Annotated in this window: 46 protein-coding genes; 19 read left to right on the top strand and 27 right to left on the bottom strand. The window is 65.4% G+C overall.

Going from position 1 to position 56,498, the window contains the following annotated elements:
- Positions 1-230: 230 nt before the first annotated feature.
- Positions 231-821, bottom strand: a complete 591-nt coding sequence (locus NFW30_RS17745) for a hypothetical protein (RefSeq protein WP_295372425.1) — start codon at positions 819-821, stop codon at positions 231-233.
- On the bottom strand, positions 811-960 hold the full coding sequence (locus NFW30_RS17740; RefSeq protein ID WP_295372422.1) for a hypothetical protein: 150 nt from the start codon (positions 958-960) through the stop codon (positions 811-813). Before NFW30_RS17740 ends, NFW30_RS17745 begins: the two co-directional genes overlap by 11 nt.
- 353 nt (positions 961-1,313) lie before the next feature.
- Between NFW30_RS17740 and NFW30_RS17735 the strand changes: the two genes are divergently transcribed.
- The 3 genes from NFW30_RS17735 (at position 1,314) to NFW30_RS17725 (ending at position 3,947) form a co-directional block, all read left to right on the top strand.
- The gene (locus NFW30_RS17735; protein WP_295372420.1) at positions 1,314-2,288 is read left to right on the top strand and encodes a hypothetical protein; all 975 of its coding nucleotides are present in this window, start codon (positions 1,314-1,316) and stop codon (positions 2,286-2,288) included.
- 115 nt (positions 2,289-2,403) lie between these two features.
- Positions 2,404-2,862, top strand: a complete 459-nt coding sequence (locus tag NFW30_RS17730) for a hypothetical protein (RefSeq protein ID WP_295372417.1) — start codon at positions 2,404-2,406, stop codon at positions 2,860-2,862.
- Between the two features lie 416 nt (positions 2,863-3,278).
- A complete protein-coding gene (locus NFW30_RS17725) occupies positions 3,279-3,947 on the top strand; it encodes a hypothetical protein (RefSeq protein ID WP_295372414.1) in 669 nt (222 codons plus the stop codon).
- Here the strand turns inward: NFW30_RS17725 and NFW30_RS17720 are convergent.
- Positions 3,944-4,462: a helix-turn-helix domain-containing protein gene (locus NFW30_RS17720; protein ID WP_295372411.1), complete on the bottom strand. Its 519-nt coding sequence runs from the start codon at positions 4,460-4,462 to the stop codon at positions 3,944-3,946. The two genes, NFW30_RS17725 and NFW30_RS17720, sit on opposite strands and share 4 nt — an antisense overlap.
- Before the next feature lie 96 nt (positions 4,463-4,558).
- On the opposite strand from NFW30_RS17720, the gene NFW30_RS17715 reads away from it, so the two are divergent.
- Complete coding sequence (locus NFW30_RS17715) at positions 4,559-5,428, top strand: hypothetical protein (RefSeq protein ID WP_295372408.1); 870 nt, start codon at positions 4,559-4,561, stop codon at positions 5,426-5,428.
- A gap of 394 nt (positions 5,429-5,822) precedes the next feature.
- On the opposite strand, the gene NFW30_RS17710 is transcribed toward NFW30_RS17715, so the two are convergent.
- The 3 genes from NFW30_RS17710 to NFW30_RS17700 form a co-directional block, all read right to left on the bottom strand.
- On the bottom strand, positions 5,823-6,479 hold the full coding sequence (locus NFW30_RS17710) for a hypothetical protein (RefSeq protein ID WP_295372406.1): 657 nt from the start codon (positions 6,477-6,479) through the stop codon (positions 5,823-5,825).
- Positions 6,472-7,266 carry a sigma-70 family RNA polymerase sigma factor gene (locus NFW30_RS17705; protein ID WP_295372403.1) on the bottom strand — a complete coding sequence of 265 codons (795 nt, stop codon included), beginning with the start codon at positions 7,264-7,266 and terminating at the stop codon, positions 6,472-6,474. The genes NFW30_RS17710 and NFW30_RS17705 overlap by 8 nt, the downstream gene beginning before the upstream one ends.
- Positions 7,267-7,859: 593 nt before the next feature.
- Complete coding sequence (locus tag NFW30_RS17700; RefSeq protein WP_295372400.1) at positions 7,860-10,466, bottom strand: bifunctional aconitate hydratase 2/2-methylisocitrate dehydratase; 2,607 nt, start codon at positions 10,464-10,466, stop codon at positions 7,860-7,862.
- A gap of 154 nt (positions 10,467-10,620) precedes the next feature.
- Here NFW30_RS17700 and NFW30_RS17695 point away from each other — a divergent pair, with 154 nt between their 5' ends.
- The 6 genes from NFW30_RS17695 (at position 10,621) to lnt (ending at position 16,253) form a co-directional block, all read left to right on the top strand.
- Entirely contained in the window at positions 10,621-10,977 is a 357-nt protein-coding gene (locus NFW30_RS17695) for a hypothetical protein (RefSeq protein WP_295356941.1), read from the top strand.
- Positions 10,978-10,992: 15 nt separating this feature from the next.
- Positions 10,993-12,339: a tRNA (N6-isopentenyl adenosine(37)-C2)-methylthiotransferase MiaB gene (miaB, locus tag NFW30_RS17690; protein ID WP_295356943.1), complete on the top strand. Its 1,347-nt coding sequence runs from the start codon at positions 10,993-10,995 to the stop codon at positions 12,337-12,339.
- Positions 12,330-13,361 (top strand): PhoH family protein, encoded by a 1,032-nt coding sequence (locus NFW30_RS17685; protein WP_295356945.1) that lies wholly within the window; start codon positions 12,330-12,332, stop codon positions 13,359-13,361. Before miaB ends, NFW30_RS17685 begins: the two co-directional genes overlap by 10 nt.
- Positions 13,342-13,812, top strand: a complete 471-nt coding sequence (ybeY, locus tag NFW30_RS17680) for an rRNA maturation RNase YbeY (RefSeq protein WP_295356947.1) — start codon at positions 13,342-13,344, stop codon at positions 13,810-13,812. The genes NFW30_RS17685 and ybeY overlap by 20 nt, the downstream gene beginning before the upstream one ends.
- Positions 13,813-13,885: 73 nt before the next feature.
- A complete protein-coding gene (locus NFW30_RS17675) occupies positions 13,886-14,731 on the top strand; it encodes a transporter associated domain-containing protein (RefSeq protein ID WP_295356950.1) in 846 nt (281 codons plus the stop codon).
- Positions 14,732-14,777: 46 nt separating this feature from the next.
- On the top strand, positions 14,778-16,253 hold the full coding sequence (gene lnt / locus NFW30_RS17670) for an apolipoprotein N-acyltransferase (protein WP_295356953.1): 1,476 nt from the start codon (positions 14,778-14,780) through the stop codon (positions 16,251-16,253).
- Between the two features lie 192 nt (positions 16,254-16,445).
- On the opposite strand, the gene NFW30_RS17665 is transcribed toward lnt, so the two are convergent.
- The 9 genes from NFW30_RS17665 to NFW30_RS17625 all read right to left on the bottom strand — a co-directional run bounded on the left by NFW30_RS17665 (position 16,446) and on the right by NFW30_RS17625 (position 27,100).
- On the bottom strand, positions 16,446-18,209 hold the full coding sequence (locus NFW30_RS17665; protein WP_295356956.1) for a hypothetical protein: 1,764 nt from the start codon (positions 18,207-18,209) through the stop codon (positions 16,446-16,448).
- A 745-nt stretch (positions 18,210-18,954) separates the two neighbouring features.
- Positions 18,955-19,401 carry a TerB family tellurite resistance protein gene (locus NFW30_RS17660; protein WP_295356959.1) on the bottom strand — a complete coding sequence of 149 codons (447 nt, stop codon included), beginning with the start codon at positions 19,399-19,401 and terminating at the stop codon, positions 18,955-18,957.
- A gap of 10 nt (positions 19,402-19,411) precedes the next feature.
- Positions 19,412-21,259 (bottom strand): AAA family ATPase, encoded by a 1,848-nt coding sequence (locus NFW30_RS17655; RefSeq protein WP_295356962.1) that lies wholly within the window; start codon positions 21,257-21,259, stop codon positions 19,412-19,414.
- Positions 21,260-21,284: 25 nt separating this feature from the next.
- Entirely contained in the window at positions 21,285-21,995 is a 711-nt protein-coding gene (locus NFW30_RS17650) for a PspA/IM30 family protein (protein WP_295356964.1), read from the bottom strand.
- 92 nt (positions 21,996-22,087) lie between these two features.
- Positions 22,088-22,975 (bottom strand): hypothetical protein, encoded by an 888-nt coding sequence (locus tag NFW30_RS17645; protein WP_295356967.1) that lies wholly within the window; start codon positions 22,973-22,975, stop codon positions 22,088-22,090.
- A 2-nt stretch (positions 22,976-22,977) separates the two neighbouring features.
- The gene (locus NFW30_RS17640) at positions 22,978-23,844 is read right to left on the bottom strand and encodes an ATP-binding cassette domain-containing protein (RefSeq protein ID WP_295356969.1); all 867 of its coding nucleotides are present in this window, start codon (positions 23,842-23,844) and stop codon (positions 22,978-22,980) included.
- Positions 23,841-24,638 (bottom strand): ABC transporter permease, encoded by a 798-nt coding sequence (locus NFW30_RS17635; protein ID WP_295356974.1) that lies wholly within the window; start codon positions 24,636-24,638, stop codon positions 23,841-23,843. Before NFW30_RS17635 ends, NFW30_RS17640 begins: the two co-directional genes overlap by 4 nt.
- A 25-nt stretch (positions 24,639-24,663) precedes the next feature.
- Positions 24,664-26,367, bottom strand: coding sequence for a phosphate ABC transporter substrate-binding/OmpA family protein (locus NFW30_RS17630; protein WP_295356976.1), 1,704 nt, complete (start codon positions 26,365-26,367; stop codon positions 24,664-24,666).
- 22 nt (positions 26,368-26,389) lie between these two features.
- Positions 26,390-27,100 (bottom strand): methyl-accepting chemotaxis protein, encoded by a 711-nt coding sequence (locus NFW30_RS17625; protein ID WP_295356979.1) that lies wholly within the window; start codon positions 27,098-27,100, stop codon positions 26,390-26,392.
- A gap of 90 nt (positions 27,101-27,190) precedes the next feature.
- Between NFW30_RS17625 and NFW30_RS17620 the strand changes: the two genes are divergently transcribed.
- Complete coding sequence (locus NFW30_RS17620) at positions 27,191-27,931, top strand: M50 family metallopeptidase (protein WP_295356982.1); 741 nt, start codon at positions 27,191-27,193, stop codon at positions 27,929-27,931.
- Between the two features lie 112 nt (positions 27,932-28,043).
- Here NFW30_RS17620 and NFW30_RS17615 read toward each other — a convergent pair whose 3' ends face one another.
- Together NFW30_RS17615 and nhaR are read right to left on the bottom strand one after the other, a co-directional pair.
- Positions 28,044-28,940: a Tim44-like domain-containing protein gene (locus tag NFW30_RS17615; RefSeq protein WP_295356985.1), complete on the bottom strand. Its 897-nt coding sequence runs from the start codon at positions 28,938-28,940 to the stop codon at positions 28,044-28,046.
- A 112-nt stretch (positions 28,941-29,052) separates the two neighbouring features.
- Positions 29,053-30,045 carry a transcriptional activator NhaR gene (nhaR, locus tag NFW30_RS17610; RefSeq protein WP_295356988.1) on the bottom strand — a complete coding sequence of 331 codons (993 nt, stop codon included), beginning with the start codon at positions 30,043-30,045 and terminating at the stop codon, positions 29,053-29,055.
- A 112-nt stretch (positions 30,046-30,157) separates the two neighbouring features.
- Between nhaR and NFW30_RS17605 the strand changes: the two genes are divergently transcribed.
- Together NFW30_RS17605 and htpX are read left to right on the top strand one after the other, a co-directional pair.
- Positions 30,158-30,568, top strand: coding sequence for an HPF/RaiA family ribosome-associated protein (locus tag NFW30_RS17605; RefSeq protein ID WP_295356990.1), 411 nt, complete (start codon positions 30,158-30,160; stop codon positions 30,566-30,568).
- Positions 30,569-30,743: 175 nt separating this feature from the next.
- Positions 30,744-31,622 (top strand): protease HtpX, encoded by an 879-nt coding sequence (gene htpX, locus NFW30_RS17600; protein WP_295356993.1) that lies wholly within the window; start codon positions 30,744-30,746, stop codon positions 31,620-31,622.
- 160 nt (positions 31,623-31,782) lie between these two features.
- Here htpX and NFW30_RS17595 read toward each other — a convergent pair whose 3' ends face one another.
- The 4 genes from NFW30_RS17595 to NFW30_RS17580 are packed head-to-tail and all read right to left on the bottom strand — an operon-like array spanning position 31,783 to position 38,053.
- Positions 31,783-34,827, bottom strand: coding sequence for an EAL domain-containing protein (locus tag NFW30_RS17595; RefSeq protein ID WP_295356996.1), 3,045 nt, complete (start codon positions 34,825-34,827; stop codon positions 31,783-31,785).
- A 13-nt stretch (positions 34,828-34,840) separates the two neighbouring features.
- Positions 34,841-35,269 (bottom strand): cytochrome C, encoded by a 429-nt coding sequence (locus NFW30_RS17590; protein ID WP_295356999.1) that lies wholly within the window; start codon positions 35,267-35,269, stop codon positions 34,841-34,843.
- Positions 35,266-36,162, bottom strand: a complete 897-nt coding sequence (gene ubiA / locus NFW30_RS17585) for a 4-hydroxybenzoate octaprenyltransferase (protein WP_295357085.1) — start codon at positions 36,160-36,162, stop codon at positions 35,266-35,268. Before ubiA ends, NFW30_RS17590 begins: the two co-directional genes overlap by 4 nt.
- 10 nt (positions 36,163-36,172) lie before the next feature.
- The gene (locus NFW30_RS17580) at positions 36,173-38,053 is read right to left on the bottom strand and encodes an MFS transporter (protein ID WP_295357002.1); all 1,881 of its coding nucleotides are present in this window, start codon (positions 38,051-38,053) and stop codon (positions 36,173-36,175) included.
- Between the two features lie 818 nt (positions 38,054-38,871).
- Here NFW30_RS17580 and NFW30_RS17575 point away from each other — a divergent pair.
- From NFW30_RS17575 to NFW30_RS17560, 4 genes are all read left to right on the top strand, one after another.
- Positions 38,872-39,378, top strand: a complete 507-nt coding sequence (locus NFW30_RS17575; RefSeq protein ID WP_295357005.1) for a cache domain-containing protein — start codon at positions 38,872-38,874, stop codon at positions 39,376-39,378.
- A gap of 6 nt (positions 39,379-39,384) precedes the next feature.
- Positions 39,385-40,512, top strand: a complete 1,128-nt coding sequence (locus tag NFW30_RS17570; protein WP_295357007.1) for a methyl-accepting chemotaxis protein — start codon at positions 39,385-39,387, stop codon at positions 40,510-40,512.
- Positions 40,513-40,849: 337 nt separating this feature from the next.
- Positions 40,850-43,675, top strand: coding sequence for a CheR family methyltransferase (locus NFW30_RS17565; RefSeq protein ID WP_295357010.1), 2,826 nt, complete (start codon positions 40,850-40,852; stop codon positions 43,673-43,675).
- 60 nt (positions 43,676-43,735) lie between these two features.
- Positions 43,736-46,879 carry a PAS domain S-box protein gene (locus NFW30_RS17560; protein ID WP_295357013.1) on the top strand — a complete coding sequence of 1,048 codons (3,144 nt, stop codon included), beginning with the start codon at positions 43,736-43,738 and terminating at the stop codon, positions 46,877-46,879.
- Between the two features lie 436 nt (positions 46,880-47,315).
- Here NFW30_RS17560 and recG read toward each other — a convergent pair whose 3' ends face one another.
- Together recG and NFW30_RS17550 are read right to left on the bottom strand one after the other, a co-directional pair.
- A complete protein-coding gene (recG, locus tag NFW30_RS17555) occupies positions 47,316-49,361 on the bottom strand; it encodes an ATP-dependent DNA helicase RecG (RefSeq protein WP_295357016.1) in 2,046 nt (681 codons plus the stop codon).
- Positions 49,361-49,744 (bottom strand): RidA family protein, encoded by a 384-nt coding sequence (locus tag NFW30_RS17550; protein WP_295357018.1) that lies wholly within the window; start codon positions 49,742-49,744, stop codon positions 49,361-49,363. Before NFW30_RS17550 ends, recG begins: the two co-directional genes overlap by 1 nt.
- A gap of 246 nt (positions 49,745-49,990) precedes the next feature.
- On the opposite strand from NFW30_RS17550, the gene NFW30_RS17545 reads away from it, so the two are divergent.
- Both NFW30_RS17545 and NFW30_RS17540 read left to right on the top strand, forming a co-directional pair.
- On the top strand, positions 49,991-51,403 hold the full coding sequence (locus tag NFW30_RS17545) for an outer membrane protein transport protein (protein WP_295357020.1): 1,413 nt from the start codon (positions 49,991-49,993) through the stop codon (positions 51,401-51,403).
- A gap of 134 nt (positions 51,404-51,537) precedes the next feature.
- Positions 51,538-51,879, top strand: coding sequence for a tetratricopeptide repeat protein (locus NFW30_RS17540; protein ID WP_295357023.1), 342 nt, complete (start codon positions 51,538-51,540; stop codon positions 51,877-51,879).
- A 4-nt stretch (positions 51,880-51,883) separates the two neighbouring features.
- Here NFW30_RS17540 and NFW30_RS17535 read toward each other — a convergent pair whose 3' ends face one another.
- The 4 genes from NFW30_RS17535 to NFW30_RS17520 form a co-directional block, all read right to left on the bottom strand.
- Positions 51,884-52,534 (bottom strand): SPOR domain-containing protein, encoded by a 651-nt coding sequence (locus tag NFW30_RS17535; RefSeq protein ID WP_295357025.1) that lies wholly within the window; start codon positions 52,532-52,534, stop codon positions 51,884-51,886.
- A 24-nt stretch (positions 52,535-52,558) separates the two neighbouring features.
- Positions 52,559-53,176 carry a DUF2802 domain-containing protein gene (locus NFW30_RS17530; RefSeq protein ID WP_295357028.1) on the bottom strand — a complete coding sequence of 206 codons (618 nt, stop codon included), beginning with the start codon at positions 53,174-53,176 and terminating at the stop codon, positions 52,559-52,561.
- A 141-nt stretch (positions 53,177-53,317) separates the two neighbouring features.
- Positions 53,318-54,520 (bottom strand): acetyl-CoA C-acyltransferase, encoded by a 1,203-nt coding sequence (locus tag NFW30_RS17525; RefSeq protein WP_295357031.1) that lies wholly within the window; start codon positions 54,518-54,520, stop codon positions 53,318-53,320.
- 20 nt (positions 54,521-54,540) lie between these two features.
- Positions 54,541-56,498 (bottom strand): enoyl-CoA hydratase-related protein (locus NFW30_RS17520; RefSeq protein WP_295372396.1); only part of this gene is annotated, 1,958 nt, incomplete at its 5' end.

The raw sequence follows: 56,498 nt of genomic DNA, 5'->3' as shown, positions 1-56,498 counted from the left end.
ACCCCGTGACCAGATCTGCTCAGGAAATGTAAAGATCTGAGTCATAAGTGACTATTGCCGTGCCAGTCATCGGGATGCGCGGGAAGGCGACACGATGCCACGTTCGCCCGCCGATTCACCGCTGCCTCTGGGACGACCCGCCCGTCTTGGGGAAGGAAGCGGGATCCGAGAAGGGGGCGCCAAGCAGCATGGATACGGTGGTGGCAGCCGTGCGGACGCCGAATGCAGCCCTAGTCAGGAAGCGCAATCAAGCGATCCGGGATCCGTCTTCGCCACTCCTCGCGGAGCAGTGTCCTCTGCTTGTGCAGTACATCGAGCCAACGCTCCTTGCCGCCCGCCAGCGTCGTCAGGACATGTTCTCCGCGGCAGAACTCGGCAAGGGGCGATTGGTAGAAGGATAGAATGCGTTCGGGAGGCTGCGGCGTCTCGTAATGGTATGAGCCAAGCGGGACACCGTTCTTGTCGTGGCGACGGATGCTGACCAGACGCGTCTCCCCACGCCAACAATCGATGTCCTCGGTCGTGATCTCAGTGGCTGCCAGGTCGTCGGCATCCGGCAGCCGATCGACTCGCAGGTGAATGCGCGGTAGCCCATCGTAGCCACGGGTACCGGTCAGCGCGACGTATACTCGCTTGTCTCTGTGCGCGTCCAGTTCGATCCAGCGACCGGTTGCCTGCGCGTCCAGTGTTCGGCTATCAGGAACAGCCATCCGGTCTACCGCGTCGACGTGGGGTATCAAAAGCATCCCCGCGAGAAGCCCCGCAACTACCCTGCCTGGCGACGATCTGCCGAGGGCGCGTGGGTGGTGGTCAATTTTCATCAGCAATCACTCTCCAATTCGGGACATCCGGGTTGACGATAGCCGCCAGCGCGATGCGGATGGCCTTCGCGACCGCGCCTGGTCCCATCGTCTCCCGCCCGCCCAATAGTTGTTTAGACATGATCATGACGGTTACCATCGGTTGTGCCACGCCGTGACCAAGCGCTCGCAAGTGGTAGACGGCTTGCCTCGACGAATGTCAGGTTCAGGCGTGAAGGTGGCACGGCGCACCACTCTCTCCAAGACGAGAAGCCCTGGAGCAGGGATCCCAGGGCGTGCCGCCATGGTGCGGGAAGGGGTACAATGCCGTTCGGGCCGAGGGTTGCTTGCGCACGCTGCCATAGACACCGACGTCTCTCGCGAAGTTGCCGCAGATCGAGATCATCACCCTGCACCCTGACAAGAACAAGCTGCGCCCGTCCAAGAACTGCGTTGCCGCGAAATCGGTACCTTGGCCGATGACGCAGACCTTATCCCAATTCTTGGAGGCAGATGATGACGATGTTGAGCACAGGCATGGAACTGACAGGAACCCTACGCAAGGCGAGCACGGGGGTCGTGCTTTTCGCACTGATCGGCGCTAATTTTTCCGCCCTCGCGACACCGCAACACCCATGCCTTCAGGAACAGATTGTCTGTCGAAGAGCCTGTCTGCAAATGGACTTGCGGCAACGTACCTCCTGTTCGGAAGCATGCGACACAGCGGCGCACGCCTGTTGGCAGCCCTACCGCGATCAGCGGCTGTCGAAAGGAAACACGGGGCAGCGCGTTCCTGGGACGGCCAGTCCGGGACATCCGGATACCAACGTTTCCTACTGCACGAAGCGAATGCAGGATGAGCGCTCCGTCGCGAAAGGTGCCGCCAGCGATGGCCCGACCGAGGCAGAGCTTTGTCAGGCGGTGGAAACGGCCGGAAATCGCGCCTATGAGCTTGCCTTCAAGAAACAGGGAGAGGTCTGGCGCACCGTCTTACCTGGCCCGTTGGGGGAAGCTTTGGGTGTCATTCCCGATGGGTCGCGAGTATTGGTCGGCAACACCACCTTCCGTATCTCGTCCTTCAAGAAACGCGGCTGTCAGCCGGCAAAGCCGAAAGGGAGCTTCCATTGCTCGTATGAAATGTCGTTGGTTCACCAATCCCATGGGGGTGTTCTCCTACCACAGTTCAAGATGCCGATGGCCGGCACGGCGAGTGCACGCCTGGTCAGATCGGGGAACACCTGGGAAGCCGAGATCGATCCGCCCCATCGCGGGCAATCGAGCCGGGGCATCAATGAAGAAATGGAACAACGTCTCGCTGATGACTTCAAGCGGCACGAGGACGCGTCGGCCGATCGCGCCGAAAGAAGAGCTCGGGAGGCGGAACGTCGCGAAGAAGAGCGACGGCAGCAAGATGAGCGAGACAGAATGGAGGTGCGGCGTAGTCGCTGTCCTGGCCAAAGCGAGTTTCAGTATTGTCAAGGCTATTGAGTGTCGGAGAAGCACTGGCTGAGAGCTTCGAGCGATTGAGCCTACACAGACTTGTCATCAATAATGCCCTGAAGATTGCCCATCCGGCGTTCGGGTTACAAGGAGGATGTTTCCTATGAAGTTCAGACAAGCGGGTCTAACTGGAGTGGCTGGCTGTTTGTGGATTATCTTCGGCCTGTATTTTTGCGCTGCTGGGCTTGGACTGTATTACGATAAGCCTTTCTTTCAGCGGATGACTCCGGCGCAGCAATGGTATGAAATTCTCTTCTATGGGGGTCTAGAATTGGGCTTCACTGGTATGCTTATCGCATATGGTGGCACCATTTGTGTGTGGGGTTTCAATGCCGTTCGGCTCAAGTTAAAAGAGTATGTAGTTCCTTGTTGGAATGTGGGTGTGATGGGGGCTATTGTAATGCTTTTTGGCGAGTTACTTTACGATCCACCTCGAATCGCCGTGTTCTACTTTTACAAGACGGCATTCTTGATATCTGTTGCGTCAGTTGTTCTCGCGCTCATCGACCGGAATCGCTACGCTCGTGCCAGGAACGAGTGTTTTTCTTCAAAGGAAGCGTGAAGTTTCTTGACCAATTTCACCAACTCCCGACCCCATCCAACAGCAAGGACTTCGCCACCTCACAAGGGTGGCTGGGACAAGGGAGCGAAGGGTCGTCGAGTCCCAATTTATCGCCCTAGAGACGGCTCGCTGCTCGGCCATCCCCGCACAAGACGAACTGAGCAAAGAAATGCTTCGAAGGCGTAGGAAATGAGTATCGAGTAGCGCACGGGAACTCTTTGGTCTACTCAAGAAAGGTGCAGATCCTGCTGAAAAAGCCTCGGCCAAGGCTAAGAAAGCTGCAGCGTCTACAACTCCGTTGGTGATTGGCCAGACAACTAAGTAGTGACAAACCGACCAGCCCAACATGCGCGACCTACTGGTCTGCTAATGCTGGGAAAATCTTACAATACGACGACGATGAAGGATGGCACGAGATGCAATTCTCAAGAATGACCGTTGCGCGAACTCTATCGCAGACCGGAAAACGTATCTTTTGGTTGCTCGCGCTTTCTGCAAGCTGCTTTATGGTCTTGATTTTGCCTTTTGGGTGGATTAATGGTCCAACCATCGACAGGCCAAGCAACAACTTAATGGAAGCTCTTTTCTGGAACCGGGGCGGTTACTCGTCGAATTTTCCAACATACTGGAATGAAGGCCCTTCATTCTCATCAAAAATCGCAGTCACCGAAGGTGAATTCGAATGTAAACTGGCACATGCTAGAGGCGACGCAGGTGATGTGTGGACCATTGATTACCGCAGACTGACCTTAAGAAAGAAGGACCAACCGGATGAGACCGTTTTTCTTCGGATCTTTAAGCCTGAGCGTGGGCAAGCGGGATTTCTCTTGAGCCGCGATCGCGAGTTCACCGCGAAGTATTTCCCAAATCAGCGCTTGGAGTCAAACTTTGCTGCCGGAAGCCCTGATTTCTACTGCATGCAGACTGTTGCGAAACAAGATGTTTTCGCCAATAGAACCTTCTTCTGGTGTCAAGCCTTCTATACACCTTATAGCAATACGCTGACAATTCTGCATCCGATCCAGAAAGAAGATGATAAGTCTCCCGTATTTGATGTTGAGACAGGAGTTTGCAGGAAGCTCTAATCTGCTGGCGGACGGAGATAAAATTGGATTGCGATCTGCTTCTTGCCGCTTCCAGTATGTCGGGGTTCGTTTCGTGTGGAAACGGTCCATACCTGCCTAGCCCACAGGGGATCCGCCTCCGGCCGCATCACCTTGCCCAGCGTCGGCAGACTCAGCGTCATCTGAAACTGCCGCTCGATCAGACTGCCGATCAGGCGCAAGGTCCACAACCCAAACTCGAACTTCAACTGGTCGGGCGTGCGGTCGCGCACCGTATCGGCGATCCATCGCAACTGCTCCGGGGTGACCTTCGGCGGCCGACCGGCTCCTTCTCGGGCGAGCAACGCATTCTGACCACCGTCGTAGAATGCTGCGATCCATTTGAAAACCGCGCGCACCGAAACATCGAGATGGTGCGCCACATGACTCGCCGGCATACCAGCCCGCATCATCTTGACGCCTTGCATGCGTACCCATTGCTGTTCCATGCGCTTGGAAGTGAAAACCGGCCTCTGCGGCATCAGTGGAGAGTTCATGCGTCATATTATACCTTGGGAAACTCGAAAAACAAGCGCCAAATGCACTAAAATACTTTATTTATTAGTAAGTATAGTTATAACAGGAGAGAAAAAATGGCGTTGATCGAAAGATGGGGTAAGGCAGCGATTTTAGTTTCTGGAACACTGGCGTTGGTTGCAAGATGTAGTTCTGTTGTTGATGACCCAACAGGGCATGACAACCCCTTAGATAAAATTTTTATGGCAGGATTTAATGCGGTAGAGTCTGCCCGCAGTCCAGGGCTTGTTAATGGTCAGAGTGTAGTGACCAAGTCTGTGTTTCAAACAATGCATGCAAAATCAAAAGGCACGAATTTCGTCGTTTATGCACGAAACCTAGTTGGTAACGAATATAGCTTTCTTGATGGAAATAATAGCAAGCCAGGGTGGGAACAGTTCTATGATATCGCAAAACTTCTGAAAGACAATCCTCGAGGCACGCGCGCTAATACATACACGGATGACGAGCTTAAGGGGTTTTATTTGTATTTTTTTAAGCAAGTATCGGGCGGCCCAAAATATAATGAGAAGCGAGTTTCTTCTTTCTACAGTGTTGATCAACTTGCATGCCTTGTTCATGATGCGGCAAGAGATGATTATATTCATTTGATGGCATCGGTTGGATTAGAGTCAACTAATATTTCACTTAAACATGAAGAGCCAGCAGAGGCCAAAATATCGGCTAGCGAGAAGGAACGCATAGCTAGAAGAGAGCAATTTTACCTTTCCTATCTGGGCAAAAAGGATCCAACATGGCATGAAATTATGTGTGCTTATGTAGCTAGAAATGCTCAAAGCCAACAAGATCTTGATAACCATGAGATTGTTGGTAGGAGATTATCTGCAGCTATGTTTTCTGGACATAGCGATTACTATTCAATTGTAGATAAAGATAGAATAGTGAGATTTATGTTAGACGCCAAAGTGGTTTGCCCGCGTCCATAATAATAGATAAACTAGTTCTGTGCATTTCGTTCCCGCGCTGATGTGTTTCGCGTATAATGCCGCCATGAACTTTCCTTCAACGCCCCGAAGGCTAATCCTCGGTAATCGTTCACTCCCCTACACGTTTGCCGGAATGGCGGGAATCGTGGGAAGCTGCAAGCCTTTGCGAGCGGCGGCGATGACGGTGCCGAGGTATTGCCAGGCGGATGCTCCGCGACGGCAACAGGTTTCGATGAGGCTGGCGAGGAAAGCGAAGGCACGGGACCCGTCGCGACATGTGGGTGTGGTCGGGCACCGGCAGGTCCACCCACTCGCAGCCAGTTATCGGCGCTTCTTCACCGCCATTGACAAGTGCACCCGGATGGTCAGACTTGCCGGAGGAAGACAGCAGATCTCACTCTGTTTCCCTTATTGTCAGACCAGGGGAGAACAGCAGCGCTGTGGTCTTCGCGCGCGCCAGAGCGGATTTCTGGGCTGGCGTGGGAGACTTTGGCAGCTCAACAAGGATGATGACCTGCTGCTGTTCTCTTTCCAGCCGGGCCACGATACCTTCCTGCTTGAGTTCGGCAACCAGCGCAATGGCAGCCCGCTGCGGATCTCCCGGAGCTTCAGCCCCCTGTATCTGGGCCCCGCGAGAGACGGGCATCGCTTCAGGTTCGACATGCGACGATTGCTGCACAACAAGGAAAACTCCCACGACGACGAGCGCGGCTGCGGTGACGGAGCGAAGGGGCGCGCCTGTTAGCGTCGTCCAGAGGCCCGTGAGCCAACCCGCAGTGGCTGCTTTCGGGTGAAGCGGCATTCGGGGTTTTTCGATGGAAAGCAGTCCCTCCTTGGCGGCAGCGTCACATATCCGCTTCTCCATCTCGATCACCGAGAGCTGCATCTCGCCAGCCGGTGGCGGGTTTGCCGTGATGGCCTCTCGCAGGAGTTCGGCGAACGCTGCGTCCGGAATGGGAGGCCCGCCGGGCCTTCGCCCCGCCAGCACATCAAACCAGTCGCGCGCCTGCTTCTCGTCCGCGTCGATTTTTCGCGGGGTCAGCTCACCCACGGGACGTTCCCTGTGCCAAAAGGTAGCACTCAGCGAAGATTTTCCGGGCTTTTTTCATCAACTGACTCTTGTACTCACGTGTTGCTCCCTCAGTTCCCCCACGATGCTTGTGGAGTTCTTCATTGCTGATACCGTCGATGACGATCCATACCAGATAAGTGACGTCTGCCGGGTAATCCCTGGAAAACACCTCCATACGCCTGGCGAGGCACTCCCGCACTTGGGCTCGTTCGAGACAAAGGTCGGGCCGATCAACCGAGTGGTGTGCGGCTTCCTGCAGCTTGCTTTCAGCATCGGGCATGATCATGCCATCTTCGTCCTCGAGCGCGGCTTCGTTGCGCCGAAGGCATCGCTCAGAAAAGTCCCTCACAGTGTTTCGACGGATCGACTCGATCCATGTCAGGAGTTTCGATTCGCCGCGAAAGCTGCGCGCATTGCGCCAGACCTTGAGGAAGGTTTCCTGCACGCAGTCTTCGACGTCGGAATCGGTGACATTCAGCCGATAGAGATCGCGGTGACAAAGTCGGTACGTGCGGCGAGACTCGTCCCGGATGAGAGTTCGCATGACCGTATCGAGAGCGCTGCCGCCTTCCTGAGCTGCCTGCACGAAAGAGTGAGCATCCATAGCGATTCGGGATTGAGGATTGGATGGCTGAACGAAGGTGAAGCGGTGGCGTTGGCCCTGCGGCTCCGACAGACTGGCGACCATCAATCGGGTAGTCAGCATTTTCTGCCGAATGATGCATGAGGAAACCGGCCACTCGGGAAGGATTGGGGTTCCAGTCATCGTTCTGCGAGTATCTCCGCCCAAGTCGTCCTTCGTCAACCGGGAATGTCGGCCCGGATTTCCCCAACACCCCCGCAGAACCAGCTTCCCGCTCATGCCAGCAGCCCGCAAGACGCCTGTCTCCTCGCGGTTTGCGGGCTGCTGGCATCGGCGCCCGTGTCGAGCGATCGCGGAAGCGCTCGCCTACCACGCCATCCGTTTATCGAACTCGAACTCCGGGCTTGCGCCGCACAGTCGCACGCATGCCATCGTCGTGAACCACCTGGCATGATCGCTTGCGCCCAAGCGGTTACGAAAGAGCTGTTAACGGCTTCCCGACTTCCATAGGTTTCTGGCGCGTGGGCGTTGTCTTTGCCGATGACCGATCGTGGAATTGCCCCGATCATTCCGCCCGCAACCTGGCAGTGTTGTGCCATTTCGTCTTGAACCTCATCGGCCTTGCTCCTCAAGCGCACATGCGGTCTCACGGCTCGGCGTGTGATCGCTGCTACTTCCAACTCCTTCCGCGCTCAGCTCGCCAGCCCCTCAAGCACTGTGCCAAGCAAAACGGCGCCGCGAGGCGCCGTTTCCCTGATTGAAAAGCCGCGTGCGGCCTACACCGCCACCGTATCCGCCACCTCGCTGAACTCCCTGATCTGGTCGAAGTTCATGTAGCGATAGACGTCGGCCGCCTTGGCGTTGACCGCCTGTACCTGCTCGAGATACTCGGCAGGGGTCGGGATGCGGCCCATCAGCGCGCAGACGGCGGCGAGTTCGGCCGAGCCGAGATACACGTTGGTGTCGATGCCGAGACGGTTCGGGAAGTTGCGCGTCGAGGTCGACATCGCCGTGCTGCCCTTGCGGATCTGCGCCTGGTTGCCCATGCACAAGGAGCAGCCGGGCATTTCCATGCGCGCGCCGGACTTGCCGAGGATCGCGTAGTAGCCTTCCTCGTTGAGGATCATCGCGTCCATCTTCGTCGGCGGTGCGATCCACAGGCGGGTCGGGATGTCGGTCTTGCCTTCGAGGACCTTGCCGGCGGCACGGAAGTGGCCGATGTTGGTCATGCACGAGCCGATGAAGACCTCGTCGATCTTCTCGCCGGCGACGGTGGACAGCAGCTTGACGTCGTCCGGATCGTTCGGGCAGGCGACCAGCGGCTCCAGCACATCGGCGAGGTCGATCTCGATCACCGCCGCGTACTGCGCGTCGGCATCGGCCCTGAGCAGCTCGGGGCTGGCGATCCAGGCTTCCATCGCCTTGATGCGGCGGCCGAGCGTGCGCGCGTCCTGGTAGCCGTTGGCGATCATCCACTTCATCAGCGTGATGTTCGAGCGCATGTGCTCGATGATCGGCTCCTTGTTCAGCGCCACGGCACAGGCAGCGGCCGAGCGCTCGGCAGCCGCGTCGGAAAGCTCGAAGGCCTGCTCGACCTTGAGATCCGGCAGTCCTTCGATCTCCAGGATGCGGCCGGAGAAGATGTTCTTCTTGCCCTTCTTCTCGACGGTCAGCAGGCCGGCCTGGATGGCGTAGTAGGGAATCGCATTGACCAGGTCGCGCAGCGTGACGCCGCGCTTGCCGGCTTCGGCGAGCGATCCCTTGAAGCGGACGAGCACCGATTCCGGCATGTCGAGCGGCATGACGCCGGTGGCGGCAGCGAAGGCGACGAGGCCGGAACCGGCGGGGAACGAGATGCCGATCGGGAAGCGGGTGTGCGAATCGCCGCCGGTGCCGACGGTGTCGGGCAGCAGCAGGCGGTTCAGCCAGGAGTGGATGACGCCGTCGCCGGGACGCAGCGCAACGCCGCCGCGGGTGCTGATGAAGCCTGGCAGTTCGCGATGCATGCGCACGTCGACCAGCTTCGGATAGGCGGCGGTGTGGCAGAAGGACTGCATCACCATGTCGGCCGAGAAGCCGAGGCAGGCGAGGTCCTTCAGTTCGTCGCGCGTCATCGGGCCGGTAGTGTCCTGCGAGCCGACGGTCGTCATCCGCGGTTCGCAGTACGTCCCGGGCAGGATGCCCTTGCCTTCCGGCAGACCGCAGGCGCGACCGACCATCTTCTGCGCCAGCGAGTAGCCCTTGCCCGGGTCGGCCGGATTCTGCGGCAGGGTGAACAGGGTCGACGGCGGCAGGCCGAGCGCCTCGCGTGCCCGGGTGGTGAGGCCGCGGCCGATGATCAGCGGAATGCGGCCGCCGGCGCGCACCTCGTCGAGGATCACCGGCGTCTTCAGCTGCGACTCGGCGATGACGCTGCCGTTCTTCAGCGCCGTCACCTTCGAGGTGGCGGTATCGATCCGGAGTTCGATCTCGTCACCCATCTCCATCTGGCCGACATCGATCTCTACCGGCAGCGCACCGGCGTCTTCCATCGTGTTGAAGAAGATCGGCGCGATCTTCGAGCCCAGGCAGACGCCGCCGAAGCGCTTGTTCGGCACGAAGGGGATGTCCTCGCCGGTGAACCAGAGCACCGAATTGGTCGCCGACTTGCGCGACGAACCGGTGCCGACGACGTCGCCGACATATGCGATCAGGTTGCCCTTGCTGCCCAGCGCCTGGAGCTGCTGGATCGGACCGCGCTCGCCGGGCTTGTCGGGGTCGATTCCGGGCCGTGGATTCTTCAGCATCGCCAGCGCGTGCAGCGGGATGTCCGGGCGCGACCAGGCGTCGGGCGCCGGCGACAGGTCGTCGGTATTGGTCTCGCCGCTGACCTTGAACACCGTGAGCTTCTGCGAAGCCGGCACCTCGGGACGGGAGGTGAACCACTCGCCGTCGGCCCAACTCTGCAGCACGGCCCGCGCATGGGCGTTGCCGCCGTCGGCGAGTTCCTTGACATCGTGGAAGTAATCGAAGACCAGCAGGGTCTTCTTCAACCCCGCCGCGGCCGCCTCGCCCGTCGGGCCGGCGAGGAGATCGATCAGCGGCTTGACGTTGTAGCCACCGAGCATCGTGCCGAGCAGTTCGGTCGCCTTGAGTGGCGAGATCAGCGCGCACGCCTGTTCGCCCTTGGCCACGCGGGCGAGGAACTCGGCCTTGACCTTGGCCGCATCGTCGACGCCGGCCGGAACCCGGTAGGTGATCAGTTCGAGCAGTGTCTGCTCCTCGCCCGGCAGCGGGTCGTTCAACAGAGCGACGAGTTCCTCGGTCTGTTTCGCGGTCAGCGGCAGAGGCGGAATACCAAGCGCAGCGCGCTCGGCAACGTGGGCACGGTAGGCTTCCAGCACGGCGACGTCCTTTCTCGATAGGTGTTACGGCAACGAAAGCGACATTGTACTGCATGGGCGCCCTGGCGGCGGCGGCAGGAGCCGCGGACAGCCGGGGCGTCGGTCGCGAAAACAGGAGCTGACACCCGAACACAGCCTTGTCTATAATGCGCCGATGGACCTGCCGACCAGCCTTCTCCTGTCGATCCTCAGCGCTGTTGCCGAAGCGGCTCTCGAGCCGGCGGTGGAGCCGCCCCACCCGCAAGAAGCGCAGGGGCTGCCGCGCGCGCTGCCGGACGAGGCGAGGAAGGGAGTGATGCAGCCACCAGCAGGTGACGGCTACCTGACGATCAATGGGCAGCAGTGGCCGCTTGCGCCGACCGCCCAGATCCGCAACCGGCAGAACCTCATCGTCCTGCCGATGCAGATCGAATCGCCGGCCGAGGTCGTCTATGTCACCAATGCCGATGGGGCGATCCATCGTGTCTGGATGCTGACGCCGACGGAAGCGGCAGTGGCCCGCCCACGCTAGAACAATCGGGGAACAATGGCAAGAAAGCTGTTCATCCGCACCTTCGGGTGCCAGATGAACGAGTACGATTCGGACAAGATGGCCGACGTGCTCGGGGCGTCCGAGGAGATCGTCAGGACCGACACACCCGAAGACGCCGACATCATCCTTTTCAATACCTGCTCGGTCAGGGAAAAGGCGCAGGAACGCGTCTTCCACGACCTCGGCCGGGTACGGCAGCTGAAACTCGCCCGGCCCGACCTGGTGATCGGCGTCGGCGGCTGCGTCGCCAGCCAGGAAGGCGCGGCGATCGTCGCCCGCGCTCCGTACGTGGATGTCGTCTTCGGGCCACAGACGCTGCACCGACTGCCACAATTGATCGCCGAACGGCGCCGCACGGAGCGCTCGCAGGTCGACATCTCGTTCCCGGAGATCGAGAAGTTCGACCACCTGCCGCCACCGCACGTCAAGGGGGCAGCGGCCTTCGTGTCGATCATGGAGGGCTGCAGCAAGTTCTGCTCCTTCTGCATCGTTCCCTACACGCGCGGCGAGGAGGTGTCGCGGCCCTTCGACGACGTCCTCACCGAAGTGGCCGATCTGGCGGCGCAGGGGGTCAGGGAGATCACCCTCCTCGGGCAGAACGTCAACGCCTACCGCGGTGCGCTGACGGGCGAGACAGCCGCCGACCTGGCGTTGCTGATCGAGTACATCGCCGAGATGCCCGGCATCGAGCGCATCCGCTACACGACTTCACATCCGCGCGAGATGTCGCCTCGACTGATCGATGTCTATGGGCGTGTCGGCAAACTCGTCTCGCATCTGCACCTGCCGGTACAATCCGGTTCCGACCGCATTCTGGCCGCGATGAAACGGGGCTATACCGCTCTCGAGTACAAGAGCCTGGTGCGCCGGCTGCGCGCCGCACGCCCCGATCTCGCTCTGTCCTCCGACTTCATCGTCGGCTTCCCGGGCGAGACCGATGCGGACTTCGAGAAAACGATGAAGTTGATCGACGATGTCGGTTTCGACGCGTCGTTCTCGTTCATCTACAGCGCACGGCCTGGCACACCTGCCGCCGAACTCGCCGACGACACGCCGCAGGAGGTCAAGCTGCAACGGCTGCTGCGCCTGCAGAAGCGAATCGACGAACTGGCGCAGGAGGTGTCGCGGGCAATGGTCGGCAGCGTGCAGCGGGTGCTCGTCGAGGGAGTGGCGAAGAAGGACCGCAGCGAACTCGCCGGGCGCACCGACAACAATCGCGTCGTCAACTTCGCCGGCAGCGCGGACGAACTGCTCGACCGCTTCGTCGATGTGCGCATCACCGCCGCGATGCCGCATTCGCTGCGCGGCGAGGTCGTCGAAAATGGGGCCGAATGCCTGTGAACAGCAATGCCGCCGCGCGCAACCGCGTCACCGAACTCCTCCTCTCGCCGGTCAACAACCGGCAGCTCGCCAACCTCTGCGGGGCGCTGGACGAAAACCTGCGCCAGATCGAGACCGCCCTCGACGTGTCGATCGCCCGCCGCGGCGAGCGTTTCACGCTGCGCGGCGAAGCCGCCCAGACCGAGCGGGCATCGGCCGCGCTGCAGCGCTTCTACGCCCAGGCGAAGGAAACGCTGTCGGTGGACGAGATCCAGCTCGGGCTGATCGAGCTGCTCAACCGCCCGGTGCGCCACATCGCGTCGGCCGGCGGCGTCTCGCCGGCGCTGGTGACGCGCAAGAGCGAACTGCACGGCCGCACGCCACGGCAGGTCGAATACCTGAAGAACATCCAGGAGCACGACATCACCTTCGGCACCGGACCGGCAGGTACCGGCAAGACCTACCTCGCGGTCGCTTCGGCGGTGGATGCCTTCGAGCGCGAACTCGTGCAGCGGATCGTGCTGACGCGGCCGGCGGTCGAGGCCGGCGAGCGTCTCGGCTTCCTGCCGGGCGACCTGGCGCAGAAGGTCGATCCCTACCTGCGGCCGCTCTACGATGCGCTCTACGACCTGATGGGCTTCGAGCGCGTCGGCAAGCTGTTCGAACGCGGTGCGATCGAGATCGCGCCGCTCGCCTACATGCGCGGGCGGACGCTGAATCACGCCTTCATCATCCTCGACGAAGCGCAGAACACCACTCCGGAGCAGATGAAGATGTTCCTCACCCGCATCGGCATCGGCGCCAAGGCGGTGGTCACCGGCGACGTGACGCAGATCGACCTGCAGCGCGGCCAGAAGAGCGGGCTGATCGAAGCGCGGCTGATCCTGCGCGAGGTGCGCGGCATCGCCTTCACCGAGTTTCTCAAGGAGGATGTCGTCCGCCATCCGCTGGTGGCCCGCATCGTTTCGGCCTACGAAGCGCACACTGCGGCGCTCTCGGGCCTCACCGGCGCAGCGATCGGCCATGGCGAAGAGCGACCCTAGGGGCTGGCGATTGAACGTCCAATACGCCGTCAAGCGGCGCCAGCTGCCGCGACGCGGGCAGGTCCGCCGCTGGCTGCGGGCGGCTGTGGCGGGCAAGGGCAGGCGGGCCGGCGAGGTGACCGTGCGCTTCGTCGGCATGGGCGAGGGCGGCCGGCTCAATGCCGAATATCGCTCCGGCGACCGGGCGACCAACGTCCTTTCCTTCGCCTACGACGACGAAACGCGACTGCACGGCGACCTCGTCCTCTGCGCACCGGTCCTCAGGCGCGAGGCGGCTGAGCAGGGCAAGACGCTGCGCGCCCATTGCGCGCATCTGGTCGTGCATGGCATGCTGCACCTGCTCGGGTACGAGCACGAGCAGGACGCCGAACGGGCGGCGCTGATGGAAGCCGAGGAGCGCCGCATCCTCGCCACCCTCGGCCATGCCGACCCCTACGGCGAACAGGACTGATACGCCAGCGGCGGCGGGCGCCGGCGGCATGGCGCCAGGCGCCGCTGACGCCTCGCTCCTGACGAAGGTGATCATGGAAACAAGCGGTACCGGCGGCAAGGCCGGCCTTCTCGAGCGTCTCTCCTCGCTGCTGATGCGCGAGCCGGAGGACCGAGAACAGCTCATGCAGCTGCTGCATTCGGCGCATCAACGCAAACTGCTCGACGCCGACGCTTTCGGCATCATCGAGGGTGCCCTCGCGGCCTCCGAAATGCGCGTGCGCGAAGTGATGGTGCCGCGGCCGCTGATGGAAGTCGTCGACGTCGGCGATTCGCTGCAGACGGTCATCGAGCGCGTCAACAGCACCGCCCACTCGCGCTTCCCGGTGATCTGCGACACCCCTGACAACGTCATCGGCATCCTGCTCGCCAAGGATCTGCTGCGCGTCGAGCGCGACGCGCCGTTCTCGCTGCGCGACTGGGTGCGGCCGGCAGTGTTCATCCCCGAATTCAAACGCCTCGACGTCCTGCTGCGCGAATTCCGCGTCTCGCGCAACCACATGGCGATCGTCATCGACGAGTACGCGGGCATCGCCGGGCTGATCACGATCGAGGACGTGCTCGAGCAGATCGTCGGCGAGATCGAGGACGAATATGACTTCGACGAGGCCGACCCCGACATCCAGCTCGACCAGAACGGACTTTACCGGGTCAAGGCACACACGCCGCTCGAGGACTTCGATGCCGCCTTCGGCACGCACTTCGCGGACGAGAGCTTCCAGACCATTGGCGGCCTGATCCTGCACCAGTTCGGGCGCCTGCCGCAGTTCAATGAAGCGGTCAGCATCGCCGGACTGAACTTCCAGGTCCTGCGGGCCGACAATCGCCGCATCTACACCCTTGTCGTCGGCCGTGTGACGGAGGCAGGGCAGGCTGGCTAGGACCCTGCGCCAGCGCTGCCTGGCTGCCTTCGTTCTCGGCGCCCTGATGGTGACGGCCTTCGCGCCGCTCGCCTGGTTCGGCGTCGGCTGGTTGAGCCTGGGCGGACTCTTCCTCCTGCTCGGCAGCACGCTCGCTGGCAGCCGGCGCGCAGGTGACGGAGCCCTGATCGCCGCCAGCCACGGTTTTGGTTCGTTCCTCGCCGGCGTTTCCTGGATCTATGTCAGCCTCAGCGTCTTCGGCGGCATGCCGGCAGCGGTCGCCGCCCTGGCGACGGTCCTTTTCTGCCTCCTGATGTCCGTCTTCCCGGCGCTCGCCGGTGCGCTCTACGTGCGTCTGGCAATGGCCGGCCGGCTGCAGCGGGCGCTGCTCTTCGCCGCCCTGTGGACGCTCGCCGAATGGCTGCGCGGCTGGGTCCTGACGGGTTTTCCCTGGCTCGGTGCCGGCTACGCGCAGACGCCACCGAGCCCGCTCGCGGGCTACGCACCGCTGCTCGGCGTACTCGGCGTCTCGCTGGCAAGCGCTCTGGTCGGCGCCCTGCTCGGCGAGACATTGCGCCGGTGGCTGGCAACCGACGACTGCCCGCCGAGCGGCTGGCTGCGCTGGTGTCCAGCCCTGCCGCTTGCCGGCGTCGCCCTGATCCTCGCTGCCGGACAGCTGTTGCGCGAGTTGCGCTGGACGCAGCCGGCCGGCGAGCCGGTTTCCGTCGCGCTCCTGCAGGGCAACGTCGCGCAGGAGATGAAATGGCGACCGGAGCGATTCGCCGAATCGTTGCGAATCTACTACGAGCTGGCGCGCGGCCACCCGGCGCAACTGACCGTCCTGCCCGAAACCGCCCTGCCCGCCTTCCTCGACCAGGTGCCGCAAGGGTATCTCGATGCGCTGCAGGAACTCGCGCAGCGCCGGAACGGCGATCTGCTGCTCGGCGTTGCGGTCGGTGAAGGCCAGCGCAGGTACTTCAACAGCGCGCTGAGCCTTGGCGCATCCGGCAGGCAGCGCTACGACAAGGTGCATCTGGTGCCCTTCGGCGAGTTCGTCCCGCCAGGCTTCGCCTGGTTCATGGCGATGGCCAACATCCCGATGTCGGACTTCACTCCCGGCTCGCGCCGGCAAACGCCGCTCTCCCTCGCAGGCCAGCAGGTGGCGGTGAACATCTGCTACGAGGACCTGTTCGGCGAGGAGATCATCACCGCGCTGCCGGCTGCGACGCTGCTGGTGAACATCTCCAACGTCGCCTGGTTCGGCGATTCGCTGGCACCGGCGCAACACCTGCAGATCGCCCGCATGCGCGCCCTCGAAAGCGGCCGCATGATGCTGCGCGCGACCAATACCGGCATGACCGCCATCGTCGATGTCGATGGCAGCGTACGCGCGGTCCTGCCGCCGTTCACCCGCGGCGCACTGCAGGGTCAAGTCATCGGCTACACGGGTGCGACGCCCTACGTGCGCTGGGGCAACTGGCCGGTCGTCGTCCTGGCGCTGCTGCTGGTGGCCGTGACGGGCTGCCGCGGGAGCCGGGCTTAGCCGTCTGACCGAGGCGTGCTGGCCAACGTGCCGCCACAACGGCACAAGCGCTCCCGGTCGGACCCAGCGACCCGGCGGCTTCGCTGCGCAAGGTGCAGCGATGCCCAAAGACGCTGGCACAACAGGCGAGCCGCCGCCGGCGACGGCTGCGAACATCGGGCATCCTGACAGCGGCTGCCACCGCCAGTTGGCCTATTGGCCGCGGCCGCCGCGCCCGCCCAGATTGGCTTGACCGCTCGGCGAGGCCCGGTTCGCGGCTGTTGGCGGCGGGTTGCGCCAGATTCGGCACAGTACCTGGGTTCTATCCCACCAGCTGAGCCGCTTGTCTGCCAAGGCTTCCAGGAAATCCGAGAGAACCTTGGAATTGGCCACCGCATAGTTGACAAGCAGTGTGCTCGGAATGAAGACGAGCAGCAGGATCAACAACTTGATCCACACAGGGTTATCCGCCTCGTCGAAGATATTCATGCCGAGAAAGCCCGTCGACACCGTGGCGATCAATCCCAGCGTGGTGACCACGGTCAGGCGTACCACGGTGTTCGCCTGCCGCCGCAGGCTGTCACTATCCAGATACTGATTCATGTCCTTGATCGACGCGCTGACATCGTGATAAAGCTGGTCGGTATCGAGATGCCGGGAAAGCAGCCGAAACAGGCCGCGCGCCTGGGCTTGGGCCGAAACGACGTGGAACCAGTAGCGCTCGGTAAAACGCAGGAAAGAGGCCAGCAGTTGCCGGATTTCGCGCTTGAAGGTCTTGATCGACTCGACGTCCCGGACCTCGAGTTGAGAGATGGCGGCAACCAGCCATTCCGAGAACAGCATCAGCATCGCCTTCTGGAAGTGCGCCATCAGGTTCATCAGGAAGTACTGATGGCGAAACTGTCCCAGAACGCCCGTCTCCCGGTCGGCGAAGAAGTCGTCGGCGGCCTTGCCGACGACCACGAAAGCATGACCACAGCAGAGGTAGCGGCAGGACAGATCCGGCTCGAGCGGATCCCAGAACCTGTCGTAGCAATGGTGCTCTTCGAGAGTCGCAAGTTCCCGCGTGGAATACGGCAGCGAGTCGGACGGCCCGGCTTTGGTGATCAATGCCAGGCGCGCGAAGTCCCCACGCGTCAGAACCTTGGGATCGTCGAAGCTCAGGTAGGCGAGCAAGGGCATCCGGTGATACTCGATCTGGCGGAAGCGAATCACGCCCTCGCAGCCGGACAGGTGGAGAGCCAGCGGTTCGAGCAGATACGCCCAATGAGCGGCGACGTTCGGTGAACGGTGTTGGCAAGTAAACTCGAGAAACTTCTGCTGGTCGTCGTAGTCCGAGACCGCCAGAATGTCCCCGCTCGCGGACAGCCACTCGACGCGATACGGACATTGCGCAGCGCGGCCATCCGGCTTCCAGTACGCCGGATAGGCCCGGCCGGTCTTGAACAACAGGTCTTCGGCGACCAACAGCGGAACATCGTCGGCGAAGACCTCGACGACGGGAATGATGATGTCCGTGTCGTAAAAGAAGTAGAGATCGACGTGCGCGATCTGCAACACCCATGCGGCGTGATGCCTGTCGAGGGTGACGCGCATCTGGGCGATGTCGCGGCGACGGAACACCCGCAAGGCGCTGTCCAACCCTCCTCGTGGGCTACTGGCCGATCCCTGGCCATAGAGGCAACGCTGCACGAACGGCAGAAAGGTGATGAATTCCTTGTAATGCCGCTGCTGGAAGCTCTTGGGATCATCGAATTCGTCCCGCAGTTCCTGCCACGGGCAGGCGTCCGCAGCGGCTTCGATCGCCTCCCAATGCTTCGGGATACGCGTCCCTTCCAGCTGACCGGGCATGATTCGCAACGGCCACATCAAGATCTGGCGAAAGTGCCGCACCACCGTTTCGCTGGCCAAGGCAGATGTCGCGCCGGTCGAGGAGTCAGAATCTGTCATTGGTGCATTCTTTTCTTGTTCACCCATGCGACGCAATCCCGCGGAAATCCGCAGCGAGCGGGCTTGATCCAGGAACGACACAGGCGCCGCAAAACGAACCTCCCAAGGCGACGCGACGTGTCGGCAAGGACTTCGATGAAGCACCTGTCACGACGCCACTCAGGGTCCGGCTTGTGACATCCCGGCAACCTCGGCGGTCACCGGTTCTTCTCCTCGAAAGAATCAGGGTTGATGATACCACCGTCTGCGGCTGCCCGCTGTGACTTGGATTGCGGGTCCCGGAAACCCGACTGCAGCCTCCTGGAAGATCTCACTGGCGACCAGGTGATTGCCCGGGCGGGTGCGGCGCCGGGCAACGCGTCTTCGTCCCGGGATCATCAGGTCTTGGTTGGCGTCGGAGTCTGTCGGGCCGCCACAACTGGTCTGGTTGCTGATGCCGCTGTTCGCCCTCCAGGCTTTCGTCTGGCGCAAGGCGCAAGTCATCATCAACGTCAGTTGCCACGATCCGGACGGGCAGAGCAATGACCGACTCAGCGCCGCCAACTTCTTGTGGATAGCCAGTGACAGTGTGACGACAACGATCAGTCCCATTTTACCTGCCCGTCTCCTCCTTGATGTTGTTGGAAGGTGCAGTTCCCAGCGACTTCGCGGGCCAGCATCCGTCGTTGCTGCGTGTCGGTCAAGCGGGCCGCGGTCGTGGCGCCGGGATCCGGCACCAGAGCCATACGAGGAGCGAGGCTGCCGACCCGGTGACGGGGTCGGCGCCCGGCCTTCAGCCGAGTTCGCGCGCCACCGTCGCCACCGAAGCGGCGTCGGGCAGGCGCGCGAACTGCGCCAGCATGTGGTCCTTGACCAGTGCCAGCAGTTCGTCGACGCGTGCCGGCGGCATGCCGATCCCGGCGGCGACTGCCGCCACGGCGGACATCTCGTCGGCGCTCAGGGTGCCGTCGGCATAGGCGACCATGAGGCAGAAGGCAACGACGAGGTCGCGCTGTGCCGGCTCGGCGAAGGTCTGGTTGAACTCACCGGCCCGGACCGGCTGCAGGCTGGCGAAATCCGGCCAAGTGGCGCTGTCGCCGGCGCCTTCGTAAAACGAGCGGATCAGCGCCACCTCCTCGGCTGTCTGCGCGCCGTCGACACGGGCTATGTGCAGCAGCAGACGGGTCGCGGCGATCGTCTGGTCGGTGTCGAGGGATACGTTTGCGAGCAGTGGGAACATGCGGACTCCTTCAGGGTAGGATCTGACGTCGCAGGCCGGCGAGGCGCTCCTGCACCTCGGCTGCCGACAGCGAGCGGAAACGCTGCGGCAGCAGCGAGCGACGCGAGGTTTCGGCCACCGCCAGCATCTCCATGTAGCGCACCATCGCCGTTTCCTGTGGTGGCATGAAGTCCTCGCTGGCCTGCGCCAGCAGCGCCGACGTCACCGCGGCGTTGCCGCCGGCGAGGCGCGCTGAGCGTTCGGCAAACTCGGCGGCAAGCAGCGCGAGCGCTTCGAGATCGGCGTTCGAGTAACCGGCGAGGGGCTCGCAGGCCGCCAGCAGGGTGTCCTCGGAGACCTCGAGCGGCACCCGGTAGCGCGCACAGACGGCGCTGAGGACGGCCGCACGCTCGGCGGCGTCTTCGGCATAGAAGAACGGGATCTTGCGATCGAGACGACCCGGCCGCTTGATGTCGGTGTCGAGCTTGTCCGGCCGGTTGGTCATCAGGATGAAGAGCACCTGACCACGATTCTCCGGGTCGGACATGAACTCCTTGAGACGGGCGATGACACGCGAACTGGTGCCGCCGTCGGCGTCATCGCCCTGCCGCCCGAAGCTGCGGTCACCCTCGTCGATGACCAGCGCGATCGGACCCATGGCCTTGACCGTCGCCAGCACCCGCTCGAGATTGGCCTCGGTCGAACCGACCCATTTGGAACGGAAGTTCTTCAGCGCGACGCCGGACAGTCCAGCCTCCTTGAGGAAGGCCTTGATGACGAAGGTCTTGCCGGCACCCATCGGACCCACCGCCAACAGTCCCATCGGCGCCCGCGTGCGCTCGCCGCTCTGGATCAGGCGTGCGATGTCGAGCAGTTCGCCCTTGATGTGCGCGTTGCCGCCGACGGTTTCGAGCCCGTGCCGCGGCTCGATGAACTCGATCAGGCCGGCGCATTCCTTCTCGATCAGCTCGCGCTTGCGCTGGCGGACCACTGCCAGCACCTCGCCCGCCGGGTCGTCGCCCGCCGGCAGCGTGCGCGTCGGATCGACGATCTGGCGGATCTCGGCCGGCGTCATGCCGGCGGTGATCGCCGCCAGCTTCTCGGCGCGCTCGGCCGCCTGCGGGCTGCCCTGCAGCAGTTCGGCGATGAGCGCCCGCCGCTGCCCGAGACTCATCGCCTGCGGCGCCTCGCTGGCAACGATGCTGGCCAGCTGGATCAGCCGCAGGCCGGCGGTCTGCCCGGCCAGTCCATCGGCCACGTCCGGTGCCATCGCCGGCGCGTAGTGACGGATCGCCGCCAGCCGGTCGGCATGGTCGGGCATCGGCAACTCGATGGCGACCACGCGGGGATTGGTCAATAGCCCCGGGCTGAGGTCGGCGAGCGATTCACTGACCAGGATGACGACGTTGTCGCGGTCGGCGAACTCGGCGTCCAGCGACCAGCGGTGCAGCGCGGTGAACGCGCCGCGCTCGTCGAGCGAGAGAAGATGCAGTTCGGCCGCCGGGAAGATCGTCCCGGCGTAGGGAATCAGCAGGGCGCTCGATCGCTGCTCGCGCATCTGCCGCTCGAGCGATTCGAAGATGCCGCTCAGGCCCTTCCCTTCGAGATGCCGATAGAGCTCGGCACGCTCGCCGGCGCTGCCCCCCTGGATGACCCGCACACCGCGGTCGATGCTGAGCTCGAAGATGTTGTGCTTGTTGTCGCGCAGCAGCACCTCGCTGAGGAAGGGCTGCAGCGTGCGATAGCCGTCGCCCGCCCGGTAGCGGTCGAAGACGTTTCGGTAGAGAACGAACACCGCCGCCTCGCCGGCAAGGTACTTCTGGCGCAGCGTTTCCGCCCACGGCGGCAGTGGCGGCCGGGCCGCGCTGCCGTCGCTCACCTGCGCACTCCTCTGGCGAGGACCATCACATGCTCTTGCCGGAAGCTTCGCCCTGTCCAGCCCGTGCCCGCTTCATCTCCTCGAGCTGCTGCCGGGCGGTGATCGCGCCGCTGCTCTGGCGCAACCGGGCGAGCTTGACGTCGAGGTCGGAGTCGCGCAGTTCGCTGCCCATCCTGGCCTCGGCGACGGTGTTCTTGATGTGCTCGCGGACATTGTCGAGCGCACGCACTTCGGCATCGACCGACAGGCCTTCGAGCTGGTTCTGGATCTTCAGCCGGGCCTGCGCGCTCTGCATCTGCGCCAGCATGCGGTCTTTCTCGTCCTTCAGCTTCTGGATCTCGGACTTGACACCGAGCAGCGAGTCCTTCGCTTCCTGGGCGTCGTTGCGCGCCTGTTCCATCTCCTGCTCGAGCGTCTTGACGCTCGCTTCGAGTGCGTTCTTCTTCTGGATGAGGACGATGCCGAGCTCGTCCTGGCCGGTGGCGAGGGCGGCGTTGAGGTCGGCGGCGATCGCCGCCAGCTCACCGCGTTCGCCTTCGAGTCGTGACGAGATCTCCTCGCGCCGGCGCATGATCGCCGCCGTCGCGCTCTTCAGCCTGCCATACTTCTCGATCATCGAGTCGATGGCGTTCTGGTAGGCGATCTCGGGATGCCGCTTTTCGACGTCGGTGATCCACAGCGAGACGAAGCCCGACCAGAGGTTGGACAATCGTCCGAGAAAATTGATGTCAGCCATCGCCTTCTTCCTTTCTGCGGCCGCACGGGCAGCCAGACATGGGTTACCGGATAGTTCCTCGCCTTCTGTGCACTCGCGCCGGCGTGGTGGCGTCAGGCGCCGCGCCGGCCCCCTCCGACGGCCACCAGGCGACGCTGCCGCGCGGCATCGGTTGCCGGCCGCGGCATCGTCACACCGGGCAATGCATCGGCCAGATCGCTCGCCAGGTCGGCCTCGATGTCTTCCTGCAGGCGCAGCCGGCCGATCGCCTCCTCGAGCCGCACGCCGACCTCTTCGGTCACCGGCAGGGTCATGATCGTCTGGTAGATTTCGTCGACCTGATCGGGCATCGACAGCATCGCCGCTTCCAGTGCCCGCCGGCGGCTCTGCATCCGGTTGTGCCGTTCGATCACCGCCGCGTAGTCGGCTCGCGCCTTGTGCAGCTGGCGCAGGTCAGCGCCGCTGCGCGGCGCCGCCAGTTCCCGGTCGAGTGCCGCCAGCCTGGCTTCGACCTCGCGCGGGTTCACCGACTCGGCGCGGTCGTCCATCACCAGCAGGGCGAGCCACATCGCCAGGTATTCGAGGGTGACGTCATCGAGTTGTTCGACATCGCGCCAGGCGAGACGTCCCTGGCCGCTCTCGGCGCGCTGGTAGAGCGACTGCACGCGTTCGTACATGCGCTGGTAGGTGCGCAGGGTGGCCGCCGGCAGCGCACGCTTGCCGGCGCGCTTCTGGATCTCGTCGATCAGCTGCGTGCGCGACGCCTGCCGCAGTTTCGCCCGCCAGCGGCGATCGACCCGGTCACGGAAGCTCGGCAGCGAGGGAAGGTGCAGCGCCGCCAGGATGTCGCCGGCGGCAAAGGCGATCAGCGGGATGGCGCCGACGCCGAAACCGAACGGGATCGAGAGGACGGCGCCGAGCGCCAGCGAGCCGAGAAAGGCATAGAGGTTGCCCTGACTGGTCAGGACCTCGCGGACGTAGGAGGGCTTGCCTTCGCTCATCGCTAGATGGTCACCCTGAGCTGGCCCCTGCCCGGACTCGCCTGGTGCAACTGGCCGAGGATGCGTTCCTCGAGCGCCAGCGTCTCGCGGGCGCGCTGCCAGGATGCCGGGCGCGGGCGTGGCTCGCTGATCCGGAAATCGTCGGCGATCCGCGCCGGCTGTGTGGACAGCACGATCACACGGTCGCCGAGGACCAGCGCCTCGGTGACATCGTGCGTGACGAAGACCACCAGGCAGGGCCAGGAGCGATGCAGTTCGATCAGCAACCGCTGCATTTCGTCGCGCGTCTGCGCGTCGAGGGCGCCAAACGGCTCGTCCATCAGCAGGATGCGCGGGCGCAGGACGAGCGCGCGCGCCAGCGCGACACGCTGGTTCTGGCCGCCGGAGAGTTGCGCCGGGCGCAGGCCGCGCTTGTCCGACAGCCCGACCGCCTTGAGGATGTCCTCGACGCGCTGCCGCCACTCGGCTTCGCCAACGCGCTCGCGCCAGAGCCTGAGCCGGAAGGGAAAGGCGACATTGTCGAACACCGTCAGGTCCGGACGATTGGCATAGCGCTGGAAGACCATCACCGCGTCGTCGTGTGGCCCCGAGCACTCGACACCATCGATCAGCACGCGACCGGCGCTCGGCGAGGCGACGCCGAGTGGGCGCACGCCGCCAAGCATGTGCAGCAGGGTGCTCTTGCCACAGCCGGACGGGCCGAGCAGCATGTTGATCCCCGGCTGGTCGAAGCGCAGCGAAACGCGGTCGATGATGCGCGTCACGCCGCCCCCCGGCGCCGGATACTCCTGGACGATATCCTCGAGGACGACCGACAGCTGCTTCGTGGCGGGCGCCGCCGCCACAGCCTCGGGCTGTTCGCTGCTCACTGCTCGGTCTCCCAGGGATAGAGGCGGCGCTTCAACCAGACCATGAACTGGTAAGTCGCCAGTGCCAGGGCAATGATCACGATGATGCCGGCGAACACCTGATCCCAGGCGCTGAAGCGCCGCGCATTCTGGATCAGTTGCCCGAGTCCCTGGCGTGCATTGACGTACTCGGCGACCGTGATGTAGGTCCACATGACCGAGAAACCAACGATCACGGCGTCGGCGATGCGCGGCATGGCCATCGGGATGACGGCGCGCTGCACGCACTCCCACGGCGTCGCACCGAGGTCGCGGGCGCCGATCCAGTAGCTCTGCGGTACCGCCTGGATGGCGTCACGCACCATCGGAATCAGGTACACGACGGCGCCGATGAACAGGAAGGCGATCTTCATCGTCTCGCCGATTCCCAGCCACATCACGAGGATCGGCAGCAGTGCCACCACCGGCGCCGAACGGAAGGGGTCGACGAGTGGCGAGAGGACCGCATTCACCCTTGGTGCGGCGCCCATGGCAATGCCGACGGGAATGCCGATGGCGATCACCAGCGCGCCGGCGACGAGCAGGCGACCGACCGACCACAGCGTCGCCGTGAGCAGCATGCTCTGCCCCTCGTGCCAGCCGAGGTAGGCCAGTGCGGCGAGCACGTCCCACGGCGCCGGCAGCTTCGTCGCACTGACCAGGCCAGACACGGCAAGCAGGCTCCACAGCAGCAGCACCGCGGCCACCGCTGCCACTCCCAGCAGGCGCCGCTGCCGCGGGGCCAGCGCCGCGTAAGGGTTCCAGAAGTCGCTCATCCGCCGGCAGGCACCGGGCAGTCGGTCAGCGGCCGCCGTAAACGGCCACGCGCGTCGTCCGGTTCAGGGCCCGACAATCCTCGATGCCCAGTCCTTCGGCAGCGGCGTTGGCCTCGACGCAAAGCGGCCGGTCGGAGCCGTTGCCGACGATCTTGAAGCGCTCGCGCGGGAACTCCCATTGCGTCACCAGGTAATCGACGACGGCGCGCGCGCGCGCTGCCGAGAGGCGCTGGTTCGTCTCACGGGCGCCGGTCGAGTCCGAATTGCCGCTCACCTCGAAATACGCCTTGCCGTTGTTCTCGATGAACGGCACCATCTCGCTGTCCACCGTCTTCTGCGCGCGCTTCGTCAGCTCCGCACTGCCCGAGGCGAACCCGACGGTCACCGGCTTGGTGACCATCGCCTGCTTCTGCGTCGCCTCGCTCAGCGCCGACTGGGTGAAGGTCTCCTGTGGCTTCGCCGCCGCTTCCGCCGCCGCCCTGTTCTCGGCCAGCAGCGCCTTGATGAAGCGATAATCGAAGCTGTCCTGCGGCGCGATCACCGGCGACTTCGGATTCGCCAGCGCCCCGGCCTTGCGGTAGATCTCGTCGAATCGCTTGTAGACCCGCTCATAGTGGTTGGTGCCGCCGGCGAGCCCGAGGATGCGGGCGTTGTCCTCGACACCGGTCCATACCAGGTTGGAGAACAGGCTCCTGACGAAGGGCTTGCCTTCCTTGTCGGCAAGCAGCTTGAAGAACTCCTGCGTCCGCACCAGCGCATCGACCGCATTGTCCGGATTGGCACGCGCCGCCAGCACCCCGTCCATCCAGCCGGCGACGAACTTCTGCACCACCGCCTGCCCTTCCGGCTTGCCCAGGAGGCGCGAGTCGCAGACCATGACGTCGAAGATCAGGTTGGTCGCCGTCTTCGTCGAATAGACGACGTGCGCGCCCTTGACGTTGCGCAGCGCGAGCGCGAGATCCGGATCCCAGAGTACCGCCGCCTCGACCGCACCTGATTCGATCGCGGCGCGAACACCGGCGGTTCCTTCCTCGGCGTTGATGAACACCATCTTGACGCTGTCCTTGCGGCGCGCGGTCAGCGACGAGTTGTCGATGGCATCGATCAGCATGCCGTGCGAGGGAGTGAACTGCAGCAGCGCCACGCTCCGCCCGGCCAGATCCTCGACCGCCTTCACCGCCGGATCCCGGGCGATGACCGCATCGCCGCCCTGCGTGTTGTCGACGATCATCACCGCCCGACCATCGAGGCCGGCATTGCGCAGGTTCGGCTGCTCCTGCGCCCAGAAATCCGACGTCCGCCAGGCACACTGCGCCGCACCGGATTCGAAGATGGTGGCCAGGGTCGGGATGTCGTCCTGGATGACGAAGCGCACATGCACCCCGAGCTTGCCGAAGATCGACCCCGGCTGCGTCGTCAGTGCGTTGCCGTTGGCTACCAGCGCCGGAGCGTAGCCGTGGAAGCTGACCAGGCTGACCTTGAGCGGGTTGGCGGCGCTGCCGAGCGGCGCATTGCGATCCTCGGTCGGCGCCGCCGCTTTCGCCGGTGCATCGGCGCGGGGTTTCGGCGCCGCCTCCGGCGCTGTGCCGGCGACGACGGGTTTGCCGGCGGCAGTCTCGCCACCGCCGGCGAAGCGCTCCTTGAGGCCGAAGTTCCAGGCCAGCGAACCGGCAACGCCGATGACGATCACCGTGATCAGCCCCTTGGCAAGCGGGGTCAGTTGTGCCATCTGTCTTCTCCTTGACCGACTCTCATTGGCCGGCGGCCGGCGGCCTGAAACTGTTGGGGATCTCGCGCAGACGTTCGATCTCGCCGTCGATGCGCCGCGTCTCCCGCGCCACCGACTCGCGTGCCGCGCGCAGGCCGGCTTCGACGCTGGTGGTTTCCTGCGCCGCGCGCGTCACCTCGCGTTCACGCAACTGCTCGAGTTCGGAGATCTGCTGCCGGATGGCTGCCGTCGCCTCGTCGAGGGTCAGCCTGATCTGCTCGACGATTCCGGCCGACTGCCGCTCGCGACTCTCCATCTGCGCCGCCAGCCTGCTCTTGTGCTCCTCGAGCGCGGCGATCTTCAGCTCGGCATCGCGCAGGCAGTCGTCGATCTGCCAGTTGTCATCGGCAGCGTCCATCGCCAGAACGGCTGCCTTGCGCGTCACCGCATCCATGGCGCGCAACCCGTCGAGCAGGCGCAGCAGCTTCTCGGCCGGATACGGCGACGGCGGGATGGCCGCACCGGCGAAGATGTCGGCAAAGGACTCGCTCTCGACGTCGGCGCAGGCTTCAGCCAGCGACGGCAGGTCGCCGGCTGCCGGCAACGGCGCCGCAGCGAGCTCTGCCGGGCGCTGTGCGACCGCTTCCGAGGGAGCCGCCACGGACGCGGCGGGAGGCGCGGGTACCGCCGGACGCTCGTCGTCGGACAGCTCGACAAGCTTTGCCTTCGCCAAGAGATTCAGGATACCCTTCATTCCGACTCCCGCTGTGAGCACCCGGCGACCGACCGGATGGAATCGGGGATTATACGAAGCAGGCAAGGCAATGCAAGGATTTGCACGACGATGACTGCGCCCACCGGCGATCCGGCGACCGCCCGACGCGTGCCGGAATCCTGGCAGCCGCTGCGTTCGCTGCTCGGCGTCATGCTGCTGATCGCCATCATCTGGCAGCTGCCGCATGGCCGGACGCTCCTCTACCCATTGTCACTGCTCGCCACCTGCGCCCACGAACTCGGCCATGGCTTCACGGCACTGCTCCTCGGCGCCAACTTCGAGAGCTTCGCCCTGCATGCGGACGGTTCCGGAGTGGCCCTCTGGCGAGGCACACCCGGGCGACTCGACAGCGCACTGATCGCCGCTGGCGGCTTGCTCGCCCCGAGCATCGCCGGCAGCCTGCTGCTCGTGCTCAGCCGCTGGCCGCGGCTGGCGCGCGTGCTGCTCGCGCTGATCGGCGGCAGCCTGGTGCTGGTGGTCGCGCTGTGGACGCAGAACCTTTTCGGCGTCGTCTTTCTCCTGTGCGCAGCGCTGTCGTTCCTCCTCGCCGCGCTGTGGCTGAGCGAGCGCGGCGCCACGTTCGTCCTGCGGCTGACCGCCGCCATCCTCTGCCTGAGCTGGCTGCAGGACGTCGACTACATGTTCTCCGCCAGCGCCAGCATCGACGGCCTGCCGCATGTTTCCGACACGGCGATCATGGCACAGGCTCTGTGGCTGCCCCATTGGTTCTGGGGTGGCGTCATCGCGACCCTGTCGTTCGCCATCCTTGCCCTCGGGCTGTGGTTTGCCGTGCGACCGTCGCGGCTCTAGCGGACAGCGGTCGCACGGGGCGACGAAAAAGCCCCTGCCGGAAGGGGCCGGTCAGGGGCGAAGGCTGCGGACAGCGAATCGCCGTCCGCAGAGGGAAGGATCGGGAAGCCGCTTACTGGATCTGCTGGATGCCGGCGAGAGTCCAGCCACCACGCCCTTCGCGTGGCTTGACCATGTGCCAGATCTCGTCGAAGGGCTCGGCAGCGGCGTTGGCCTGCTCCCGAATGAGGCCATTGAAGCGCACGCTGACGATGTAACGCGCCCCTTCCTCGGCCACGTCGAGAACGGTCGCTTCGATGCTGACCACATCGGTCTCCTGTGTCGCCGAAGCGCGCTCCTTGAAGGCCATGCTGATCTCGGCAAACATCTCCGGCGTCGTGAATTCGCGGATGTCGTCGAGGTTGCCGGCGTCGTTCGCCGCCTGCAGGCGAATGAAGTTCACTTTCGCATTTCGCTCGAAGGCGGCCGTATCGAAGTCCGACGGGATGCTGCCGGAACGGCCCGCAGCAGCGGCGTGGGCCACCTCCGCAGTAGCAGGACCGCTGGACGGAGGCAGCGCCACTTCTTCGAAGCTGCGCCGACTGCCGAGGTGGTCGGCCCCGGCGCCGGCGTACTGCAGGTTGCCCGGACCGGCCTGCGCCGCGGCGCGGCGCCGCATGATCAGCCCGACGACGACCATCACCGCCATCACCAGCAGGCCGATGAGCAGCATCGAGGCGAGTTCCTCGCCGAAACCGAGGTGTGAAGCGAGGGCTGCCAGACCGAGGCCGGCCGCGAGACCGGCCAGCGGTCCCATCCACGAGCGCTTCGGCGCCGCCTGCGGCGCCGCTGCCGCCGGTGCTCGCGCCGGCGCCGGTGCCATCGCCGGTGAAGCCGGTCGATCGGCGGTCACCGATTCGCGCTGCATGCCGGAAGACTTGCCGCTGCCGAGGCGCTTGGCTTCGGCGTCACCAACCGCCAGAGTCAGGCCGAACGCCAGGACAGCGGTCAGCAGGGAAAGGGTTTTCATCGATGTCTCCTGTTGTCTATGGGGAACGAGCGGCAAAGATAGGCGCTCGTCAGGCAAGAAAAAAGCAGAATTATTTGTACCAATACATCCGCAAATTCGATGTATTGCCGGATCAGCCAGGGATTCTCGGCAGACGCGACCGCCGCCGCTGGCGAATGGCGGCGGCGGTCGCATCGCCGCTGGCTGCCGCAGCGACATCACTGGCCGTACGGAAGACCTCGTCCCGTGCGGTCTGGCTGATGGCGACCGTCGCCGGATGGCTCAGGCGACGCTCGCTGGTGATCGCGAACAACTGCTCGCTGACGGCCTCGAGACGGCCGACGCGGACGACGCGATACTGGTCGACGACGTCGTCGGCAATCGCCGTCGGCGCCACGAACAGGCCGGCCCCGGCACGCCCGAACGCCTGCAGCAGGGCATTGTCGTCAAACTCGCCAACGATCCGTGGCTGCAGCCGCTTCGCCTGCAGCCACTGCTCGAGCCGCGGCCGGATGGCGATGTCGTCGCCCGGCATCAGGAAGGGCGCGCCATCGAGCAACGCCGGAAAGTCGCCGGCAAGGGTCTGCACCAGCCCGGCGGCGCCAAAGACCGTCAGATCACTCTCGCCGAGCAGATGACTGTAGCCGCGCACGTTCAGGTTGCCCGGCATCGGCCGGTCGGCGATCACCATGTCCAGGCGGTGCACGGCGAGGTCGCCCAGCAGCGTCGTCAGCCGACCTTCGCGGCAGACCAGCCGCACCGCTTCCGGCAATTGCAGCGCCGGCGCCACGACTCGATGGGCAACCGACTTGGCAACCGAATCGGCGATGCCGACGACGAAAGGCAGGCTCTTGCGGCTGGTCTGGTCGTGTGCCACGGCCAGCAACTCATCACCGAGGGCGAAGATCTCCTCGGCATAACTGAGAATGCGCCGGCCGACGTCGGTCAGCTCGAGGCCGCGCCCGGCGCGACGAAACAACTCCACATCGAGAGCTTCCTCGAGTTCCCGCAGCTGACCGCTGATCGCCTGCGGTGTCAGGTGGAGTTGCTCGCAGGCGCGCGCGATCGTTCCCGACTTGGCAACCATCCAGAAGTAGCGCAGGTGCTTGAAGTTGAGGTTTGCCATCGTCGGGACAAATCCAGAAAAACGGAAGAATCGCGCAAGTATATTCGATTTTTCATACGACCCTCGGCTATCCTAGACTGCCGCATCGAGACAACCCGACAGGAGCCCAGCCATGCAGATCACCATCCACGCCAGAAACATCGATGTCGATGCCGCTGTGCGCGAACACGTGCAGCGTCGCCTGCAATTCGCCCTCGGTTGGGCGCAGCAGCACCTCGGACGGGTGTCCGTCGTCCTCTCCGACCTCAACGGTCCCCGTGGCGGCGCGGACAAGCACTGCCGTTTGCGTTGCGCGCTGCCCGGCACGCCGGAAATGGTCATCGAGGACACGCAGACCGACCTGGCAACGGCGATCGACCGTGTCGCGGACCGTGCCGGTCGAACGCTGGCGCGGCGGCTTGAGCGGGAACGGGAAAGTCGCCACGCGCGTGCTCGCCCGCTGGTGCCGGACGACGAACTGCGGCCGGTGCGGGCAAGCGCTGGGGCCGCGGCCGCGGTCCGCGAGAACCGTGGTCCGCACTGAAACAGATGCGGGCTGCAGCGGACAGTGGAAAGCGCCGCCTGGCGCTGCGATCGTCCGCCCCTCTTGAAGAACGGCTCCCCGTCGCCATTTCTACGCCACAATGACCGGTATGCTGCGGGGCCGACCATTGATCCAGACCGCCACCGCCGCCCTCTTGACCTCGGAGGCTTGACTCATGAAACGAATCGTTCTGCTCGTCGCCACCAACCTGGCGATCATGCTTGTGCTCGGCATCGTCAGCACGCTGACGGGGGCCAACAGGTTCTTTGCCGGCAGCGGCCTCGACCTCGGCACGCTGCTTTTGTTCGCCCTCATCATGGGCTTCGGAGGGGCCTTCATCTCCCTGCTGATGTCGAGGACCATTGCCAAATGGAGCACTGGTGCCCAGGTCATCGACTCACCGGGCAATTCGACCGAATTCTGGCTGGTCGAAACGGTTCGTCGGTTTGCCGACAAGGCAGGTCTGCCGATGCCGGAAGTGGCCATCTACGAGGGAGAGCCGAATGCGTTCGCCACCGGCGCGAGTCGCGGCAGTTCACTGGTTGCCGTGTCGACCGGACTGCTGCAGAGCATGACGCGCGAGGAAGCGGAGGCGGTGATTGCGCATGAAGTGGCACACATCGCGAATGGCGACATGGTGACGCTGACGCTGATTCAGGGTGTGGTCAACACTTTCGTCATCTTCATCGCCCGCGTCGTCGGCTGGCTGGTCGATTCGTTCCTGCGCCGGGGAAGTAGCGAGGACAGCGGGCCGGGGATCGGCTACACCATCACCGTCATCGTCTGCGACATCGTCTTCGGCATTCTGGCGAGCATCATCGTCATGTATTTTTCGCGCCAGCGCGAGTTCCGCGCCGACGCCGGCGCCGCCCAGTTGATGGGCACGCCGCGACCGATGATGGCGGCACTCCGCCGCCTGGGTGGCATCGACTCCGGCGACCTGCCGAAGAACATCGCCACCGCCGGCATCACCGATCGCCCTGGCTGGATGGCGCTTTTTTCCAGCCATCCGCCGATCGCCGAACGAATCGCCGCGCTGGAAAACGCCCGCTGAGCAGCGCGCGTCCCGCAAGCTGCCGGGCTTCGGCCCGGCAGTCACTGTCTGCGGCGGGCATGTGCAAACCGCGGGATCGGCGAGCGGCGGCTCAAACGTCACGGCTGCCGGCACAACCGGACCCTGAGGGGTGAAAACCAGTTGCCACCGGCACGCGCCTTCAGCCGCCACCCTGCCGCCAAGGCTCCGGCTTGCCGAAAAAGTAGCCCTGCGCGTAGTCGACCCCGAGCTGACGCAGGCGATCGACGATTTCCCGGTTCTCTACGTATTCGGCGATCGTCCGCAATCCGAGCGCGTGACTCATCTGGTTGATCGCTGCGACCAGCGCTTCATCGTGTGCGCTCGAGCACATGTCCTTGACGAAGCTGCCGTCGATCTTGAGAAAGTCCACCGGCAGGGTCTTCAGGTAGTGGAAGGAAGAGAGCCCACTGCCGAAGTCATCGAGCGCCAGCTGGCAGCCGTGGCGCTTGAGGGCGGCCATCACGCCAAGCGCTGGCCGCAGGTTCTGGATGGCTGCCGTCTCGGTGATCTCGAAACAGGCGCGCTCGGCCGGGAACGAGAATTCGGCGAGCTGCGCCTCGATGAACTGCAGCAGACTCTCGTCGCTCAACGAATTGCCCGAAAGGTTGATCGCCAGGGTGGCGCCGGTCGTGCCGATCCCCTGCGCATACTCCTGGAATGCTCGCCTGATCACCCAGCGGTCGATCGCTCCCATGAGTCCGAAGCGCTCGGCGGCCGGAATGAACACCGCCGGCAAGACCAGCTCGCCCTGCCGGCCGGGATCGACTTCATGCACGACACGAAGCAGCGCTTCGTAGCGAACGACGCGGAACTCGGACCCGGTGAGCCCGACGATCGGCTGGTAGTGCAGCCGGAAAAGCCCACGCTCGAGAGCGTCCCGCAGACCGGCCGCGCCCAGCAACTCGCTGTGGCGCTGCACGGTCTCGGTATCGCCCGACTGGTAGACATGAACCCGGTTGCGGCCAAGTTCCTTGGCCGTATAGCAGGCGACGTCGGCACGCGTCAGCAGTTCCGCGGTATCCTGGGTCTCGGCGGTGATCGGCACGAGACCAATGCTGGCGCCGACCTGGTAGCTCCGACCCTCCCAGCTGAAGCTGTGCTGGCGAAGCGTGCGCAGCGCCGCCTGGGCGACGACATGGCCACGTTCCAGCGGGCAGTTCTCCTGCAGCAGGGCAAACTCATCGCCACCGATTCGTGCGAGCGTATCGCTTTCGCGGAAGCTGCCCGCCAGCAGCGCGTTGATCTGTTTCAGCAGCTGGTCGCCCGCGGCATGCCCGGCCGTGTCGTTGACCACCTTGAACTGGTCGAGATCGATGTAACAAAGGACATGCCGGGCCCCCTCATCCTGCGCCGATGACACTGCCCGCTCGAGTCGCCGCTCGAACTCCGCGCGGTTGATCAGTCCGGTCAGCGCGTCGTGAGTCGCATCGTGCGCCAGTTGGCGAGCCAACTGGCGAGTCTCGGTGACATTGTGGAAGACCAGGACGACACCCCGCAGCCCGCCATCCCCGCGAGGAATCGGTGCCGCCGAGTCGTTGATGTCGTACTCCCGCCCGTCCCTCGCCAGCAGGACGCAATGGCCAGGCAGCGAGACGATTCGCTTCTCGGTCAGGCAACGCTGGATGGGATCCCTGGCCGGCACCCGTGTTTCCTCGTGCACGACACGAAAGACATCTGCCGCCGGCCGGCCGCGGGCCTCTGCCAACGCCCAACCGCTCAGGCTCTCCGCCATCGGATTCATGTAGTCGATCCTGCCTTGGGCGTCGGTCGTGATGACCGCATCACCGATCGAGTCCAGGGTCACCTGCACCCTTTCCTTGGCTTCCAGAAGCCGCCGTTCCGCACGCTTGCGATCGGTCACGTCGATACTGACGCCGACCAGTTGCTCAACCGCCCCGCCGGCATTCTTCAACGGTACCTTGATCGTGTGGAACCAGCGCTCCTCACCGCTACGGCCGAGGAAGCTGACTTCCCGCTCGATGCGTTCCTGGCGACCGGCAGCGATCGCCTCATCATCGCCTTCCAGGGCCTGCAGAAGCTGCGCGTCGCCGACGAAATCCGCCTGCAGTCTGCCGACCATCTGCTCGGGCGTCTGCCGGAAGCGCTCCGCCAGACTCTGGTTGGCGAGGCGGATCCGGCCCTCGCGGTCGACGACGAAGATGAAGTGCGGGCTGGCGTCGATGACCGTGCGGAGAAAGGCGCGTTGCGCCTCGATCTCGTCCTGCGCCCGCAGCAGGCGCTCAACCAGCTTGACGTTGCGGAAACAGGCAGCAATGTTGGCGACGAAGACGTCGAGCAAGGTACGGTCGATCGTCTCCAGCATCTGTCCTCCCTCGAGGAAGATCGCCGCCTCCTGGCTCGGTGCCGCCTGCAGGTAGAGAACGGCATGATCCACTCCGAAGACGTGCCTGCGACGCGCCACGCTGCTCATGATGGCCGCGACGATGCGCTGGTCGGCCAGCGTCTCCAGCGGCTGCGCGATGCAACCCGCATGGCGGCCGGTCGCGCCAACGACGTAGCAGCGTTCGCGGTCGTCACCCAGGGGTGAGCCCTTCTGAGTGCAGACGATTCCATCCACGGGCAACCTGAGCAGTGCCGCGAGCTGGGTCAGAACACCTTCGGCCAGGTTGGCAATGGCGTGTTCCTGCATCAGGTCGGCCGCAGCCCGCACGATCAGCTCGAGACCGCGGCGATGCTCGGCGAGAGCATGCAGCTGCTGGTAGGAGCGCAGCGCCGAACTGACGGTCGTGATCAGCCTGGTATGCGTCAGCTCCCCCTTGGTGCGATAGTCGTTGATGTCGTATTCCTGGATGACCGTCAGTTCGGGCGCGTAGCCCGGCTCGCCGGTACGCAGGATCAGGCGACACTCGGCGAGGCCGAGCTCATCGCGGATGAAACCGACCAGATCGAGACCGGCCTGGGCCGTCTCCATCACCACGTCGAGCAGAACCACGGCAACGTCGAGGTTGTCGCGCAACAGCGCCCGCGCCGCGGCGGCGCTGCTGGCGTGCAGCAAGCGGAGGGGTCGCCCGAAAAGCCGCAGATCGAGCAGCGCGAAGCGGGTGACGGTATGCACCTCGGGGTCGTCGTCGATGACCAGAATCGTCCACGGGAGAAGCCCGGCAGCCGGCTGCGCGTCGGCCTGTGCCTTGTCATCGGCCCAGCGAAGCAGGTCGTCAGTCATGCCGCGATCTCCCTCAACGAAGCCGATAGCTCTGATGGCAGGCGACGCAGGCCGCAGTCAGAGTCGGCAGCGCGGCGACCGTCTGCTCACGGTCGCCGCCGGCAGCAACCCGGGCAAAATCACTGGCCGCCTTGTGACCGTCGATGCCGATGGCGTGCATCGCCGGCGGCATGTGCGGACCCGGCCGGGCCGTGAAGGGCTGGCTGCGGTGCTTGCCCATCGCCGAGACGCCGAGTTCCCGTTCGGCGACGGCAGCCGCTTCGCGCAGCTGTCCGGCGGCCACCAGCGCGAGAATCTCGTTCAGCGCCAAGAGGCTGGCACGCATCTCGCCTCGCAGGTTGGCTTCGGCAGCCGCTGGCATCGGCGCCAGGACGCGAGCATCGTCGGCCGCGTACGTGCTGCCGACGAGAAGCGCCAGCAGACCGATCAGAACCATCTTCATCCTTTGCCCACTCCGCGCAGCAGAAAATCGATCGCCATGCCGACAAAGACGCTGGCGCCAAACCAGTTGTTGTTCCGGAAGGCCCTGAAGCAGTCTGCCGGCTCGCGATACCTGATCAGTGTGAAATGATGGCCGGCTATTCCTGCCGCAACGGCCAGGCCAGCGTAGAACGCCTGACCCAGTCCGACGCCATGGCCGATGACGCCGATCAGCGCCAGAGCGAGTGCATAGCAGAGCATGACCGCCGCGACGTCGAAACTGCCAAAGGTGATCGCCGACGTCCGGATGCCGATCTTCAGATCGTCGGCGCGGTCGACCATCGCATACTCGGTATCGTAGGCGATCGCCCAGAAGACGTTGGCCAGCAGCAACCACCAGGCCTCGGCGGGTACCTGTCCGAGCTGGGCAGCGTAGGCCATCGGGATGCCGAAGCCGAAAGCGACACCCAGATACGCTTGCGGAATCGCCAGAAAGCGCTTGGTAAACGGGTAGCTCGCAGCGAGCCCCAGGGCCGCCACACACAGGCCGGCGAGCAGCCAGCTGCGCAGCGGCAGCACGAGGACGGCCGCACAGCCGACCAGCACGGCGAACAGCCACGCTGCCTCGCCCACCGAGACGCGGCCGGCCGCCAGCGGGCGATTCCTTGTACGCTCGACGTGCGGGTCGAAGTTGCGGTCCGCAAGGTCGTTGATCACGCACCCCGCCGAGCGCATCAGGACCGTGCCGAGGACGAAGATCCACACCACCAGCCAGTCGGGTCTGCCGCGTGCCGAGAGCCAGAGCCCCCACAGGGTCGGCCAGAGAAGCAGCAGTATGCCAATCGGCTTGTCCAGCCGCATCAGCCGTTCGTAGAGATCGGCCCGTTCGCGCAGCCTGAGCCCGGAGAGTTGCATGGCTGACATTCTAACGCCAGTCGCCACGCAATCCGGCGACGATCTGCTGCAGATGTTCGGGGGTCGCCGCCGCCGGCGCCACCGGCGTCCCGACGTTCAGCGCAATGCGCGAGAAGATGCCGCGGCGCAGCGGCCTGCTCATCGCCGGCCCGTCCTTGCGACTGAAGAAGCTGCCCCACAAGCCTTGCAGGGCCATCGGGATGACCGGCACCGGCGTGCGCCCGACGATGCGCTGCACCCCCGGTCGAAACGGGTAGAGCTCGCCGGTGTCGGTGATGCGCCCTTCGGGAAAGATGGCCACCAGTTCGCCGGCTGCGAGGGCCTGCGCCACCTCCTCGAAAGCCGCTTCCATCATCGCCGCGTCCTCGCGCGCCGGCGCGATCGGAATCGCGTGCATGTGACGGAAGACGAAACCGATCAGCGGCAGGCGATAGATCCGGTGGTCCATGACGAAGCGGATCGGCCGCCGGCTGGCGGCGGCGATGACCAGCGGGTCGACGAAGCTGACGTGGTTGCTGATCAGCACCGCCGGACCTTCTTCCGGAATGTTCTCGATGCCGGTCTGCCGCAGACGGTAGAAGGAGTGGATCAGCAGCCAGGCGACGAAGCGCAGCATGAACTCGGGAACCAGACTGTAGATGTAGACCGCCACCGCCGCGTTGCAGAGCGCCGCGACGCCGAACAGGGCCGCGATCGTCAGGCCGTCGCCGAGCAGCAAGGCAGCCGCCAGCGAACCGACGACCATGAAGAGCGCATTGAGGATGTTGTTGGCCGCGATGATCCGGGCGCGCTGGTCCACCGCGCTGCGCAACTGGATCAGCGCGTACAGCGGGACGATGAAGAAGCCGCCGAAGAGACCGAGGGCAAAGAGGTCGAGCAGAACCCGCCAGGTTGCCGGCAACGCCAGCAGCGCGGCCAGCGACAGCGGAGCGCCGGCCGGGAGCAGCGCGGGCGATGCGAAAGCGATGTCGATGCCGAAGAGGGTGAGTCCGATCGAGCCGAAAGGCACCAGACCGATTTCCACCTGACCGGCCGAAAGCCGCTCGCAGAGCAGCGAGCCGACGCCGATGCCGACGGTGAACACGGCCAGCAGCAGCGTGACGGAGGTTTCGTCGCCACCGAGGACGAAGCGGGCATACGCCGGAAACTGTGCCAGAAACATGGCGCCGTAGAGCCAGAACCACGAGATGCCGAGGATCGAGAGAAAGACGGCGCGGTTGCTGCGCGCAAAGCCGATGTTGCGCCAGGTCTCGGAGAACGGGTTGAGACTGACCACGAGCTGCGGTGCCGGCGCCGCGGCGGCGGGTATGCCACGGCTGCAGATGTAGCCCAGGACGGCGATCAGCAGCCCGGCGATGGCAACCCACGTCGGCTGATGGGCAGCACCGGCGAGCAGGCCACCGGCGAGCGTGCCGATCAGGATGGCGACAAAGGTGCCCGCCTCGACCAGCGCATTGCCGCCGACGAGCTCGCTCTCGCGCAGGTGCTGCGGCAGAATGGCGTACTTGACCGGACCGAAGAGGGTCGAGTGCAGGCCCAGCAGGAACAGTGCGGCGAACAGGATCGGCAGGCTGTGGATGGCGAAGCCCAGCAGCGCCACCCCCATGATCAGGACTTCGAGCAGTTTGACCAGCCGCGCCAGTCTGGCCTTGTCGTATTTGTCGGCCAGCTGGCCGGCAGTCGCCGAGAAGAGGAAGAACGGCAGGATGAACACGCCGGCGGCGAGGTTGGTCAGCACCTCCGGCCGGATCGTCGTCCAGCTGGCCGCCTGGAAGGTCAGCAGGACAACCAAAGCGTTCTTGAAGAGGTTGTCGTTGAAGGCACCGAGGAACTGGGTGGCAAAGAACGGTCCGAAGCGGCGTGCCTTGAGCAGGCCAAACTGGGAACTCATGCAGTCTTCCTTTCTCGGGGAGCAAAGAACCCGCGCGTCGCCAGGATGGCCGGGCGACGCGAGCCTGCGCGCCAGCACGCCGCGGCAAGCGGCGCAGGCGGTCGCCGCCAGCGCGGCGGCTGGCCACCGAGCCGATCGACAGCCGCCGGAGCGGCGCCCGCGGGCCGGCTGCCAGAGCGGGATCATCAAGCATCAACGCGCGTCCTGATCGGGGCAAGGGCTCGCTAGGCTATATGCATGACCCGGCGCGCGCAAGCCCCTGCGGCTGCCGCGGGTGCAATCGAAAGTGCGACTGTCGACCGACTGCTAAGAGAGAAGCTTGACGAACGAGCTGGATTCCGGCCTGCGCCGGAATGACGGTAGCCCCATGCGTTGGCGCCAGAACAAGTCTACCGTGGCCACTAGCGCCTCGCGCCGGCGCCAGTCGCACTTTCAATTGCACCCGGCTGCCGCAGCATCGGGGAATGCGCACCCGGCTCCTCCGCAGCCCGCTGCAGGGCAACGCGGACGCCCAGGACTGGAGGTTCACGAGCGGCCTGCCGGCAACCATGCGACACGGCGCGGCTGCCGCAGGAATCACCCGTGATCAGGACAGGAGCCGCGTCTGCGCCCGGCACCGGAACGCGGCATGGCGGCGAACGCCGGAACGAATCCCCGGCGTACGGATCGGATACAATTCGCGCCCGCCAAACCCGTGGGCAGACCGCCAGCAGGACGCGCAGGCTGCGCGTCGGCAAACGCCGGCTGCAAGCCCGGGATCGACGGCAGAGGACGGACTCTGACCGTACGGCCGGGTGAGCACCTCAGGGAGGACAGACATGCGGACGGACCGGTGGACCATCAGGAAGCGCCTGATCATGATTTCGGCGGTGGCCATTGCCGGCCTCGCAGCCCTCGCGCTCGATTCGCTGTACACGCTGCGCAGCAGCATGCTGCAGGACCGGAAGGAGAAGACACAGGTTCTCGTCGAGGTGGCTGGCGGCGTCATCGCGCGCTTCCACGAGTTGGCGCGCAAGGGCACGCTGAGCGATGAGGAGGCCCGCCATGGGGCAGCCGAGACCTTGCGCCACATGCGCTACGCCGGCGGCGAGTATTTCTTCATCCTCGATACGCAGCACCGCTTCGTCATGCATCCGCTGAAACCGGAACTCGAGGGCACGAGCGGCGCCGAAATGCGCGACCCGAACGGCAAGCCGCTGATCCGCGAAATCGTCCGCACGGCGCTGGCCAGCGGGCCCGGTGGCCTCGTCGAGTACGTGTTCGCCCGCGCCGGCAGCGACCAGCCGGCGCCCAAGATCAGCTACGCCGCCGAGTTCAAGCCCTGAGGCTGGGTGTACGGGACCGGCATCTATGTCGATGATATCGCTGCCGCCTTCCGCAGCAAGGCGATCGAGTCGCTGGGCATCGTTGCCCTGGCCGTCGCCGTCCTCGCCGGCGTGTCGCTGGCGATCGGCCGCAGCGTGCTGCGGCAGCTCGGCGGTGAGCCTGCGGCAGCCTCGGCCATCGCGCGACGGGTGGCTGCTGGTGACCTGGCGGTGGATGTCGACGCCGCAAGCCTCGTCGGCGACAGCCTGATGGGTTCGATTGCCGAGATGCAGAGCCAGTTGCGGGCGATGATCGCCGAGATCGATCGCCTCGCCGGCGTACTCGCCGACCGTGCCCGCGAGATCGCCGTCGCCACCGGCGAAGCCAGCCGGGCTGCCGATGCACAGGCAGATTCGACTGCTGCCACCGCAGCCTCGATCGAACAGCTCACGGTCAGCATCGGCGAGGTCGCGCAGAACGCCCACGCCAGCGGCGAAAGCTCGGACGAAGTAGCCGGCTGCGCCGAACAGGGCCGGCAACTGGTGGCCGGCTCGGCGGCGGAGATCGAAGCGATCGCCGCCATCGTCAGCCGCTCTGCGGCGCAGATCGGCCAGTTGGCAGGCCGCTCCCGCGAGATCGGCGGCATCGCCGCGACGATCAGGGAGATCGCCGAGCAGACCAACCTCCTGGCTCTCAACGCGGCCATCGAAGCCGCGCGGGCAGGCGAGCAGGGGCGCGGTTTTGCCGTCGTCGCCGATGAAGTGCGCAAGCTGGCGGAAAGAACGGCCAGGGCCACGAGCGAGATCAGCGCGATGCTCGTCGGCGTCCAGGCCGATACGGAGTCGGCCGTGGCCGCCATGAGCGAGGCAGCGCCACAGGTTGCGCGTGGCCTCGACAAGGCGCGCGAGGCGAGCAGTGTGCTCGAGCTCATCCTGCGGCAGGCGCAACAGTCGAGCGAACGCGGGCATGAAGTGGCGCTGGCCACGCATGAACAGGCGACGGTCGCCGAGGACGTCGCCCGCCACCTGCAGCACATCGCCTCGATGACCGAGGAGACCAGGTCAACGATGCATGCCCATAGCGCCGCAGCGACTGAACTGGAACAGCTTGCCGGCCGGCTGCGCGAGGTCGTCGCCCGCTTTCGCCTCACCTGAGCGTCAGCGGACGGCGACCGTGGCCGGCGGGCCGAGGGACTGCCGTGCCGACAGCGCGAGTGGTCCGCCCTCCTCTGACCATGTCCGACACGCCAGGAAGACACCCTTGTCGAGCTTGCCACGCAGCGCTGCTCCCGCGCCAGCGGGCCCGGCTTGCGGCGGTGAGTCCGGGGCTTTCGCCAGAATTCCTTTCGCTGTATTGTCACGTCCGCGGACAGGGACATCGACGTGGCAGCAGTGACTTTCCGGACTGCTGCCGACGCGCGAGCGACGGCAGCCGAAGGTCGCGCTCGCCCGACCCTCCGCTTGCCGCCGATCATCCAGGAGCAACTGCGCCATGAATGCCGTCGGTGACGATTCACCGTCACCATCCGCGAAGGACCCTCGGGACGATGCTCGCGCTGCGGCCGACATCAGCCATTTCGTGGGCATCGGCGCCGCGGCAGGCGGACTCGAAGCCCTGCATGGGCTGATCGCGCGCCTGTCTCCAACCGGTCGCACCGTCTATTTCCTGGCCCTCGAGCAGTCGGCCGACGAGCCGGGGGCGCCGACGGAAGCGCTGGCCGAGGGCGCACGACTTGCCGTCCGGACCGCCGTCGATGGCGAGCCGATCGCCGCGGATCGGGTCTGGGTGGTGCCGCCCGGTCTGGATCTCGACGTGCGCGGCGGCCGTGTCCGGCTCGCCCCGCCAGCGGCGGACGCCCAAAGCTCCGCCGCCATCGACCGGCTCTTCCTGTCCCTGGCAGAGCGCTATGGCAGTCGCGCCGTCGGCGTCCTCCTGTCGGGGACTGGCGACGACGGAACCGAGGGCGGCAAGGCGATCCACGCGGCGGGCGGGAGAGTGATCGTGCAACGGCGGGCCAGTGGCCCGTGCGCCGATCAGCCCGCGGCAGCGATTGAAGCCGGCATCGTCGACCGACAACTGGACATTGCGGAAATTGCGGAAATCGCGGATTACCTGCATGCCTTGGGCAACGCGCCGCCCGCTTTCCCCCCGCCAGCGACGGCAGGCAGCGGCTCCGACCCCCGCGATGCCTATCGGGAATTGCTCCAGCGCGTGCTGGAAGCGACCCAGATGGACGTCAGCCACTACAAGGAGGGCACACTCCGCCGCCAGATCGAAAGGCGGGTCGCCAGCCTGCACCTGCCTTCCCTGGAAGACTACCTGAGCTTCGTGCGCGCCAACCCGGACGAGGTGAAGCTGCTCCAGCAAAGCTTCATGATTTCGGTGACCGAGTTCTTCCGGGACGCGCCGGTCTTCGCCGCGCTGCGTGAGGTGGTGGCCAGCCTGGTCGCCAGCAAGCAGCCGGGCGATGCGCTCCGCGCGTGGGTGCCGGGCTGCGCCAGCGGCGAGGAAGCGTATTCCATCGCCATCGTCCTGGCCGAAGTGCTGGGCGAACGCCTGGCGCAGTTCGACGTGCGGGTTTTCGCCACCGATGTCGATCCAAAGGCCATCCAGACGGCGCGGGCCGGGGTTTACCCCCGCTCGGCACTGGAACACCTCGACGCCGACCTGCGCCAGCGCTACTTCGTGCCGCAGGGCCGGGCGCTGCGCGTGGGCCGGGCGATCCGCGAGCGCTGCGTCTTCGCCGGCCACGATGTGGCAAGCCAGCCGCCTTTTCTGGGCCTCGATCTGATCAGTTGCCGCAACCTGCTGATCTATTTTCAGCCCGGTCTGCAGGAGGAAGTGCTCGGCAAGTTTCATTATGCCTTGAACCCGGACGGTTACCTTCTGCTGGGCCAGTCGGAATCCGCGGGCACCGCCAGCAAGCTGTTCGAACCGGAGAATGGCCGATGCCGGCTGTATCGCCGGCGCAACGTACCCTCGCCGCGTCCTCCTCGCCACTCGCAGAACGCGCTGGGCCGGCCGCCACAGCCGCCAGCGGTCGCCAGCGGACGTGCGCGGTCCGCCGAGTCCGCCATGCGCGAATGCCTGCTGCGCGAGTACGCCCCCGCCAGCGTGTTGGTGAACCGCGATGGCCTGCCGCTGCATTTCTTCGGGGAGGTGGGGCGCTATCTGAACATTCGCAAGGGCACGGCGGATTTTTCCCTGCTCGCCTTGTCGCGGCCGGAACTGCACGACGAGATCAGGACCCTGTTGCATCGCGCCAACCGGGAAGGCAGCGGGCTGGCGGCAGGACGATTTCAGCCGCTCGCGCTGGAGGACGGCGCCGTGCTGGTGCGGATGGTGGCGCGTCGCGTCGACATGGACCTCAGGACGGGCGAAGGCGCCATCCTGATCAGCTTCGAGGAACGCCCCGCTTTCCCGGAGACGCCGGCGCCCGACGGCGGGCAGCCACAGCGGCAGACCGTTCCCGACGAAGCCGACGAACTGCGCCAGGAACTGGCGGCCACCCGCGAGCATCTGCAGGCGGTGATCGAGGAGATGGAGACCTCGAGCGAGGAGCTGCAGTCCCTCAACGAAGAACTGCAGGTGTCCTCGGAAGAAGTGCAAGCGTCCAACGAGGAACTCCAGTCCACCAACGAAGAACTGATCACCCTCAACGACGAACTGGGCACCAAGTCGGCGGACCTGGCCGACACCAACGACACGCTGATCAACATCCTCGACTCGATCCAGGTCGGGCTGGTGGTGGTGGACGGGCAAGGCAAGGTGCGCCGCTTCAATCCGCTGGCAGTGCGGGTGTTCGGCCTGATGCCGGAAGACGTCGGCCAACGCTTGTGCGGCGTGCCATGCACGCTCGACCTGCCCGACCTGCAGGAGCAGATGGCTGCGGTGATTCGTTCCGGCTCGCCGATGATCCGCCATGTCGGCCACGATAACCGACATTACCTGATGCAGGTCTCCGCTTACATCGATCGCTCCGGCGCGCGCACGGGCGCGGTGCTCAGCTTCGCCGACATCTCCGAACTGCGCCGCGCCGAAATCGAGCGGGAACAGGCCGAGATCAGCTATCGCTCGCTGTTCGCGAACATGCTGAACGGCTTTGCCCATTGCCGGATGGTGTACGAACGGGGGCAACCCCGGGATTTCGTCTACCTGAACGTCAACACGGCTTTCGAGGCCTTGACGGGCCTGAAGGATGTCGTCGGCAGGAAAGCCACCGAGGTGATTCCGGGCATCCGGGAGACCGATTCCGAGTTGTTCGACATCTACGCCCGGGTGGCCTCGTCCGGGCGACCCGAGCGCTTCGAGTTCTAGCTGAAGGCCCTGCGGCAATGGTTCTGGCTGTCGGTGTACAGCCCGCGCAAGGAGCATTTCGTGGCGGTGTTCGACGTCATCACCGAGCGCAAGCAGGCCGAGGAAGCGTTGCGCGAGAGCGAGCACCGCTACCGCGAACTGGTCCAGAACGCCAACAGCGCCATCATCCGCTGGTCGCGCGACGGCACGATCACCTTCTTCAACGAATACGCACAAGCGTTTTTCGGCTGGCATGCCGACGAGGCGCTCGGCCAGCACGTCGGTATCCTGCTACCCGAGCGGGATACCAGCGGCGCCGACCTGACGGCCCTCGTCCAGGACCTCGTGGCGCACCCGGATCGCTATGCGAGCAACGTCAACGAAAACATCTGCCGCGATGGCCGCCGGGTCTGGATGAACTGGACCAACCGCCCGATCCTCGACGCGCGCGGCCAGGTGACGGAGATTCTCGCTATCGGCAGCGACGTCACCGAACGCAAGCACGCCGAACAGGCCGCGAGCGAAAGCCGCAACCTGCTGCAGAACATCATCGACAGCACGCCGGCGAGCATATTCGCTTTCGATCGGCACCACCGCTTCACACTGGTCAACGAGGCGATGGCTCGTTTCTACGAACTGCCCAAGCACGAGCTGATCGGCAAGACCCTCGACGATGTCTTTCCGCGCGACCTTGCGGACCGCCTGCGGGCCATCAACAGCGAGATCATGACGACGGGGACATCGCGGACCTTCGAAGAGTTCGTCGCGAACAAGACCGGCAGCGTGTCGCAGACGGTGATCAGTGCCAAGTTTCCGCTGCGCAATGCCGCCGGCGAGGTCATCGGGCTCGCCGGAGTGGCCACCGACATCAGCGACCGCAAGGGGGCCGAGGAAGAGATCAGTCGCCTCAATGCCGACCTCGAGCGGCGGGTAACCGAACGCACCGCCGAGCTGCGGGAGGCAAACCGCATCCTGGCGGAGCGGTCCGCCGAAATTGCCGATCTGTACAACAACGCGCCCTGCGGCTACCACTCGCTCGATCCGGCCGGTACCTTCATCGCCATCAACGACACCGAACTCGCGATGCTCGGTTACGATCGCGAGGAGCTTGTCGGACGGTTGCGCGCCGAGCAGCTGATGACGCCAGCCAGCCAGATGCTGTTTGCCGAGAATTTCCCTCGCTTCAAGCGGACCGGTTACGTCCACGACCTCGAATTCGAGATGGTGCGCAAGGACGGTTCCCCGCTGCCGGTGGTGTTGAGCGCCACGGCGGTGCGCGATGATCAGGGTCGCTTTCTGTTCAGTCGCTCGACGCTGTTCGACAACCGCGAGCGCAAGGAGCGCGAGCAGCAAATCCGGACGCTGAACGTGGAACTGGCGCGCCGCGCCGACGAGGCCGATGCCGCCAATCGGGCCAAGAGCGCCTTTCTGGCCAACATGAGCCACGAGATCCGCACCCCGCTCAACGCCATCCTCGGGCTGGCCCATCTGCTGCGGCAGAGCGGGGCGACGCCTGACCAGATCGAGCGGCTGAACCGGATCGCCACCGCCGGCCGCCACCTGCTGAACATTCTCAACGACCTGCTCGACCTGGCGAAGATCGAGGCGGGCAAGCTGGATCTGGAAGAGCGCGATTTCGCGGTCGGCGCGCTGTTCGACCAGGTCCGCTCGCTGATCGCCGACGCCGCCAGGGAGAAAGGGTTGGCGGTGCAGATCGACACGGGCTGCGTGCCGCTCTGGCTGCGGGGCGATGCCACCCGCTTGCGGCAGGCGCTGCTCAACTACGCCGGCAATGCGGTCAAGTTCACCAAGCGCGGCGGCGTCAGCCTGCGTGCACGGCTGGTCGAGGAGCGGGAAGACGACCTGCTGGTGCGCTTCGAAGTACGGGACAGCGGCATCGGCCTGACCCCCGACCAGCAACGCCGGATCTTCGCCGCCTTCGAACAGGCAGACGTCTCGACCACGCGGCGGCACGGCGGTACCGGGCTGGGCCTGGCCATCGCCCGGCGGCTGGCCGAGCTGATGGGGGGAGAGGTGGGGGTGGAGAGCGAGCCCGGGGTGGGCAGCACGTTCTGGCTCACCGCCCGGCTGCGGCGCGGGCAGCCCCGGACCGTCGTCTCGCCAACCCTCGCCGCGGCGGTGGTCGAGCGGGAACTGCGGCGGCGGGGAGCCGGCGCGCGGGTGCTGCTGGCGGAAGACAACCCGATCAATCAGGAGGTCGCCCTCGACCTGCTGCACGGGGCCGGTTTCGCAGTCGATCTGGCGGCGAACGGCGTCGAGGCGGTTGAGCGGGCACGGCGAACGGCCTACGCGCTGGTGCTGATGGACGTGCAGATGCCGGAAATGGACGGACTGGCTGCGACAGTGGCAATCCGGCGGATCGCCGGCTGCGAGAACACGCCGATTCTGGCGATGACCGCCAACGCCTTCGCCGACGATCGCCGCGCCTGTCTCGACGCCGGGATGAACGATTTTGTCGCCAAACCGGTCGACCCCGACGCCCTCCATGCCACCCTGCTCGCCTGGCTGCCCGAGCCGGCGGCGGCGACAGGCGAGGCGCTGACGGCGCCGCTCGCCGATGAGCAGGCCGAGCAGACCCGACTGGCCGCGCTCCCCGGGCTCGACCTGGACCGTGGTCTGGCCACCGTGCGCGGCCGCTTGCCCAGCTATCGCCGGCTGCTGGCGCTGTTCCTCGCCCACCACGGCCCCGACCCGGAGCGGCTGGCGGAGTGGGTGGCTGCGGGCGACTGGGAAGCCGTCCGGCGGCTCGCCCACGGCCTGATCGGTGCGGCCGGCAACATCGGGGCGATCGGCATCCAGCGGCCGGCCGAGGCGCTGCAGCGGGCAATCGCCGAGGGTGTCGACCCGGCCGCCCGAGCGATCCTGGCCGCCGCGTTGAGCGCCGCGCTGACCACCCTGCTGGATGGCCTGCGCGCTGCGCGGGTCGACGAAGCCGCACCGGTGCCGGCCGGCGTCGCGGATCCCGCCCGCCTCGCCGAGGTACGGGCGCGACTGGACGCCCTGCTGACGGCCGGCGACATCGCCAGCCACGCCCTGGCGCAGGCGGAGGCTCCGCTCCTGCGTGCCGGACTGGGCCCGGCGGTCGACCGCCTGCTGTCGGAGATCGCCGAGTTCCGGCACGAGGAGGCGCGGGCAACCCTGTGGTCGCTGACCGAAGACTTCCCGGCAACGCCAGAGGGCCGTTCCGACCCATCGACGGACTGAGCAGTCTACGCAGTGCCGAGGCGGCAGCGGGCTGGCGGTTCCCGCTCGTCCCTGCTTCCCGATGGCTGCCGATCGCGCGCTGCGGGCGCGACCTCGGGCGCGTCTGGCGCAGGTCTCTCTGCTCCCCTGTCTTCGCGGCGTCCGGATTTCCCATGCCCTGCGAGCACGGAAACCCGTCCGTCACCTGCAGCACATCACCTCGATGAACCAGGAGACGAAACAACGAGGACTGCCCATGCCGCTGCAGCCAGCGCACCGGAACCGCTTGCCGGCCGGCTGGACGACGTCATCGCCCGCTTCCGCCTCAGCTGCGCGTCATCACCGCACTGCGACCGTGTCTGGGCCAGCCGATCCGGCACCTCGCCGACAGCGCGGACGGTCTGCCGGCGTCGGCGCGAGCCAGCGCACCGGCGACGCCAGCCGCGGCAGGAAACGCTCAGGCGCGCAGCAGATCCTCGCGGTCGCCCAGCCACCGCTGCAGATGACGCCCGGCCTGCTCCGGGCTGTCACGCAGCAGGCGCGCCGCCATCGCGTGCGCCAGTTCGACGAGATCGGCGTCCTTCTCCAGATCGGCATGGCGCAGCAAGGGTTCTCCTGACTGCCGGCTGCCGATGAATTCACCGGGGCCACGCAGGCGCAGGTCCTGGCGAGCGATCTCGAAGCCGTCGCTGTGTTCGAAGATGATCTTCAGGCGCGCGCGCGCGCTGGCGGAAAGTGGCGGCTGGTAGAGCAGGACGCAGACCGAGTCGTGTGCGCCACGACCGACACGGCCGCGCAACTGGTGCAGTTGAGCGAGACCAAAGCGCTCCGCATGCTCGATGATCATCAGGCTGGCATTGGCCACGTCGACACCGACCTCGATGACCGTCGTCGCCACCAGCAGGTCGATCTCGCCGGCAACGAATGCGGCCATCACCGCCGCCTTCTCCTCGCTGCGCAGGCGGCCGTGAACCAGCCCGATGCGCAGGTCGGAGAGTTCGGCGCCGAGGGCCGCATGCGTATCGAGGGCGGCCTGCAGATCGACCTTGTCCGACTCCTCGATCAACGGACAGACCCAGTAGGCCTGGCGGCCACCGGCGACCGCAGCGCGCACCGCGGCGACGACCTGCGCACGGCGATCGGCGGAGAACAGGCGGGTCCTGACCGGCGAGCGACCCAGCGGCATCTGATCGATGAACGAGACGTCGAGATCGGCGTAATAGCTCATCGCCAGCGTACGCGGGATCGGCGTCGCCGACATCATCAACTGGTGCGGACTGCCGCCCTTGCGCCGCAACTCCAGGCGCTGCCGGACCCCGAAACGATGCTGCTCGTCGACGATGATCAGCCCGAGACGGGAAAAGTCGATGCTTTCCTGGATCAGCGCATGCGTGCCGACGACCATTTGTGCACTCGTTGCCGTCTGCTGGCGCCGCTGCCGCTTGAGCTTGCCAGCGAGGCTGCCGGTCAGCCACAGCACCTCGACGGCCAGAGGCTCCAGCCAGGTGCGCAGCTTCTGGAAGTGTTGCTCGGCCAGGATTTCGGTCGGCGCCATCAGTGCCACCTGATGACCCGCCTCGATCGCCTGGCACGCCGCCAGAGCCGCGACGATCGTCTTGCCGCAACCGACATCACCCTGCAGCAGTCTTTGCATCGGGCGGGGTTGCGCCAGATCGCCGGCGATTTCCCCGGCGACCCGGCGCTGCGCAGCCGTCAGGGCAAAGGGCAACGAACGCTCGAGGCGCCGCGCCAGCTGCCCGGCCGCGGGCAGGGCGGGCGCATGCTGTCGACGTCGCGCGAGATAGGCGCGGCGCAGCGACAACTGCTGCGCGAGGAGTTCGTCGAACTTGATGCGTCGCCAGGCCGGGTGGCTGCGATCCTGCAGGGTTGACTCCGCGACCGTCGGTGGCGGCGCGTGCAGCAGCGAGACTGCCGCGGCAAACGAAGGCAGCGCCTGTGCCCGACACCAGTCCGCGTCGAGCAGTTCGCCGAGATCGGCAGCCTGCAGCGCACGGGCGATCAGCCGCCGCAACGTCGTCTGGCCGAGACCGGCGGTCGCCGGGTAGACGGGTGTCAGCGACTGCGCCAGAGGCTCATCGACGGCGACGATTCGATAGCGGGGATGGACCATCTCGGGTCCGTGGAAGCCATCCCGGATCTCGCCGAATATGCGCAACCTGCTACCGGCGGCGCAGGCCGCTTCGAGTGCCCGCTGCTGGCTGCCGTAGAAGCGGATGAAGCGCAGGGCGAGAATGCCCCCGCTCGCGTCACCGACCCGAACCACGAGCTGGCGGCGCGACTCCCTTCCGACAGCGAGATCGAGCACCTCTGCCTCGACGAGCAGCGGCACCCCCGTTGGCGCCCCGGCGATGGCGGTGACGCGCGTCTCGTCTTCGTAACGCAACGGCAGATGCAGGACCAGGTCCGCAGGCCGCTCCAGCCCGAGCCTGCGCAGCCGGTTGCGGATCGCTGGCGGTGCATCGATCGCATCCGCCGCCGACATCAGCCGCCGATGACCATGATGGCGTCAGCCTCGACCAGCGCGCCGCGTGGCAGCGAGGCAACGCCAACGGCGGCTCGGGCGGGGAAAGGCTCGGCAAAAAGACGGCCCATCACCTCGTTCACCGTCGCGAAATGGACGAGATCGGTGAGGTAAATGTTGAGCTTGACGACGTCGGCCAGCGAGCCGCCGGCCGCCTCCGCAACCGCCTTCAGGTTGTCGAAGACGCGAACGATCTGCGCATCGATACCGTCAGCCAGCTTCATCGTCGCCGGGTCGAGACCGATCTGCCCGGAGAGGTAGACAGTGTCGCCGACCCGCAGCGCCTGCGAGTAGGTGCCAATCGCTGCCGGTGCCAGCGGCGTCGAAACGATCGTTATCTTCATGCTGCGCTCCTCCACCACGTATCGGATTGAAAGCGGGGATGATAAACCGCCGGCAATGAGAGAACCATCGTCGGGATCGATGCACCGGCACCCATTCCGTGTTGCATGAAAACAACAACCGACACAACCATTTGAAACATCTGCCTGAGTTCGTGCGTACTCGTGTGTACAATCCCACGAACGGTGCATGGAGCAGCGTCCGGGGCATGGCAGCCGTCGATAATTCTTCTTTGGGGAGACTCGGAAATGTTGAAGAGTGGGCTTTTTGCGGTTCGAACGATACCGGCGCTGATCGCCGTGTCCTTGTCGGGTCATGCTGGCGCCTCGGGCTTCCAGTTGATGGAGCAAAATGCCAGCGGCCTCGGGGTGGCTTTTGCCGGATCGGCAGCAGTGGCCGAGGATGCCAGCACCATCTTCTGGAATCCCGCCGGGATGGCCTACCTGCCGAAAGGGAAGATGCAGGTCGTCGGCGTGCTGAGCGCGATCAAGCCGTCGGCACGCTTCAGCAACGACGGTTCGATCAACCCGGCCGGGATCTATGGCGCTGCGGGCAACGGCGGTGACGCAGGCGGCTGGGCGTATGTCCCGGCGATGTATTTCGCGCTGCCGATCAACGACCAGATCAGCGTCGGCCTTGGCGTCAATGCGCCATTTGGGTTGGCCACCGAGTACGACAAGGGCTGGACGGGCCGCTTCCGCGCCCTCAACTCGGACGTCGCGACGATGAACATCAACCCGTCGATCTCGTTCAAGCCGAACGAGCAGTGGGCTTTCGGCCTCGGCATCAGCGCGATGAAACTCGATGGCACCTTCAGCAACAATGTCAACGCCAGCGGCGCGCTGTGTTCCGGGCTCGGCGCTCCGGCCTTGTGCGGCCCGGCCGGTGCGCTGCGCAACCTCGAGGGTTGGGCAAGGATCGAAGGTGATGACTGGGGCTGGGGCTACAACCTGGGCGCCATGTTCCAGCCGTCTCAGTCCACACGCGTCGGCCTGTCGTATCGTTCGGCGGTCGACTTCAAGGTCACCGGTGACGTCAAGTTCTGGCGACCGACGGTCACCACCCTGGGGCCGGGTGGCAACGCCGCTGCCAACGCGGCGCTTGCCGCAGGCCTGTACAACGGCAACGTCAAGGCCGACATCAAGCTGCCCGACACGGCGATCCTCAGCGCCTGGCAGCGACTCAGCGACCGCTGGGAGATGATGGGTGACATCTCGTGGACCGGTTGGGCGAAGATCCAGGATCTGACCTTCGTCCGCACGGATGGCGCGGCAGCCGGGCGCACCCTGTCGAGCACCGAGGAAAACTGGCGCAACACCTGGCGGGTGGCGCTCGGCGGTGCTTATCAGTTCAACGACCAGTGGAAGTTGCGCGCCGGCATCGCCTACGACCAGTCGCCGGTGGACAGCTCCGAATACCGCACTCCGCGGCTGCCCGACAACGACCGCACCTGGCTGGCAATCGGTGCGCAGTACAAGCCCACCAAGGATCTGGTGTTCGATGCCGGTTACACGTACATCTGGGTCAAGGACTCGTCGATCAACGACAGCGGCGGCATGAACGCGACCCAGGCAGCCAACGTGGCGTCCTACGGTTGGCTCAAGGGGAACTACAGCAACAACGTGAACGTCCTTGCCGTACAGGCTAGCTACAGTTTCTAGCCCTTCCGGACCCGCGACCGCAGGCGCCCAGCGGTCGCGCGTTCCTTTCGCCCGCCGATTGCCGCGGTCTTCGGCGCGCAGCGCCGGTCGTTCGCGGCGGGCGCTCGGTTGTCCCGAGCATCTTCGGCCATGACATGACGGCGACGCCGGTCATCACCAACCTGGAAAAACTGCTTGGCGGGCCGCGCGACGGCGCCCTGTTGCGCTACGCACTGGGCAACGAGCACCTGCGGGCAGGCGACTTTGCGCAGGCAGCGGTTCGCCTGCGTGAAGCGGTCGAACGCGACGCCGCGTACTCGGCAGCATGGAAGCTGCTTGGCAAGGCGCTCGCCGAAGACGGTCAGGCCAGCGAAGCGCTGGCTGCATACGAGCAGGGGATCGCCGTTGCCGAAGCGCGAGGCGACGTTCAGGCCGCACGCGAGATGAACGTCTTCGCCCGGCGCCTGCGCCGCCAGCTACCGGCAGCAGGCCGCTGACCCGCTATGGCTGGCCGCCCTGGCCTGGAACGATGATGGCGTCGATGCCCCGCTTCTGTATTTCCCGGCGCGCTGCCTCGGCCTCGCTGAGCGTGCGGAACGGGCCCACATGCAGGCGTGTTTCGACGCTCGCCGGAATGCCGGCCTGAGCCAGACTGTCCTGCAGTTCTTCGGCGCGGCGCCGGTCGGGCAGGAAGCTGGTCTGCAGTCGGAGCCCCGACGACGGATGCGATGTTGCAGCGGCTGCGGCAGCCGGCGTCTCGCCGGCGAGGGCACCGCCTGACGACACCGCCGCCTCGGCCGCCGCCAGCGAAGCTTCGATTGCCGCACCGCTGGCCTGTGGTTCGGCAAACAGCGGCACGACCACCGGTGTCTCGGCAGCGGGCTGGACCGTGGGCAGCGGCGCCTGCTCCTTCTTCCTTACCGGGACGGGTTCGGTGTACGACGGACTGAAGCTCGCCGCTTCTTCGGCCGGCGTCAGGTCATCCAGCAACGGCAACGCCGCCGACAGGAGCACGATCAGCAACCCTGCCAGACCGATCCGCCGACGCAACTGGCTTTCAAGGGCCGCCTTTCGCCCGTCTGCTGCCACGGGGCGGCCGAGCTGCGCCGTCGCTTTCGCGGCACCTCCGACCGGATTGGTGCGCTGTCTCATGGCCATCGACCGTCTTGCGGCGGATCAGTGACCATCTCGCCGATTGCGCGCCAGCGCGACAACCAGATCGGCCTCGGCGCGGGCAATGCCGCAGCGGTGCGCGATGGCGGTGGCGTCATGACCCTGGATCGCCATCTGCATGGCATCGTTGTACAGCGGCGGCGCGCTCGGCGCCGTCCCCTTCGCAACCTGCCGGAAATCCTCGCGCGCAGCAAGTACTTCGGCACGCAACTCATCGACCTCACAACGCAACTGATAGACGTCTCGCTGCAGGGCATCGATCAGCTCCTGGCCAGGAATCTGCGGCGGCGGCTCGTTCCAGGGAAAGCTGGATCTACCGGCATCGGCGCGCACCGCGACGGCGGGTTCGGCAGCCGCCGGTGGCAGTGCGTCCGCAGGTTGCTGCGGCAGCAGCGGAGGATCCTGCACCGGCGGTTCGGCCGATCCGGATTCCTGGATGGCCGTGTAAGCAGCCACTGCCGACTGCGCTGCCGGGGACGGCATGGCCACTGCGGCATCCTGCAGGCGACGCATGCGGACAAAGAGAACAACGATGTACAGAACAAGCAGGACGATGATCGCGATCAAGCCTTCTCGCCAGCCCAGCCTGCCCAGTAGATCGAGATCCATGCCGTGCCCCATGTCGGTATCCGCCCGACATTATGCCAGACTCCGCCGCAGGGGCCGGCTTGCGCAATTGCCCTGCGTATCGCTCGAACCGGCAAGCAAAGGGGCCTCGCCCGGCTTGCCGGACGAGGCCCGCGAGCACCGCGACGAAAACGGCTACTGGATCGACTCGAACAGCCCTGCCGCGCCCATGCCGGTGCCGATGCACATGCTGACCATGCCGTAGCGCCGGCGCGTACGACGCAGGCCATGCAGCAGGGTCGCCGTGCGGATGGCACCGGTCGCGCCGAGCGGGTGACCGAGAGCGATGGCGCCACCCAGCGGGTTGACCTTCGCCGGATCGAGATCGAGCGTCCGCATCACCGCCAGCGCCTGCGCCGCGAAGGCTTCGTTGAGTTCGACCCAGTCCACCTCGTGCTGGCTGATTCCCGCCTGCCTGAGAACGCGCGGGATCGCCTCGACCGGGCCGATGCCCATGATCTCCGGCGCGACGCCAGCCACCGAGAAGCCGGCGAAGCGCGCCAGCGGCTGCAGATCGAACTGCTTCAGGATCCGCTCCGAAACCAGCAATACGGCAGCCGCCCCGTCGGACATCTGCGAGCTGTTGCCGGCAGTCACCGTGCCGCGGGCAGCGAAGACGGGCCGCAGTCGGGCAAGCCCTTCGATGCTGCTGTCGCGGCGCGGTCCCTCGTCGTTTTCGGCAAGATACTCCGCCACCTTCACCGCGCCGCTCGCCAAGTCGGGAAGCCGCCTCTTCACGGCGTAGGGCGTGATCTCGGCGCGAAAGTGACCGGCATCGATCGCGGCACAAGCCTTGCGGTGCGAATCAACGGCAAAGGCATCCTGATCCTCGCGCGATACCTGCCACTGCGCGGCCACCTTCTCGGCGGTGATCCCCATGCCGAAGCCGATCGCGTAGTTCTCTTCCTTCTCGAAGATGGCCGGGTTGAGCGCGGTCTTGTTGCCGGTCATCTGGTTCATCAACGACATCGTTTCGGTACCGCCAGCGACCATCACCTCGGCCTCGCCGAGGCGAATGCGGTCGGCGGCCATGGCGACGGTCTGCAGACCGGAAGCGCAGAAGCGGTTCACCGTGACACCGGGTACGCTGTTCGGCATGCCGGCGAGCAGCAGGCCGATGCGTGCGACGTTCATCCCCTGCTCCGCCTCCGGCATCGCGCAACCGACGATGACGTCCTCTACGAGCGCCGGATCGAGCCCGGGCGTCTGCGCCAGCACCGAGCGGATGGCATGTGCCAGCATGTCGTCCGGTCGCACGTGACCGAGCATGCCCTTGCGCCGACCGACCGGCAGTCGCGTCGCGGCGACGATGTAGGCGTCCTGAATCTGTTTGCTCATGTTCTGTTCTCCTGGCGCGCTCAGTTGCGCAGTGGCTTGCCGGTTTCCAGCATGTGCTGGATACGCTGCTGGGTTTTCGGGTTCTTCAGCAACTCGACGAAGAGCTTGCGCTCGACCGTCAGCAGCCACCGTTCGTCGACCAGTGATCCGGTCTCGACCTCTCCACCACACAGGGCAGTCGCAGCGGCTCGCGCCACGGCGTAGTCGTGCGCCGAGATCATGCCGCCCTCCTTCATGTTGGCGAGCATCATCTCGCAGTTGGCGATGCCGGTTCGCCCGGCAACCTTGACCCCGCGCGGCGACAGCCGCGGGTAATGGCCGGCCTCGGCGAGCCCGCGCGCCTCGCGCAATGCAACGTAGAGCAGCTCGTGCGCGTTGAAGACGACCTTGTCCGTGTCGACGGCGAAACCCAGTTCCTTCGCCTGCGCGCCACTCTTCGAGACCGTCGCCATGGCGATGGTCAGGAACACCGGCTGGATGAATTCGAAGGGATCGTTGCCGCCGGTCTTCGCCGCCGCCTGCGCGGCACGGATGGCGAACTCCTTGCAGCCGCCGCCCGCCGGGATCAGGCCGACGCCGGCCTCGACGAGACCGATGTAGCTCTCGAGTGCGATCACCCGCTTCGCAGCGTGCATCAGGAACTCGCAACCACCACCGAGAGCCATGCCCTGCACCGCGGCAACCACCGGCACCTTGGCGTACTTGAGCGCCATCGAAGTGTTCTGGAACTCCGCAACGTACTTTTCGAGGAGATCGAAGTCGCCGGCCTGGATCGCTTCAGCGACCTCCTTCAGATTCGCACCGAAGGCGAACGGCGCCTCGTGCCACAGGACCAGACCCCGATAATCGGCCTCGGCGCGGGCAACCGCTTCCTGCATGCCGACGATGACGTCGCGACCGAGCGTGTGGTTGCGCGACTTGACGCTGACGATGGCAATGCCGTCGTCTACCTGCGGCAGGGTCCACAGACGCACCCCGTCGTTCTCCCAGACCGTTTCCCCGACCATGGCCGTCTCGCCCAGCACGCGTTCGGGAAAGAGCTGGCGCCGATAGACCGGCAGGGTCGAACGTGGACGATAGGCGTCGGCGCTGGCAGAGTACGAGCCCTGCGGGCCGTGCACGCCCTCGTCGGCGACGCGGCCGAAAACCCACGCCGGCAAGGACGCCTGGCTCATCGCCCGACCGGCCTCGATGTCCGCCCGCACCGCCTCGGCAATCGAGCGCCAGCCTGCCGCCTGCCAGGTCTCGAAGGGACCCTGTGCCCAGCCGAAGCCCCAGCGCATCGCAAAGTCGAGGTCGCGGGCGTTGTCGGCGATGTCGGCGAGATGGAAAGCCGTGTAGTGGAAGATGTCGCGGAAGATCGCCCACAAGAACTGCGCCTGCGGATGCTCGCTGGCGCGCAACTGGGCAAAGCGGACTGCCGGATCCCGCTGCTTCAGGATTGCCAGGACGCCGCCATCAACCTCACCGGCGCTGTCGCGGTAGTCCTGCAGCGCGAGGTCGAGCACCTTGATCGCGCGACCCTCCTTGCGGAAGATGCCGGCGCGCGTCTTCTGCCCCAGCGCGCCCTTGCCGATCAGCGCCGCCAGCCAGGCCGGCACGCCGTAGTAGCCGTGCCACGGGTCTGCCGGCAGGGTGTCCTGCATGGTCTTGATGACGTGCGCCAGGGTATCGAGGCCAACGACATCTGCCGTGCGATAGGTGGCGCTCTTTGGCCGGCCGATGATCGGACCGGTCAGCGAGTCGACGACGTCGAAGCCGAGACCGAGCCGCTGCGTGTGATGCATCACGGCGAGGATCGAAAAGACGCCGACGCGGTTGGCAACGAAGTTCGGGGTGTCGAGTGCGCGCACGATTCCCTTGCCGAGACGCGACACCAGCCACGACTCGAGATCGTCGAGCAGGGCCGCGTCGGTACCCCGCGTGGCGATCAGTTCGACCAGATGCATGTAGCGCGGCGGATTGAAGAAGTGGATGC

The organism is Accumulibacter sp., from assembly GCF_023806635.1.
Lineage (GTDB): Bacteria > Pseudomonadota > Gammaproteobacteria > Burkholderiales > Rhodocyclaceae > Accumulibacter.
The sequence above is the reverse complement of the archived record's forward strand: the minus strand, read 5'-3'. Positions and strand labels throughout refer to the sequence as shown.

Excerpts from the sequence above, each read along its gene's own strand:
- NFW30_RS17540 (WP_295357023.1), top strand. The coding sequence starts at position 51,538 with ATGACGGCGACGCCGGTCATCACCAACCTGGAAAAACTGCTTGGCGGG.
- NFW30_RS17595 (WP_295356996.1), bottom strand. The coding sequence starts at position 34,827 with ATGACTGACGACCTGCTTCGCTGGGCCGATGACAAGGCACAGGCCGAC.
- NFW30_RS17615 (WP_295356985.1), bottom strand. The coding sequence starts at position 28,940 with ATGAAAACCCTTTCCCTGCTGACCGCTGTCCTGGCGTTCGGCCTGACT.
- htpX (WP_295356993.1), top strand. The coding sequence starts at position 30,744 with ATGAAACGAATCGTTCTGCTCGTCGCCACCAACCTGGCGATCATGCTT.
- NFW30_RS17685 (WP_295356945.1), top strand. The coding sequence starts at position 12,330 with ATGCCTGTGAACAGCAATGCCGCCGCGCGCAACCGCGTCACCGAACTC.
- NFW30_RS17730 (WP_295372417.1), top strand. The coding sequence starts at position 2,404 with ATGAAGTTCAGACAAGCGGGTCTAACTGGAGTGGCTGGCTGTTTGTGG.
- NFW30_RS17590 (WP_295356999.1), bottom strand. The coding sequence starts at position 35,269 with ATGAAGATGGTTCTGATCGGTCTGCTGGCGCTTCTCGTCGGCAGCACG.
- NFW30_RS17705 (WP_295372403.1), bottom strand. The coding sequence starts at position 7,266 with ATGACTGGAACCCCAATCCTTCCCGAGTGGCCGGTTTCCTCATGCATC.
- NFW30_RS17645 (WP_295356967.1), bottom strand. The coding sequence starts at position 22,975 with ATGAGCGAAGGCAAGCCCTCCTACGTCCGCGAGGTCCTGACCAGTCAG.
- NFW30_RS17745 (WP_295372425.1), bottom strand. The coding sequence starts at position 821 with ATGAAAATTGACCACCACCCACGCGCCCTCGGCAGATCGTCGCCAGGC.
- NFW30_RS17635 (WP_295356974.1), bottom strand. The coding sequence starts at position 24,638 with ATGAGCGACTTCTGGAACCCTTACGCGGCGCTGGCCCCGCGGCAGCGG.
- NFW30_RS17715 (WP_295372408.1), top strand. The coding sequence starts at position 4,559 with ATGGCGTTGATCGAAAGATGGGGTAAGGCAGCGATTTTAGTTTCTGGA.
- miaB (WP_295356943.1), top strand. The coding sequence starts at position 10,993 with ATGGCAAGAAAGCTGTTCATCCGCACCTTCGGGTGCCAGATGAACGAG.
- NFW30_RS17740 (WP_295372422.1), bottom strand. The coding sequence starts at position 960 with ATGGTAACCGTCATGATCATGTCTAAACAACTATTGGGCGGGCGGGAG.
- NFW30_RS17575 (WP_295357005.1), top strand. The coding sequence starts at position 38,872 with ATGCGGACGGACCGGTGGACCATCAGGAAGCGCCTGATCATGATTTCG.
- NFW30_RS17695 (WP_295356941.1), top strand. The coding sequence starts at position 10,621 with ATGGACCTGCCGACCAGCCTTCTCCTGTCGATCCTCAGCGCTGTTGCC.
- NFW30_RS17660 (WP_295356959.1), bottom strand. The coding sequence starts at position 19,401 with ATGTTCCCACTGCTCGCAAACGTATCCCTCGACACCGACCAGACGATC.
- NFW30_RS17550 (WP_295357018.1), bottom strand. The coding sequence starts at position 49,744 with ATGAAGATAACGATCGTTTCGACGCCGCTGGCACCGGCAGCGATTGGC.
- NFW30_RS17720 (WP_295372411.1), bottom strand. The coding sequence starts at position 4,462 with ATGAACTCTCCACTGATGCCGCAGAGGCCGGTTTTCACTTCCAAGCGC.
- NFW30_RS17630 (WP_295356976.1), bottom strand. The coding sequence starts at position 26,367 with ATGGCACAACTGACCCCGCTTGCCAAGGGGCTGATCACGGTGATCGTC.
- ybeY (WP_295356947.1), top strand. The coding sequence starts at position 13,342 with ATGGCGAAGAGCGACCCTAGGGGCTGGCGATTGAACGTCCAATACGCC.
- NFW30_RS17535 (WP_295357025.1), bottom strand. The coding sequence starts at position 52,534 with ATGAGACAGCGCACCAATCCGGTCGGAGGTGCCGCGAAAGCGACGGCG.
- NFW30_RS17625 (WP_295356979.1), bottom strand. The coding sequence starts at position 27,100 with ATGAAGGGTATCCTGAATCTCTTGGCGAAGGCAAAGCTTGTCGAGCTG.
- NFW30_RS17725 (WP_295372414.1), top strand. The coding sequence starts at position 3,279 with ATGCAATTCTCAAGAATGACCGTTGCGCGAACTCTATCGCAGACCGGA.
- NFW30_RS17565 (WP_295357010.1), top strand. The coding sequence starts at position 40,850 with ATGAATGCCGTCGGTGACGATTCACCGTCACCATCCGCGAAGGACCCT.
- NFW30_RS17530 (WP_295357028.1), bottom strand. The coding sequence starts at position 53,176 with ATGGGGCACGGCATGGATCTCGATCTACTGGGCAGGCTGGGCTGGCGA.
- NFW30_RS17665 (WP_295356956.1), bottom strand. The coding sequence starts at position 18,209 with ATGGGTGAACAAGAAAAGAATGCACCAATGACAGATTCTGACTCCTCG.
- NFW30_RS17650 (WP_295356964.1), bottom strand. The coding sequence starts at position 21,995 with ATGGCTGACATCAATTTTCTCGGACGATTGTCCAACCTCTGGTCGGGC.
- NFW30_RS17735 (WP_295372420.1), top strand. The coding sequence starts at position 1,314 with ATGATGACGATGTTGAGCACAGGCATGGAACTGACAGGAACCCTACGC.
- lnt (WP_295356953.1), top strand. The coding sequence starts at position 14,778 with ATGGTGACGGCCTTCGCGCCGCTCGCCTGGTTCGGCGTCGGCTGGTTG.
- NFW30_RS17545 (WP_295357020.1), top strand. The coding sequence starts at position 49,991 with ATGTTGAAGAGTGGGCTTTTTGCGGTTCGAACGATACCGGCGCTGATC.
- nhaR (WP_295356988.1), bottom strand. The coding sequence starts at position 30,045 with ATGGCAAACCTCAACTTCAAGCACCTGCGCTACTTCTGGATGGTTGCC.
- NFW30_RS17525 (WP_295357031.1), bottom strand. The coding sequence starts at position 54,520 with ATGAGCAAACAGATTCAGGACGCCTACATCGTCGCCGCGACGCGACTG.
- NFW30_RS17580 (WP_295357002.1), bottom strand. The coding sequence starts at position 38,053 with ATGAGTTCCCAGTTTGGCCTGCTCAAGGCACGCCGCTTCGGACCGTTC.
- NFW30_RS17605 (WP_295356990.1), top strand. The coding sequence starts at position 30,158 with ATGCAGATCACCATCCACGCCAGAAACATCGATGTCGATGCCGCTGTG.
- NFW30_RS17675 (WP_295356950.1), top strand. The coding sequence starts at position 13,886 with ATGGAAACAAGCGGTACCGGCGGCAAGGCCGGCCTTCTCGAGCGTCTC.
- NFW30_RS17620 (WP_295356982.1), top strand. The coding sequence starts at position 27,191 with ATGACTGCGCCCACCGGCGATCCGGCGACCGCCCGACGCGTGCCGGAA.
- ubiA (WP_295357085.1), bottom strand. The coding sequence starts at position 36,162 with ATGCAACTCTCCGGGCTCAGGCTGCGCGAACGGGCCGATCTCTACGAA.
- recG (WP_295357016.1), bottom strand. The coding sequence starts at position 49,361 with ATGTCGGCGGCGGATGCGATCGATGCACCGCCAGCGATCCGCAACCGG.